Origin of the sequence: Pseudomonas tremae, assembly GCF_023278125.1 — a bacterium.
GTDB lineage: Bacteria > Pseudomonadota > Gammaproteobacteria > Pseudomonadales > Pseudomonadaceae > Aquipseudomonas > Aquipseudomonas tremae.
Map to the genome: position 1 here is coordinate 4,807,234 of NZ_CP066270.1, position 57,671 is coordinate 4,864,904.

General features: G+C 60.0%; 36 protein-coding genes (2 of these 36 only partly in view). 13 read left to right on the top strand and 23 right to left on the bottom strand.

What is annotated here, in order from left to right; genetic code table 11:
• The 6 genes from I9H09_RS21710 to glnE all read right to left on the bottom strand — a co-directional run.
• Window positions 1-332, bottom strand: partial view of a lipopolysaccharide kinase InaA family protein gene (locus I9H09_RS21710; RefSeq protein ID WP_122347238.1) — the beginning only. It extends 403 nt beyond the left edge of the window; 332 of the gene's 735 nt are visible here — the first part of the coding sequence; it begins with the start codon at window positions 330-332; its stop codon lies off the left edge, out of view.
• On the bottom strand, window positions 332-1,138 hold the full coding sequence (rfaP, locus tag I9H09_RS21715; RefSeq protein ID WP_005888416.1) for a lipopolysaccharide core heptose(I) kinase RfaP: 807 nt from the start codon (window positions 1,136-1,138) through the stop codon (window positions 332-334). The genes I9H09_RS21710 and rfaP overlap by 1 nt, the downstream gene beginning before the upstream one ends.
• Entirely contained in the window at window positions 1,138-2,259 is a 1,122-nt protein-coding gene (locus tag I9H09_RS21720; protein ID WP_122347237.1) for a glycosyltransferase family 4 protein, read from the bottom strand. Before I9H09_RS21720 ends, rfaP begins: the two co-directional genes overlap by 1 nt.
• Entirely contained in the window at window positions 2,259-3,323 is a 1,065-nt protein-coding gene (waaC, locus tag I9H09_RS21725; protein ID WP_122323536.1) for a lipopolysaccharide heptosyltransferase I, read from the bottom strand. Before waaC ends, I9H09_RS21720 begins: the two co-directional genes overlap by 1 nt.
• A gap of 2 nt (window positions 3,324-3,325) precedes the next feature.
• Entirely contained in the window at window positions 3,326-4,360 is a 1,035-nt protein-coding gene (waaF, locus tag I9H09_RS21730; protein WP_024690405.1) for a lipopolysaccharide heptosyltransferase II, read from the bottom strand.
• 128 nt (window positions 4,361-4,488) lie between these two features.
• On the bottom strand, window positions 4,489-7,446 hold the full coding sequence (gene glnE / locus I9H09_RS21735; RefSeq protein ID WP_236502253.1) for a bifunctional [glutamate--ammonia ligase]-adenylyl-L-tyrosine phosphorylase/[glutamate--ammonia-ligase] adenylyltransferase: 2,958 nt from the start codon (window positions 7,444-7,446) through the stop codon (window positions 4,489-4,491).
• 384 nt (window positions 7,447-7,830) lie between these two features.
• Here glnE and aceE point away from each other — a divergent pair, with 384 nt between their 5' ends.
• The 5 genes from aceE (at window position 7,831) to yccS (ending at window position 17,638) form a co-directional block, all read left to right on the top strand.
• Window positions 7,831-10,476 carry a pyruvate dehydrogenase (acetyl-transferring), homodimeric type gene (gene aceE, locus I9H09_RS21740; RefSeq protein WP_024668635.1) on the top strand — a complete coding sequence of 882 codons (2,646 nt, stop codon included), beginning with the start codon at window positions 7,831-7,833 and terminating at the stop codon, window positions 10,474-10,476.
• 142 nt (window positions 10,477-10,618) lie between these two features.
• A complete protein-coding gene (aceF, locus tag I9H09_RS21745) occupies window positions 10,619-12,265 on the top strand; it encodes a dihydrolipoyllysine-residue acetyltransferase (RefSeq protein WP_024668634.1) in 1,647 nt (548 codons plus the stop codon).
• Between the two features lie 303 nt (window positions 12,266-12,568).
• Window positions 12,569-13,948 (top strand): ATP-dependent RNA helicase DbpA, encoded by a 1,380-nt coding sequence (gene dbpA, locus I9H09_RS21750; protein WP_122347235.1) that lies wholly within the window; start codon window positions 12,569-12,571, stop codon window positions 13,946-13,948.
• A gap of 176 nt (window positions 13,949-14,124) precedes the next feature.
• Entirely contained in the window at window positions 14,125-15,303 is a 1,179-nt protein-coding gene (locus I9H09_RS21755; protein ID WP_005888405.1) for a BaiN/RdsA family NAD(P)/FAD-dependent oxidoreductase, read from the top strand.
• Between the two features lie 136 nt (window positions 15,304-15,439).
• Window positions 15,440-17,638 (top strand): YccS family putative transporter, encoded by a 2,199-nt coding sequence (gene yccS / locus I9H09_RS21760; RefSeq protein WP_122312944.1) that lies wholly within the window; start codon window positions 15,440-15,442, stop codon window positions 17,636-17,638.
• Here yccS and I9H09_RS21765 read toward each other — a convergent pair.
• Window positions 17,601-18,356, bottom strand: coding sequence for a substrate-binding periplasmic protein (locus I9H09_RS21765; protein ID WP_005888400.1), 756 nt, complete (start codon window positions 18,354-18,356; stop codon window positions 17,601-17,603). The genes yccS and I9H09_RS21765 overlap by 38 nt on opposite strands.
• Window positions 18,357-18,580: 224 nt before the next feature.
• Between I9H09_RS21765 and I9H09_RS21770 the strand changes: the two genes are divergently transcribed.
• Window positions 18,581-19,039 carry a GNAT family N-acetyltransferase gene (locus I9H09_RS21770; RefSeq protein WP_005888399.1) on the top strand — a complete coding sequence of 153 codons (459 nt, stop codon included), beginning with the start codon at window positions 18,581-18,583 and terminating at the stop codon, window positions 19,037-19,039.
• 27 nt (window positions 19,040-19,066) lie between these two features.
• Here I9H09_RS21770 and I9H09_RS21775 read toward each other — a convergent pair whose 3' ends face one another.
• From I9H09_RS21775 to I9H09_RS21785, 3 genes are read right to left on the bottom strand one after another with little or no spacing between them, the layout of a single operon-like run.
• Entirely contained in the window at window positions 19,067-19,363 is a 297-nt protein-coding gene (locus I9H09_RS21775; protein ID WP_005888396.1) for a winged helix-turn-helix domain-containing protein, read from the bottom strand.
• A 26-nt stretch (window positions 19,364-19,389) separates the two neighbouring features.
• Window positions 19,390-19,914, bottom strand: a complete 525-nt coding sequence (locus I9H09_RS21780; RefSeq protein WP_005888394.1) for a M48 metallopeptidase family protein — start codon at window positions 19,912-19,914, stop codon at window positions 19,390-19,392.
• 33 nt (window positions 19,915-19,947) lie between these two features.
• Window positions 19,948-22,086 (bottom strand): EAL domain-containing protein, encoded by a 2,139-nt coding sequence (locus tag I9H09_RS21785; RefSeq protein ID WP_053931599.1) that lies wholly within the window; start codon window positions 22,084-22,086, stop codon window positions 19,948-19,950.
• A 322-nt stretch (window positions 22,087-22,408) separates the two neighbouring features.
• Here I9H09_RS21785 and I9H09_RS21790 point away from each other — a divergent pair, with 322 nt between their 5' ends.
• Window positions 22,409-23,080, top strand: a complete 672-nt coding sequence (locus I9H09_RS21790) for a polysaccharide lyase family 7 protein (RefSeq protein ID WP_005888391.1) — start codon at window positions 22,409-22,411, stop codon at window positions 23,078-23,080.
• Between the two features lie 80 nt (window positions 23,081-23,160).
• On the opposite strand, the gene putP is transcribed toward I9H09_RS21790, so the two are convergent.
• Window positions 23,161-24,648, bottom strand: a complete 1,488-nt coding sequence (putP, locus tag I9H09_RS21795; RefSeq protein WP_053931600.1) for a sodium/proline symporter PutP — start codon at window positions 24,646-24,648, stop codon at window positions 23,161-23,163.
• A 429-nt stretch (window positions 24,649-25,077) separates the two neighbouring features.
• On the opposite strand from putP, the gene putA reads away from it, so the two are divergent.
• Both putA and I9H09_RS21805 read left to right on the top strand, forming a co-directional pair.
• The gene (gene putA / locus I9H09_RS21800; protein WP_122347234.1) at window positions 25,078-29,031 is read left to right on the top strand and encodes a trifunctional transcriptional regulator/proline dehydrogenase/L-glutamate gamma-semialdehyde dehydrogenase; all 3,954 of its coding nucleotides are present in this window, start codon (window positions 25,078-25,080) and stop codon (window positions 29,029-29,031) included.
• Window positions 29,032-29,172: 141 nt separating this feature from the next.
• Complete coding sequence (locus I9H09_RS21805; RefSeq protein ID WP_122347233.1) at window positions 29,173-30,975, top strand: acyl-CoA dehydrogenase; 1,803 nt, start codon at window positions 29,173-29,175, stop codon at window positions 30,973-30,975.
• Window positions 30,976-30,997: 22 nt separating this feature from the next.
• On the opposite strand, the gene I9H09_RS21810 is transcribed toward I9H09_RS21805, so the two are convergent.
• Window positions 30,998-33,616 carry a dermonecrotic toxin domain-containing protein gene (locus tag I9H09_RS21810; RefSeq protein WP_183142456.1) on the bottom strand — a complete coding sequence of 873 codons (2,619 nt, stop codon included), beginning with the start codon at window positions 33,614-33,616 and terminating at the stop codon, window positions 30,998-31,000.
• 318 nt (window positions 33,617-33,934) lie between these two features.
• Between I9H09_RS21810 and I9H09_RS21815 the strand changes: the two genes are divergently transcribed.
• On the top strand, window positions 33,935-35,677 hold the full coding sequence (locus I9H09_RS21815; RefSeq protein ID WP_122323542.1) for a potassium/proton antiporter: 1,743 nt from the start codon (window positions 33,935-33,937) through the stop codon (window positions 35,675-35,677).
• A gap of 38 nt (window positions 35,678-35,715) precedes the next feature.
• Window positions 35,716-39,105, top strand: a complete 3,390-nt coding sequence (gene mscK / locus I9H09_RS21820; RefSeq protein ID WP_005888379.1) for a mechanosensitive channel MscK — start codon at window positions 35,716-35,718, stop codon at window positions 39,103-39,105.
• 63 nt (window positions 39,106-39,168) lie between these two features.
• On the opposite strand, the gene I9H09_RS21825 is transcribed toward mscK, so the two are convergent.
• The 5 genes from I9H09_RS21825 to I9H09_RS21845 are packed head-to-tail and all read right to left on the bottom strand — an operon-like array spanning window position 39,169 to window position 45,326.
• The gene (locus I9H09_RS21825) at window positions 39,169-40,902 is read right to left on the bottom strand and encodes an acetyl/propionyl/methylcrotonyl-CoA carboxylase subunit alpha (RefSeq protein WP_122347231.1); all 1,734 of its coding nucleotides are present in this window, start codon (window positions 40,900-40,902) and stop codon (window positions 39,169-39,171) included.
• Entirely contained in the window at window positions 40,899-42,503 is a 1,605-nt protein-coding gene (locus tag I9H09_RS21830; RefSeq protein ID WP_122312952.1) for a 5-oxoprolinase subunit B/C family protein, read from the bottom strand. The genes I9H09_RS21825 and I9H09_RS21830 overlap by 4 nt, the downstream gene beginning before the upstream one ends.
• 9 nt (window positions 42,504-42,512) lie before the next feature.
• Window positions 42,513-43,310, bottom strand: a complete 798-nt coding sequence (locus tag I9H09_RS21835; RefSeq protein ID WP_122347230.1) for a putative hydro-lyase — start codon at window positions 43,308-43,310, stop codon at window positions 42,513-42,515.
• 2 nt (window positions 43,311-43,312) lie between these two features.
• The gene (locus I9H09_RS21840) at window positions 43,313-44,077 is read right to left on the bottom strand and encodes a LamB/YcsF family protein (protein WP_024668627.1); all 765 of its coding nucleotides are present in this window, start codon (window positions 44,075-44,077) and stop codon (window positions 43,313-43,315) included.
• Window positions 44,078-44,093: 16 nt separating this feature from the next.
• Entirely contained in the window at window positions 44,094-45,326 is a 1,233-nt protein-coding gene (locus I9H09_RS21845; protein WP_122347229.1) for an NRAMP family divalent metal transporter, read from the bottom strand.
• 253 nt (window positions 45,327-45,579) lie between these two features.
• On the opposite strand from I9H09_RS21845, the gene I9H09_RS21850 reads away from it, so the two are divergent.
• Entirely contained in the window at window positions 45,580-46,245 is a 666-nt protein-coding gene (locus I9H09_RS21850) for a GntR family transcriptional regulator (RefSeq protein WP_122312962.1), read from the top strand.
• A 137-nt stretch (window positions 46,246-46,382) separates the two neighbouring features.
• Window positions 46,383-47,846 carry a protein adenylyltransferase SelO gene (selO, locus tag I9H09_RS21855; RefSeq protein WP_054997491.1) on the top strand — a complete coding sequence of 488 codons (1,464 nt, stop codon included), beginning with the start codon at window positions 46,383-46,385 and terminating at the stop codon, window positions 47,844-47,846.
• Window positions 47,847-47,909: 63 nt separating this feature from the next.
• Here selO and I9H09_RS21860 read toward each other — a convergent pair whose 3' ends face one another.
• The 6 genes from I9H09_RS21860 to pilG all read right to left on the bottom strand — a co-directional run.
• Entirely contained in the window at window positions 47,910-48,383 is a 474-nt protein-coding gene (locus I9H09_RS21860) for a chemotaxis protein CheW (protein ID WP_005888360.1), read from the bottom strand.
• Window positions 48,376-54,339, bottom strand: coding sequence for an Hpt domain-containing protein (locus I9H09_RS21865; protein WP_236502254.1), 5,964 nt, complete (start codon window positions 54,337-54,339; stop codon window positions 48,376-48,378). The genes I9H09_RS21860 and I9H09_RS21865 overlap by 8 nt, the downstream gene beginning before the upstream one ends.
• A gap of 47 nt (window positions 54,340-54,386) precedes the next feature.
• On the bottom strand, window positions 54,387-56,429 hold the full coding sequence (locus tag I9H09_RS21870) for a methyl-accepting chemotaxis protein (protein WP_005888352.1): 2,043 nt from the start codon (window positions 56,427-56,429) through the stop codon (window positions 54,387-54,389).
• Window positions 56,430-56,618: 189 nt separating this feature from the next.
• Window positions 56,619-57,158, bottom strand: a complete 540-nt coding sequence (locus I9H09_RS21875) for a chemotaxis protein CheW (protein WP_005888350.1) — start codon at window positions 57,156-57,158, stop codon at window positions 56,619-56,621.
• 14 nt (window positions 57,159-57,172) lie between these two features.
• Window positions 57,173-57,538: a twitching motility response regulator PilH gene (pilH, locus tag I9H09_RS21880; RefSeq protein WP_005888349.1), complete on the bottom strand. Its 366-nt coding sequence runs from the start codon at window positions 57,536-57,538 to the stop codon at window positions 57,173-57,175.
• A 46-nt stretch (window positions 57,539-57,584) separates the two neighbouring features.
• Window positions 57,585-57,671, bottom strand: the 3' end of a protein-coding gene (gene pilG, locus I9H09_RS21885) for a twitching motility response regulator PilG (protein ID WP_005888348.1). 324 nt of this gene lie beyond the right edge of the window; 87 of the gene's 411 nt are visible here — the last part of the coding sequence; its start codon lies beyond the right edge, outside the window; it ends in the stop codon at window positions 57,585-57,587.

Sequence of the window (57,671 nt, forward strand, 5' to 3'; positions counted from 1 at the left end):
TCGCGAGTAATCAGCGCCCCGCGATCGTAGGCGGTGCCGTTGCGTTCAAGCCCCCAGGCCACGACTTCGGCTGTAGGGATGCCCCACTTGGCGAAACGCTTGAGGTTCTGCCACTCGGACCTGACCCTGGGCTTGCCCATGTAACGGCGCAAGCCTTTGCCCGCACCCACGTAGCGCTTGACGTAATAGCTGACCCCGGCGCGCTCGACGCGGATCACTTCGGAAAGCGGGTCACGGGTCAATCGATGTCCTTCCAGAGCAAACACGGCATCCAGACTGCCGAAGTCCTGCGTCAGGAAGGCGTACTCGGGCTCCAGGTTCCAGCCCGCCATCAGAGCGCGTCCCCGTAGCGCACTTTGCGCTGATACAACTTGTCGGCTTTTTTATCCAGCCAGGTGAGTAGCTTCGTTTCCCTGAGCAGAATTTCGCGCAACGGTTTCTGGAAATAGACGTTGAGAAATCGCAGCTTGTCGCGACGGGTCAGGCCGATGTCCAGCGCTGAAAAATACAGCGCGGCCAGGTCCTTGTTGCGCCAGCGTGGCGTAATCGCGCGCCGGGTCTGGGCACGATGCAGATCGATGACCGACAGCCTGAAATCATCGGCCGTCACAGGCTTGTCGGTGTGCAACAGAAAATGACAGATGTAACAGTCACGGTGGTTGACGCCCGCTCGGTGCATCATCCCGACCAGTCGGGCGACTTCGGCAATAAACGCTCTTTTCAGCCGTGGCTCGGGCGGCTCGTTACGCCAGTTGAGGCTGACATCTTCCAGGCTGGTGGTCGGTGCCAATTCTTCGGTAACGATAAACGAATGCTGCGCGGCGGGGTTGCTGCCACGTTCGCCATAAGCCACAGCGGTCATGGTCGGAACACCGACCTCGTGAAGACGCTCGATAGCGTCCCATTCCTTGCCGGCACCCAGCACCGGAAGCTTGGCGGTCGCCAGGTTCTTGGCGATCTCGCCCCAGCCGATACCCCGGTGGATCTTGACGAAGTAGCCGCGCCCGTCGACTTCGGTGCGCAGCGTGCGACGTCCTTCCAGCTCGCGATAGACCTCACCGCTCAGGCCCTCGACCTCGGCGAATGCATCGCGCCCGGCCCACAGGCTCTTGAACGGTTCAGCAAGGAACAGCTTCATCAATAGTGCTCCGCCAGAATCACATCCGCAGCGCGTTGCGGCATGCTGTAAAGGTCCGCCATGTCCGCAAAGGCCAGGCCATTGCGGCTCCAGGCGCTGCGCGCGGCATCGTCCTCGAGCATGCTCGCCAGGTAGCGATTGAGTTGTGCCTGATCGAACGGTTCATCCAGAACCCGCCCGCAATCGGCTTTGGCAATGTAGTGAGCGTAACCGCATACAGCGCTGACCAATACCGGCAAACCGGCCACCAGCGCCTCGAGCAGCACGGTCCCGGTGTTCTCGTTGTAGGCCGGATGGATCAACACGTCGGCGCCCAGCAGAAAACGCGGAATGTCACTGCGCCCTTTCATGAACGTCACTTGATCGCCCAAGCCCAGCGCGGCGCTCTGCAACTGGAATACTTTGGGGTCGTCCTGGCCGATTACAAACAGGCGCGTGCGTTTTTTCATGTCTGCAGGCAAGGCCGCCAGGGCTTTCAGGCTGCGATCTAAGCCCTTTGTCTTGAAACCGGAGCCGATCTGCACCAATAAAAGGTCATCATCGGCAAGACCAAACTCTTTGCGAAAGTCTGCGCGGATCTGCGGCGCATTGGGGGGCGCACGGCGATCCTGGGAAATACCCGGTGGCAGCAGGTGAAAACGCGACAGCGGCGTATCGTAATGCTTGATGAACAGCGGCTGCTGGACTTCAGAGATCATCAATACCTGGGTTTTCGAGTCCCTGGCGAATACCGCTCGCTCATAGTCGGCAAAATGACGATAACGCCCCCACTTGCGATACAGCGGGCTGCGCAGGTTCTGCGCCTTGTCCTCGAAGCAGCCATCGGCGGCGTAATACACATCCAGACCCGGCATCTTGTTGAAGCCGATCAGACGGTCCACCGGACGCTGGGCCAGGTCGGCTTCCATCCACGCCATGAGCTTCTCGTTGCGCCGATGATTGAAGAAAGCCTTGACCGGCGCAACCAGCACTTCAAAACCCGGCGGCACGTCGCCTTCCCAGATCAAGGTGTAGACACGAATCTGATGGCCGCGCTGCTGGCACTCCAGCGCGATGCGCATGAAGTCGCGTTGCAGACCGCCGAACGGGAAGTATTTGTAGAGCACGAAAGCCAGTTGCATCAGCCAGGTTCCTTTGCCAGCAACAGCGCGCCCAATTGGCTCGCTACTCGCTCGGGATTCAAACGAGTGAAGCACAGCGGCCACTCGCGTTTCAGGTCGAACCGGCGCTGATCATCGGCGCTCGGTTGGTAAGTGCATTTCTTTTGCAGGCAAGGCGCACAGGCAGGGTAATCGCTGGCCAGGTGCACCTGTGATTTGCCGTAGGCCCCGGTCAGCCCCGGGTTGGTGGGGCCGAACAGGGAAATGGTCGGCACGTCCAGCGCTGCCGCAAGGTGCCCGATTCCGGTGTCCACCGCAACGCAAGCCTGCGCACTGGCCAATATTCGCGCAACACCTGCCAGGTTCAGCTTAGGCAACACATGGGCGCTGTCCAGACCGTCGGCGATGCGCTCAGCTCGGGCCTTTTCCATCGGGTTGCCCCACGGCAACTGCACCTGCAAGCCGCGTGCAGCCATCAATTCAGCCAATTGCCGCCAATACAGCTCGGGCCAGTGCTTGGTGTCCCAAGTCGTGCCATGCAGAAACAACACAAAGGGCGCGCGCGGCGTATCGTCGAGCCCGGCCAGCAGCTTGAGACCGTAATCGCCCATGCCGGCGGGCAACTGATAACCCAGCGCCTGAGCGAACAACTGGCGCAACCGTTCGACTGCATGCTGCCCGCGCGCCACCGGCAAGGCGCGATCATAAAAGCGGCTGGCAAGCGGCTCGCGAGCAGAGTCACGGTCCAGACCGGCCACCGGCGCATCGACGTAGCGTGTCAGCCAGGCACTTTTGAACAGGCCTTGAGCGTCGATCACCAGATCGTAACGCTGCTCGCGCACACGCTGCTTGAAGCGTCGCCATTCGCCTGACCTGACGGTCTGCCAGAGATTCTTGCGCCAGCGACGGATTGCCACCGGGATGACCGTATCGACCGCCGGATGCCAGCCGGGAATTTCAGCAAAACCTTCTTCCACCACCCAGTCGAAACGAATGCCGGGCAGCGCCCGTGCAGCGTCGGTCAGTGCGGGCAAGACGTGAATCACATCACCCAGCGAGGAAGTCTTGATCAGCAGTACCCGCAAAATCAGGCCACCTCGACCGGCGTGCCACTCAGGCGAGCAAGCGCCTCAGTGACGGCGTCCGGCTCAAGCAGACGCATGCAGTTGTAATGGCCGAAACGGCAAGTGCGGTCGAAGCACGGGCTGCATTCTATGCCGAGGCGCACCACTTCAACCTCGTCGGCCAGCGGCGGTGTGAAGCCTGGCGAAGTCGAGCCGTAGACCGCCACCAGTGGGCGGTTCAATGCCGCAGCAACGTGCATGAGGCCTGAATCATTGGAGACGACGGCATCGGCACACGACAGCAGATCAATGGCTTCGGCCAGCGAAGTTTCGCCGCTGAGGTTCACCGACTCCTCTCGCAGACCGGGGATCAGGTCTTGACGAATGCTTTCACCGACCGGGTGATCCTTCTTCGAACCGAACAGCCAGACCTGCCAGCCTTCACGAATCCTGGCTTCGGCGACCTGCGCGTAATGCTCGGCGGGCCAGCGTTTGGACTCGCCGAACTCGGCACCAGGGCAAAGCGCCAGCACCGGGCGATCAAGCATCAGGCCGAACTTGAGCAGTGCGGCATCGCGAGTCACAGGGTCGATACGCAAGCTCGGTTTGGGATAGGGCTGCGGCAGCTCGGCGCCCTTGTCGAAAGCCAGCGCCATGAAGCGTTCGATCATCAGCGGGTAGCGCTGTTTGTCGAGGCTGCGCACGTCGTTGAGCAGGCCATAACGAAACTCGCCACGCCAGCCGGTGCGCTTCGCAATGCCGGCAAAGAACGGCACCAGCGCGGATTTCAGCGAATTGGGCAGCAGAATTGCCTGATCGTACTGGCCAGCGAGGGACTTGCCGATGCGCCGCCGGGTCGCCAGCTCAAGGGCGCCATGACCGAGCGGAAAGCTGAGCGCGGCACGAACCTCGGGCATGCGCTCCAGGATCGGACGGCTCCATTCCGGCGCCAGCACGTCGATTTCGCACTCGGGGTGACGCTGCTTCAGGCACTGGAACAGCGTTTGCGCCATCACCATGTCACCGACCCAGCTAGGCCCAACGATCAGAATTTTCATGTTCTATCCAAAAACGACCGGAAACGATCAGGGAGGCCGATCAGACTGCGTGACGTTCCCACACAACCCGTCGCCTCCCTGTCATAGCTTTATATAGTGTGCATCGGAGCATTGCGCAGCCTTGTGGCTCAGCTCAACCCCATCTGCGTCCAGATCCGCATCACCTCACGCCGCTGGGCATGAAACTGATCACCACTGACTACACCCGCCTGCTTCTGCAAAGCCTGACGGTGCGCCGCCGAGCGGTAGGCCTTGTAGGCTTCACGCAGCAGGCTGGCGTCCGCATCAGGCAACAGTCCGGCTTCTTCCAACCCTTCGAGAATCCGGATGTTATCGGTGTAGCGCAGCAGCGCAGGGTGCTCTCTGGACCATGCCAAAGCGGCGTATTGCACCATAAATTCGATGTCGACGATACCACCGGCGTCCTGCTTGAGGTCGAATGGCATTGATGCTTCGAAGGCATTGGCCGCCCTGCCTGCGGCTGTCAGGCGGGTGCCGAGGTTGTCGCGCATCTTGGCACGCATCTCGCTGACTTCAGCCCGCAACGTGTCCAGATCGCGCTCGCGCCTCAATACATCGGCACGCACTTGCTCGAACTGCTCGCCCACATCGCGGCTGCCCGTCAGCACCCGGGCGCGTACCAGCGCCTGATGCTCCCAGGTCCAGGCTTCACCGGCCTGATAGCGGGCAAAGGCACCTACCGAGCTGACCAGCAGCCCGGAAGCTCCGGAAGGCCGCAGGCGCATATCGACGTCATACAGCTGACCGGAGTTGGTCTGCGCGGTCAGCAAATGGATGACTCGCTGACCGAGACGGGTGAAAAATTGCGCACTGTCGATAGACTTGGCGCCGTCGGTCTCGGCCTGCAGATCACCGTCATGGATGAACACCAGATCCAGATCGGAACCGTGGCCCAACTCGATGCCGCCGACCTTGCCGTAACCGACGATCACAAACCCCGGATCGCACAGCGAACCGTCGGGCCGCGAAGGCGTACCATGCCGTGCCACGCTGTAACGCCAGGCCAGCGCCAGTACCTGATCCAGAATCGCCTCGGCCAGCCAGGTCAGGTAATCGCTTACTTTCATCAGCGGCAGGCTTCCGGAGATTTCCGAGGCCGCCACGCGCAGGCTATGGGCCAGCTTGAAGTGTCGCAAGGCTTCCATCTGCTGTTCAAGGTCATCCTCGGGAATGCGGATCAACCGTTCACGCAATTCGGCGGCCAGCTCCGGGGCCAACGGCGGATTGAACAGACGACCCTCGTTGAGCAGTTCGTCCAGCAGCAGCGGGAAGCGCGCGATCTGCTCGGCAATCCACGGGCTGGCAGCGCACAGAGTCAGCAGTTGTCGCAGCGCATCCGGGTTCTCGGTCAGCAGCACCAGGTACGCCGAGCGCCTGGCCACCGCTTCGACCAGCGGCAGTACACGCTCAAGAACCAGATCAGGCTTGTCATGCTCTACCGCCTGCGCCAGCAACCTCGGGATGAACGCATCCAGACGTTCGCGACTCAGGCGCTGCATCGAACGCAGGTTCGGGCTGCTGCGCAGATTGGCCAGATGTTTGAGTGCGCGGTCGGGGTCGACGAAACCAGCCTGCTGTAACTGACGGCCAGCGGCCTCTTCGTCCTGGGACTCTTCCCACAGTGGCAGCCACTCGCCGCCGACCACGACTTCACCATCGTCCTCTTGCTCGTCGTCCGGGTCTGAATCGGGGTCAGCAATGACCTGGCGAAAATGCCAGGACACCCGACCGCGCCAGTACATCAGTCGCTCGTGGAAGCTGGCCCAGTCAGCGAAGCCCATGATCAACGCAATACGCGCCTGATCCTGCTCGTTGTCGGGCAGCATTTGCGTCTGACGGTCGGCAATGGCCTGAATGGCGTGCTCGGTGTAACGCAGAAATTCGTAGCCTTCGCGCAGCTCTTCAGTCACGGCAGACGGCAGATAACCCTGGCCTTCAAGGGTCTTCAACACCTTGAACAACGGACGCTGTTGCAGGCTCAGGTCGCGGCCACCGTGGATGAGCTGAAACGCCTGAGCGATGAACTCCACCTCACGAATCCCGCCCGCGCCGAGCTTGATGTTCTCGGCCATGCCCTTGCGTTTCACTTCCTGCTGAATCAACTGCTTCATTGTGCGCAGCGCTTCGATGGCCGAAAAGTCCAGATAGCGGCGGTACACAAATGGGCGCAGCATCTCCAGCAACTCGGCACCCGCGGCTTGATCACCGCCGACCACTCGCGCCTTGATCATCGCGTAACGCTCCCAGTCGCGCCCCTGATCCTGGTAATACTGCTCCAGCGCATTGAAGCTGAGCACCAGCGCCCCAGACGATCCGTAAGGCCGCAGGCGCATGTCGACGCGAAAAACAAAACCGTCGACTGTCACCGGGTCCAGCGCCTTGATCAATCGCTGCCCCAGGCGGATGAAAAATTCCTGATTGTCCAGCGGGCGTTTAGTGCCGACCGTTTCTCCGCCCTCCGGGTAACCGAAGATCAGGTCAATGTCCGACGAAAGGTTCAGCTCGACCGCGCCGAGCTTGCCCATGCCCATGATGACCATGTGCTGCGGCAAACCCGAGTGGCGGCCGGTCGGTGTCCCGACTTGCTGACACAGGCGCGGATAAAGCCATTGGTAAGCGAGGTCGATCGAAGCATCGGCCATTTCCGAGAGATCGCGGCAGGTTTCGATCAGATCTGCCTGCCGGGTCAGGTCGCGCCAGATAATCCGGACTTGCTGACGCGCGCGCTGTCGACGTAGATTACGCCCCAGCTCATCTTCACTGGCGGCGTCGAGCAGTGCGTCGGCAATCCGGGCGCGCAATTGGCCAGCAGAAAAGCTACGCTCCAGCTCGCCCGCATCGGCCAGTTGCAGCAGCATCTGCGGGTCACGGCAGATTTGTTCGGTTACAAAATCGCTGGCTGCACAGACCCGATCGAATGCCTGGCGGCGTGCCTCGGGCCAGGCCTTGAACGAGGCCAGCGCTTCGTCTGACACATCGGCCAGCGCGGCCTCGAAAGTTTGCCGGGCACGGCTGATCAACGGCAGCAGAATGGCCGGAAAATCGGCCAGTGAAGGTAGGCTCATGGTCTATCCTTGATCGGCGTGCAAACGCCCGCCCGTCGTGTGCCGGAGACGCGTCTGCCACCACCGCTTGTCGAACAAAGGTTATAAATTGCTGGAAAAATCAAATTAGAAGCATAAAAATCCGCTTTTTACCGGCAAGATATTCAATAGCGACCAACAGTAACGTTTTAAGTCACAACACAACAGAAGCGATTGAGTCGCTTCTCTGTAGTTTTACTACTGGGTCCATTACGTGGAGGGCTGAAATCGTCGTCGATTTGTAGTAAAACTACACGCCGCCGGATCCCACCCTCCGGTAATCCAAGAATTTATGTCGTCTGCCCACAAGGCCAGTCGCAAACTCAGGCAACCGATTCTGGAAGCCTTTCCGCCCTGGAGCAAGCCATGCAAGACCTCGATCCCGTCGAAACCCAGGAATGGCTGGACGCCCTGGAATCGGTTCTCGACAAAGAAGGCGAAGACCGCGCTCACTACCTGATGACCCGTCTGGGCGAGCTGGCCACCCGTAGTGGCTCGCAGCTGCCGTACGCCATCACCACGCCATACCGCAACACGATTCCTGTCACCCACGAAGCACGCATGCCTGGCGACCTGTTCATGGAACGCCGCATTCGCTCGCTGGTGCGCTGGAACGCATTGGCCATGGTTGTCAAAACCAACATCGGCGACCCGGATCTGGGCGGCCACATCTCCAGCTTCGCCTCCAGCGCCACGTTGTATGACATCGGTTTCAACTATTTCTTCCAGGCCCCGACCGACGAACACGGCGGCGACCTGATCTACTTCCAGGGCCATGCATCGCCAGGCGTCTACGCCCGTGCATTCCTGGAAGGTCGCATCACTGAAGACCAGATGAACAACTTCCGTCAGGAAGTCGACGGCAATGGTCTGTCTTCTTACCCACACCCGTGGCTGATGAAGGATTTCTGGCAGTTCCCGACTGTATCGATGGGCCTTGGCCCGATTCAGGCAATCTACCAGGCACGCTTCATGAAGTACCTGGAGCACCGCGGTTACATTCCGGAAGGCAAGCAGAAGGTCTGGTGCTTCCTGGGTGACGGCGAGACCGACGAGCCGGAATCCCTGGGCGCCATCGCCCTGGCCGGTCGCGAGAAGCTCGACAACCTGATTTTCGTCGTCAACTGCAACCTGCAGCGCCTCGACGGCCCGGTTCGCGGCAACGCCAAGATCATCCAGGAACTGGAAGGCGTGTTCCGTGGCGCTCAGTGGAACGTCACCAAAGTCATCTGGGGCCGCTTCTGGGACCCGCTGCTGGCCAAGGACGTCGATGGTATCCTGCAACGTCGCATGGACGAAGTCATCGACGGCGAATACCAGAACTACAAGGCCAAGGACGGCGCGTTCGTCCGCGAGCACTTCTTCAACTCGCCTGAACTGAAAGCGATGGTTGCCGATCTGTCCGACGACGAGATCTGGAAGCTCAACCGTGGCGGTCACGACCCGTACAAGGTCTACGCGGCGTACCACGAAGCCGTCAACCACAAGGGTCAGCCGACCGTGGTTCTGGCCAAGACCATCAAAGGTTACGGCACAGGTGCTGGCGAAGCGAAAAACACTGCGCACAACACCAAGAAGGTAGATGTCGACAGCCTGCGTCACTTCCGTGATCGCTTCGACATCCCGGTCAAGGATTCCGAGCTGGAAGCCCTGCCGTTCTACAAGCCGGAAGAAGGAAGCGCCGAGGCCCGCTATCTGAGCGAGCGTCGCGCAGCACTGGGCGGCTTCGTACCTCAGCGTCGCGCGCAGAGCTTCAGCCTGCCAACCCCGCCACTCGACACCCTCAAGGCCATCCTTGACGGCTCGGGCGACCGTGAAATCTCCACCACCATGGCGTTCGTGCGCATCCTGACGCAACTGGTCAAGGACAAGGAAATCGGCCAGCGCATCGTGCCGATCATCCCGGACGAAGCCCGTACCTTCGGCATGGAAGGCATGTTCCGCCAACTGGGCATCTACTCGTCTGTCGGCCAGCTCTACGAGCCAGTCGATAAAGAACAGGTGATGTTCTATCGCGAAGACAAGAAAGGCCAGATTCTCGAAGAAGGCATCAACGAAGCGGGCGCCATGTCCTCCTTCATCGCTGCCGGTACTTCGTACTCCAGCCACAACCAGCCGATGATTCCGTTCTACATCTTCTACTCGATGTTCGGTTTCCAGCGTATCGGCGACTTGGCCTGGGCCGCTGGCGACAGCCGCACCCGTGGCTTCCTGATTGGCGGCACCGCCGGGCGTACTACGCTGAACGGCGAAGGTCTGCAGCACGAAGACGGTCACAGCCATATCCTGGCATCGACCATCCCGAACTGCCGCACCTTCGACCCGACTTACGGCTACGAACTGGCAGTGATCATCCAGGACGGCATGCGTCGGATGTTCGAAGAACAGCAGGATGTTTTCTACTACCTGACCGTGATGAACGAGTCCTACGCTCAGCCAGCCATGCCGGCCGGTGTCGAGGAAGGTATCGTCAAGGGCATGTACCTGCTCGAAGAAGACACCCGGGAAGCGGCGCACCACGTCCAGTTGCTGGGCTCGGGCACCATCCTGCGTGAAGTACGCGAAGCGGCGAAGATTCTCCGTGACGAGTTCAACATCGGCGCTGACGTGTGGAGCGTTACCAGCTTCAACGAACTGCGCCGCGACGGCCTGGCTGTAGAGCGCAACAACCGCCTGCACCCTGGCCAGAAGCCGGAACTGAGCTATGTCGAGGAATGCCTCAACGGTCGCAAAGGTCCGGTCATCGCGTCGACTGACTACATGAAACTGTTCGCTGACCAGATTCGTCAGTGGGTTCCAACCAAGGAATACAAAGTCCTGGGCACCGACGGTTTCGGCCGTAGCGACAGCCGCAAGAAGCTGCGTCACTTCTTTGAAGTCGATCGCCACTTCGTGGTGCTGGCCGCCCTGGAAGCCTTGGCTGATCGTGGCGATATCGAACCCAAGGTCGTGGCGGAAGCCATTGCCAAGTTCGGCATCGATCCTGAAAAACGCAATCCACTGGACTGCTAAGAGTCTGCTTCAAGAGCGCTGATCAGAGCGTAGACAGCCGAGGATGCGGAATTTACCCACCGTAAATGAGCATCCAACGCTGTTTCGTTGTAACTGAACCAGCGTATTCGTGAGTGAACAGGTTCTCCTGAGGAGAGACATAGTGAGTGAGTTAATTCGCGTACCCGACATCGGCAACGGTGAAGGCGAAGTCATTGAGCTGATGGTCAAGGTCGGTGATCGCATCGAAGCTGACCAGAGCGTTCTGACGCTTGAATCGGACAAGGCGAGCATGGAAATCCCTGCTCCCAAGACTGGCGTCATCAAGGCCATGAAGGTCAAGCTGGGCGACCGCTTGAAAGAAGGCGACGAGCTGTTCGAACTGGAAGTGGAAGGTGAAGCATCTGCGGCGCCTGCCCCTGCTGCCGAACCTGCAGCTGCCGCCGCCCCTGCCGCTGCTGAAAAGCCTGCCGAAGCTGCGCCTGCCGCCGCCGAACCAGCGCCAGCTGCAGCTGCCACCGTTCAGGACATTCATGTCCCGGACATCGGCTCTTCGGGCAAGGCCAAGATCATCGAACTGATGGTCAAGGTCGGCGACTCCATTCAGGCTGATCAGTCACTGATCACCCTGGAGTCAGACAAGGCCAGCATGGAGATTCCATCTCCTGCGGCAGGCGTCGTTGAAAGCATTGAAGTCAAACTGGATCAGGAAGTCGGCACCGGCGACCTGATTCTGAAGCTGAAAGTCGAAGGCGCTGCGCCTGCCGCTGCACCGGCACCTGCTGCCAGCGCTCCAGCTGCTGCTCCGGCCAAGGCTGAAGCGGCTGCCCCGGCAGCAGCTCCTGCACCTAAAGCCGAAGCTGCACCCGCTCCGGCCGCACCAGCAAAAGACGGCGCCAAGGTTCATGCAGGCCCGGCCGTTCGTCAGCTGGCGCGCGAGTTCGGCGTCGAGCTGAACGCGGTCAGCGCCACCGGCCCTCACGGCCGCGTGCTGAAGGAAGACGTTCAGGCTTACGTCAAGACCATGATGCAGAAAGCCAAGGAAGCTCCAGCTGGCGGCGCAAGCGGCGGCTCGGGTATCCCGCCGATTCCGGAAGTCGATTTCAGCCGTTTCGGCGAAATCGAAGAAGTGCCGATGACGCGTCTGATGCAACTGGGCGCATCGGGTCTGCACCGCAGCTGGCTGAACATTCCGCACGTCACGCAATTCGATCAGGCCGACATCACCGACCTGGAAGCTTTCCGTGTTGCGCAGAAAGGCGCTGCCGAGAAGGCTGGCGTCAAGCTGACCGTGTTGCCTTTGCTGCTCAAGTCCTGCGCGCACCTGCTCAAGGAGCTGCCGGACTTCAACGCTTCGCTGGCACCAAGCGGCAAGGCTGTAATCCGCAAGAAATACGTGCACATCGGCTTCGCCGTGGACACCCCGGATGGCCTGCTGGTCCCGGTTATCCGCGACGTCGATCAGAAGAGCCTGCTGCAGTTGGCCGCTGAAGCCGCTGCACTGGCTGAAAAAGCGCGTAACAAGAAACTCACTGCGAACGACATGCAGGGCGCTTGCTTCACCATCTCCAGCCTCGGCCACATTGGCGGCACCGGCTTCACGCCGATCGTCAACGCGCCGGAAGTGGCGATCCTTGGTGTTTCCAAGGCAACCATCCAGCCAGTCTGGGACGGCAAAGCCTTCCAGCCGAAACTGATGCTGCCGCTGTCGCTGTCCTACGATCACCGCGTGATCAATGGCGCAGCTGCTGCACGCTTCACCAAACGCTTGAGCGAATTGCTGGCGGACATCCGCACAATCCTGCTGTAAGCCAGGCAGGCCCGCCGCATGGCGGGCCTCGCTGTACACCTTTGCGAGCTGCCACGCTCGAACCTCAACCCCGCCCTCCAGCGGGGATTTTTTTGCCTCGCTATCGCGCCCCATGCTCCGCGCTCATTGCTGGATCCTGTGGGAGTGAGCTTGCTCACGAAGACCATGGTCCAGACGCCCCATCTTCTGGGGCTGTACGGGCCCCTTCGCGAGCAAGCTCGCTCCTACGATCTTCATCGCGGTGCCAGGTCTGGCTGGCGGGTGATACACTGCGCGACATTTTTGTTTTGCAGGTCCACCGTCGTGACTAACACCGCTTTCAATTCTCTGCCCCTGTCTGCTGCCATGCTGGCTAACCTGGAGTCGCTTGGTTATGCCGAGATGACGCCGATCCAGGCGCAGAGCCTGCCGGTGATCCTCAAGGGCATGGACCTGATCGCGCAAGCCAAGACCGGTAGCGGCAAGACCGCTGCGTTCGGCATCGGCCTGCTCAACCCGATCAACCCGCGCTTCTTCGGTTGCCAGGCACTGGTCATGTGCCCGACCCGCGAGCTGGCGGATCAGGTGGCCAAGGAAATTCGTCGTCTGGCCCGCTCGGAAGACAACATCAAAGTGCTGACCCTGTGTGGCGGCGTGTCTTTCGGCCCGCAGACCGGCTCGCTCGAGCACGGCGCGCACATCATCGTCGGCACGCCAGGCCGCATTCAGCAGCATCTGCGCAAAGGCTCGCTGGTGCTTGACGGCCTGAACACGCTGATTCTCGATGAAGCCGACCGCATGCTCGACATGGGCTTCTACGACTCCATCGCTGACATCATCGAGCAGACCCCACAACGTCGCCAGACCCTGCTGTTCTCGGCCACCTACCCGGTCGGCATCAAGCAGCTGTCCTCGAAGTTCATGCGTGACCCGCAGACAGTAAAAGTCGAAGCGCTGCACGCCGACAGCCAGATCGAGCAGATTTTCTACGAGATCTCCCCCGAGCAGCGTCTGGAAGCAGTGGTCAAGGTAATCGGCCATTTCCGTCCAACGTCCTGCGTTGCGTTCTGCTTCACCAAGCAGCAGGTTCAGGAAGTGGTTGATCACCTGACCGCCAAGGGCATGTCTGCAGTCGGCCTGCATGGCGACCTTGAGCAGCGTGACCGCGACCAGGTGCTGGCGATGTTCGCCAACCGCAGTACTTCGGTACTGGTCGCCACCGACGTAGCAGCACGCGGTCTGGACATCGATGCGCTGGACATGGTGCTCAACGTCGAACTGGCCCGCGATTCGGAAATTCACATTCACCGCGTGGGCCGTACCGGTCGCGCTGGCGAAAAAGGCATTGCGGTCAGCCTTGTGGCACCGTCCGAAAGCCAGCGTGCGCGCGCCATCGAAGAATTGCAGAAAGCCCCGTTGAACTGGCAGCAATACGACAAGCTGAGCATCAAGGAAGGTGGCAAGCTGCTGCCGGCCATGACCACGCTGTGCATCGGCTCGGGCCGCAAGGACAAACTGCGTCCGGGCGACATACTCGGCGCACTGACTGGCGAGGCCGGTATTGCGGGCACCCAGGTCGGCAAGATCGCGATCTTCGACTTCCAGGCCTATGTCGCCGTCGAACGCAGCATGGCCAAGCAGGCGCTGGAGCGTCTGAACAACGGCAAGATCAAAGGCAAGTCGTTGCGCGTGCGGATTCTCTGAAATAGTCGTCAGTTGCATTATCGTCCCCATGCTCCGCGTGGGGACGCAGCTCTGGACGCTCTGCGTCCAATTTTGAATATGTGGCGCGACGCAGGTATGTGACGCAGAGCATCACGAGAGGCATTCCCACGCGGAGCATGGGAACGGTCGTGACCTAAAGATCGAGGAAACACGCTGTGCCCGTTACTGACGTTGTAATCATTGGCGCTGGCGCCGCAGGTTTGATGTGTGCGTTCACTGCTGCCGCTCGCGGGCGCAAGGTGATGCTGATCGATCATGCCAACAAACCCGGCAAGAAAATCCTCATGTCCGGTGGCGGGCGCTGCAACTTCACCAATATGTACACCGAGCCGGCCAATTTCCTGTCGCAGAATTCGCACTTCTGCAAATCGGCTCTGGCCCGCTACACACAGTGGGATTTCATTGCGATGGTCGCCAAACATGGCGTGCCCTATCACGAGAAAAAGCTCGGCCAGCTGTTCTGCGACAACAAGTCCAGCGACATTCTGGAGATGCTTCTGGAGGAATGTAGACAAGCCGGTGTCGACCTCCACATGGACACTTCCGTGCAGCAGATCGACAAGACCGAAGCCGGCTACAGCCTGCAAACCACACTGGGCACGCTGACCTGCGAATCACTGGTCATTGCCACGGGCGGCCTGTCGATCCCGACGCTGGGCGCAACAGGCTTCGGTTATCAGGTCGGCAAGCAGTTCGGCCACACGCTGCTGCCGACCCGCGCCGGGCTGGTGCCGTTCACCATCACCGACCAGCTCAAGGACCTGTGTACCGAGCTGTCCGGCACATCGGTCGATTGTCTGGTGAGCTGCAACGACACCAGCTTTCGCGAAAACATCCTGTTCACCCATCGCGGCCTCAGTGGCCCCGCGATTTTGCAGATATCCTCGTTCTGGCAGCCCGGCGACACAGTGGAAATCAACTTGCTGCCTGATCACGATGCCTCGGCCTGGCTGACGCAACAGCAGGCAGAGCGCCCCAACAGCGAACTGAAAACCCTGCTGGGTGAAATATTCACCAAGAAGATGGCCAACCTGATCGCCGAAAACTGGTTCGTGTCCAAACCCATGAAGCAGTACACCCACGCGGAACTGGCCGATATCGCCGAAAGGCTGGCGAGCTGGCAGCTGGTCCCGGCGGGCACCGAAGGCTATCGCACCGCCGAAGTAACGCTGGGCGGCATAGATACCCGTGAAGTGTCGTCCAAGACGATGGAGTCGCTGAAATCCCCCGGCCTTTATTTCGTTGGCGAAGTGCTGGACGTGAGTGGCCACCTGGGCGGCTTCAACTTCCAGTGGGCATGGGCATCGGCCTATGCGGCTGCGCAGTACGTGTGACGCAGTGCACGTGACGTAACATTGCGACACTGCAAACCGGTATAAATGTTGCGAAGCAGATGTACAGCCCGCCGTTTGGGCTGTACATATCCTCCTGCAGGATCGATCAATTGCGAACAGGGCCGTCAGCTTATCCATGGCATCGAAATCTCTCCGTCATACACTCCGTCGATTGTGGGCGCTGGATAAATTCAGCTATAGCGTTCGAGTCTTTATCGCGCTGACCGGCAGCATGGCGCTGTGCTGGTATCAAAACGAGATGGCCCTGCTGATCCCGCTGTTTCTGGGGATTATCGCCTGTGCCCTGGCCGAGACCGACGACAGCTGGCAGGGCCGGCTGAATGCCCTGGCAGTGACCCTGGTGTGTTTCAGTGTTGCCGCCCTCGCCGTCGAACTGCTGTTCCCCTATCCTTGGCTATTCGTCTGTTCACTGGCACTGGCCAGCTTTTGCCTGACCATGCTCGGCGCGCTGGGCGAACGTTATGGCGCAATCGCCTACGGCACCCTGATTCTGTCGGTCTACACCATGATCGGCGTCGATCAGCGTGGCGGCGAGGTGCTGGACTTCTGGCATGAGCCAATGTTGCTGGTGGCGGGCGCAGCCTGGTACGGCCTGCTGTCGGTGCTCTGGCAGATGCTGTTTTCCAACCAGCCGGTGCAGCAGGCGCTGGCGCGACTGTTCCGTGAGCTGGGGCAGTACCTGAAGCTCAAATCGACGCTGTTCGAACCGCTGCGCACGCTCAACGTGGAGGCCCGTCGCCTGGAACTGGCGCAGCAGAACGGCCGGGTGGTTGCGGCGCTGAACGCCACCAAGGAAATCATCCTGCACCGCGTCGGCAGTGGCCGTCCCGGCTCGAAGGTCAGCCGCTACCTGAAGCTGTACTTCATCGCGCAGGATATCCACGAGCGTGCCAGCTCGTCGCATTACCCCTACAACTCCCTGGCTGAGGCCTTTTTCCACAGCGACGTGCTGTTCCGCTGCCAGCGCCTGCTGCGTCAGCAAGGTGTGGCCTGTCAGGCGCTCTCAGAGTCCATCCAGCTGCGTCAGCCGTTCGTTTATGACCCCCACTTTGCCGAAGCCATGGAAGACCTTCAGGCGTCCCTTGAGCATCTGCGTATCCAGAGCAACCCCGCGTGGCGTGGCCTGCTGCGCTCGCTGCGAGCGCTGGCCGCCAACCTCGGCACGCTGGACCGCCTGATCAGGGACGCCAGCAACCCGGACGCCGTCGCCGATGCCACCGACAGCAGCCTGCTGGACCGTTCACCGCGCAATCTCAAAGATGTCTGGACGCGCCTGCGCCTGCAGATGACCCCGACTTCGCTGCTGTTTCGCCATGCACTGCGCCTACCGCTGGCGCTGACCATCGGCTATGCGATGGTGCACCTGATACACCCCTCGCAAGGCTACTGGATCATCCTGACCACGGTGTTTGTCTGCCAGCCGAGTTACGGCGCAACCCGACGCAAGCTTGGGCAAAGGATTATCGGCACAGCGATTGGTCTGACGGTCGGCTGGGTACTGTTCGACCTGGTCACCAGCCCGATTCTGCAATCGATGTGCGCAGTACTGGCTGGCGTGGTGTTCTTCGTCAACCGCACCACCCGCTATACCCTGTCGACAGCCGCGATCACGGTGATGGTGTTGTTCTGCTTCAATCAGGTCGGGGACGGTTACGGCTTGTTTCTGCCAAGGCTGTTCGATACGCTGCTGGGCAGCCTCATCGCCGGCCTTGCGGTGTTCCTGTTCCTGCCCGACTGGCAAGGGCGACGCCTGAACAAGGTGCTGGCCAATACCCTGACCTGCAACAGCATCTACCTGCGCCAGATCATGCAGCAGTACGCCAGCGGCAAAAGCGACGATCTGGCCTACCGGCTTGCCAGGCGCAACGCCCACAACGCTGATGCCGCCTTGTCGACCACGCTGGCGAACATGCTCATGGAGCCCGGCCACTTTCGCAAGGAAGCAGATGTCGGCTTTCGCTTTCTGGTGCTGTCGCACACCTTGCTGAGCTATCTGTCAGGGCTTGGTGCGCATCGCGACACCCAGTTGCCGGCCGAGATCCGCGAGCACCTGATCGACAACGTCGGTCCCGCGCTGGCAGCGAGCATCGATGAAATAGCCTCCGGGCTGGCCGAGAAGAAACCCGTCGCGGTACAGAGCGATGCGGAGGAAGCGCTGGCCACACAACTCGAGCAACTTCCGGAAGAGATGGACGAAAGCCAGCGCCTGGTGCAAGCCCAACTGGCGCTGATCTGTCGTCAACTGGCGCCGCTGCGCACCCTCGCAGCACACTTGATCAAGGTTCCGGAGACGCTTGCAGACCGTGCAGTCTGAGCAGTTCCTCGTAAGTACCGTCGGCTTTCATCGCCGCGATTTCCCGGTCAAAATCAGCAACGATTCGCGCATGCTCCGGATTTTTCAGACTGACCAGAATATGCAGGCTGTTTTCGCTCAACGATCCCGGGACGAATGCGACGCGATTGCGCACCTCTTCAGACTCAAGCCCCAGGTTGTAACGGGCCACGTATTCGTCTTCAAGCGCAAGGTCGACACGGTCGGCCGCCAGCATGCGCACAGCCGAGGAGAAGTTCTGCACGAGAACTTTCTTGAGCAATGCGTCGTTATCGAATGCGGGTGAATAGGCGTACCCCCTCACGACAGCAATACGGTAATCATGCATCTGCTCAAGGGTCAGGCTGCCCATAGGCGATTCCTTGCGCTTGATGAGGCGAATCCGGTTGAGCAAGTACTCCGTTGAAAACTGGCCCACTTTCTCACGGTCTTCGCTGAACCACGCATTGATCAGCACGTCGTGACGCCCTTCACGCAACCCCAGCATGGCCCGCGCCCAAGGCACCTGTTCGTAGGCCGTGGAGTACCCGGCGCGGTGCAACGCGGTAGTGACAATATCGGTGGCCAGGCCGCCATTGAGCAGCAGCGCATCGGTAAAGGGCGGCCAGGGGTCCGCGACCAGACGCAGCTTTTCCGCCGCACCGGCTTGCGCCATCAGCAAGAAGACCAGCAACCCAACCGCGCGAAGCAAATTCGACATGCTCAGGTTCCTGAAGAGATCGACGAGGCCGATGCAATCCTATCGGCAGCAAAACCACTGTTCATTAACGTGCCTGCACATAATTGAAGCCCTGAAGCAGTCAGTAGACAGCCTGCAGGAAACACACATTCTGCAAAGCTTCACGCACTCGAATGACAGCGTTTATTGGGAATGTCGCCGGATACGTTTAGACTTCGCTTCTGGTTTATCTGCGAGTCTGCAACATGTCAATTGAATGGATCTGCAAACATCACACCGAACTGAGCATCCAGCAGCTCTATGCCGCGCTGCAACTGCGGGCGGAGGTGTTTGTGGTCGAGCAGAAATGCGTGTATCTGGACGTGGACGGACAAGACCTGACAGGCGATACCTGCCACTTGATGGCTTGGCAGGGCGACAAGCTGGTGGCTTACCTTCGCCTGCTCGATCCTATCCAGCAAGGCGGCGACGTGACCATTGGCCGCGTGGTGACCGCACCGTCGATCCGCAGCAGAGGCATCGGCCATGAATTGATGGTCCAGGCACTGGAAAACGCCGAACGAAAATGGCCAGACCAGCCCATCTACCTGTCGGCTCAGGCCCACCTGCAGGGCTACTACAGCCGATACGGCTTCGACCCGATCGGCGAGATATATCTGGAAGACGACATCCCGCACATCGGCATGCGTCGCGATCTGGACTAGGGGCGGCCTTGAGTTGCAAGCGGTTCCTCAGGGATACCCTAGCACGGCCTTGATGCTGGCAAGGTTGCTGGCAATCCAGGCCTTGTCGATGGCTCCCCAGTCGCGAATGCGATAGCTGCCGGCGTGATTGCGGGCGCCTTCCTGTTGTTCGAATTCACACTCGATGTCCAGATCGGCGAGCGCGCTGATGGTGTCCTGCGCAGTGCGACGTGGCATGCCGGTCACTGTGGTCAGCTCGGGAACGCTGCTGGCGATCTGCGAATCGATCAGGTACGCCACGTACAACCGGCGATAGAAACTGCTTTTGGTCTTGCTGACCTCCATCGACGAATCCTTTTTCCATACGTTGTTCAGAGGGCCACCCGGGCAGCCTGCAGGTCGCGATACGTCAGGTATACGCGCAGGTCGAACTCCAGCTGGTGATAGCCGGGCAACATGTGCTCGCATAACTGATAAAACGCTTTGTTATGGTCAGACTCGCGAAAATGAGCCAGCTCATGGACGACGATCATGTTCAGAAACTCCGGGGGCGCTTCCTTGAACAGGGCCGCTACACGAATCTCGTTGCTAGCCTTGAGCTTGCCGCCCTGCACTCTGGATATCTTGGTGTGCAACCCGAGCGCACGGTGGGTCAGGTCCAGACGATTATCGAACAGCACTTTTTTAATGGCCGGCGCGTTGCGCAGGTGGTCCTGCTTCAATCCCAATGCATACGCGTAAAGCGCCTTGTCACTCTGAATCTGGTGACGCTCGGGGTAGCGTTGTTGCAGATAGTCCGCAAGGCGGCCCTGCTCGATCAGTTGCTGCACCTGATCCTGCAGGGCCTGCGGGTAAGCCTGCAAGTACTTCAGCGAGGCATGGCTGGACGCGGTCATAGGTCTCTGGCGCACTCATGAAAGCGCGCCATTCTACAGCAATCCGGCACGCTTCAAGGCGGGCAGCTCAAAGTGCGCCGGGAACTGCACGGCGTCGTCGGCAACCATCGGGTGAGAGATCAAAAACCCCTGCACGATCTGGCAGCCATTGTCGGCCAGCCACTGATACTGCTCATGGGTTTCTACACCCTCGGCAATGACCAGCATGTCGAGGTTGCGACTCAGATCGATGATGCTCCGGGCCAATGCCGACTCTCGCTTGGACCCTACAATATTGGCCACAAAGCGTCGGTCGAGCTTCAACGTGTCCAGTTGCAGATTACGCAGGTGCGACAGTGAGCACTCCCCCGTGCCAAAGTCGTCAAGCGCGACGCGTACGCCGATATCGTGCAACAAACCCAGCTGTTTATGGCTGTGCGTCAGGTTGTTGACCAGTGAGCTTTCAGTGATCTCCACTTCCAGCTGCCCTGGTTCCAGTTCAAATCGGTCCATCGCACGCTTTAGTTCCGAGGCCAGATTGGGCATGCAGAACTGCGTAGGGCTCACGCAGACACTCACGACCACATCCGAAGCAAACACCCCGCTCCATATCTGGCGCTGCTCGGCACCCTGATCGAAGATCCAGCCGCCCAGCCTGTTGATCAGTCGCGTTTCTTCCAGCAGGGGAATGAACAATGCAGGAGGCACCTCGCCTACCGCCGGATGCTGCCAGCGCAGCAGCGCTTCGAACCCGCGCAGCCGACCGTCCGCCATATTAATCTGTGGCTGGTAGACCACCGAAAAGTCCTTGCCGTCGATGGCCGTGCGCACGCTTTCTTCTAGCATTAGCCGCGAGCGTGCGCGCCCGTTCATGTTCTGGTCATAGAACCGGTATTGCTGGCGTCCTGCGCGCTTGGCTTCGTACATGGCGATATCTGCTGCGCGCAGCAGGCCGTCCAGGTTTGAGCCGCAATCGGGAAAGGTCGCAATGCCTACACTCGCGCCCACGGTTATATCGACACCATCGACCTGCCGCCTGCCCGACACGCGATCGATGAGCTTTTCAGCAATTTTTGCGGCCTGCTCGGGGTAGTCAAGGCCATCGATAACAACGGTAAATTCGTCACCGCCAACCCGCGCCAGCACATCATAAGGGCGCATGCAGTCCTTGAATTGCTGCGCGACCCACAGCAACACCTGGTCCCCTGCATCATGACCGAGCGCGTCGTTGATTTGCTTGAAGCCGTCCAGGTCCATGAACAGCACGACAAGGTATTTATCCGCCTGCTCATTACGCAACAGCATGCTTTCAACGGCTTGATACAGACCGCGTCTATTGAGCAGACCGGTCAAGGCGTCTGTAACGGCCTGTTTTTCCAGCTGCTGGTACAGATCACGGACCACCGACATGTCGAGCACCGTCAGCACCATTGCCTTTTGCTCAGCAGGCAGCGCGGCGCAGGACAACGCAACCGGCAACTGCGCCCCTTGGGCAGTGCGCAACACAGCATCGTGAACGCGGTAGGTGTCTGACTTGCGATAGTGTTGATAAAACCCCGAATCCAGCCACTCACCCACCTGCGGCTCGACGATATAGTCGAGCACCCGGGTTCCGCGGAGCTGCTCGACCGAAGCGTTCAGCAATTGGCAGATAGCGGGGTTGGCAAAGCTGATCAGGCCTGTTTCTTCCACCACCAGAATACCTTCGGCCACATTCGACAAGACCGATGCATTGAAGGCCCTGGCCGACTCCAGCTCTTGGGAGAGCTGCTGCAGCGCACGACGATTACGCTGCTGCTCCAGCAAGGTCTGAACCTTGGGCTTGAGCACGTTGGGGTCGAACGGTTTGAAGAGGTAATCCGTCGCGCCGTTTGCGTATCCCTTCTGCACAGCGTCCTGGGTCTGCTCGTTGGCCGTCAGGAAGATAATGGGAGTAAGGCGGGTACGCTGACTGCCACGCATCAATCGCGCGACCTCGAAGCCGTCCATGCCCGGCATCTGTACGTCCAGCAATACCAGATCGACTTCCTGCTCCAGAAGCACCGTCAGCGCCTCGATGCCTGAGCTGGCGGTCACGATGTGCCAGTCCGTTCTTTGCAGAACAGCGCACATCGTCACCAGATTTTCCGGGTAATCGTCTACAACCAACAATACTGAAGAGCCATCATGTGGCTGGGGTGGCACGCGTTCCATGCTGCTTCTCTATGTGGGTATGACGCCTGTAAGCCAGGAAGACCGTCATACTTTGGTTCCAACTCTAGCCCCGTCTCGCCAAAAGCAGAAGCAAGGCACCTCTTCCCAACCATCAAAGTTCGATCTAACCGACTAACGGTCATTCTCTACAGCCCTTGAAATCCCTGCCCTGCAGAAAAAGTGACAGCACTTTGACGTCATTCGTTCGACAATTTTCCATTAACAAATTGTCTTACAAGACGTATAAAACCCTCCCCCCAAACCTTTCCCTACAGACCAGAGACCCATTCGCTGGCAAAACGTATTTATGGACGGATAAAAAATGGTAGATCTTGGATCGTGGAACCTCAGCATCCCGGTGGAGACACCCCCCAAGACCATCGAAACCTCTCAACTGGTAAAGGGCTACGACGGGAAATACTTCCAGTCGAAGTCTGATTCCATCGTGTTCTGGTCGCCGGTGACTGGCACCAAGACCGACAACGCCAAATACTCGCGTAGCGAACTACGAGAAACCTGGGCCGACGGATCACTGCACAACTGGGTCTATCCAGACGCAGACAACCACCTGAATGCCAAACTGGAAGTGGATCAGGTACCGTCGACAGGCAAGGTCGTGATCGGCCAGATCCACGCCTATGAAAGCACCGAGCCTCTTCTGAAAGTCGAATACCAGTACGATGAAGACACCAAGACCGGTGACATCGTTGCCAAAGTTCGCAACCGTTACGATGACGACGACAGCAAGGTCTATAAGATAGTAGAAGGTGTGAAGCTGAATGAGACATTCAACTACGCGATTAACCTGACCAAGGGCGGTAAATTGACTGTCTCCGTCAACGGTACCGACTGGAGCAAACGGATCAGCAAGACCTGGCGTGACAAGCCGCTTTACTTCAAAGCGGGCGTGTACACCCAGGACAATACGGGCTACACCTCGGAAGGTGGCAAGGCCACGTTCTACAACCTGGACATCGATCACAATAAAAGCTGAGCTTTTCAGCTTCCAGGCATAACCAGAACGGCCCGCACTTTCATTGAAAGGCGGGCCGTTTTTGTTTCAGGCGTTTGCTGTTAGCGGTTAGCTTTGAAGTCCTGCTCAGCCGCGAGGAAACGCGCCTGCATCGAAGCCGATGCTGGCTTGCCGATCAGGCTGAACACCACGATCGCGATGCTGGCGAGAATGAAACCGGGGATGATTTCATACAGCCCCATCGTGCTGAACTGCTTCCACAGCACCACGGTCACCGCACCGACAACCACGCCAGCCAGAGCGCCGTTGCGCGTCATGCCTTTCCACAGTACCGAAATCAGCACCACAGGGCCGAATGCCGCACCGAAACCGGCCCAGGCGTAGCTCACCAGACCCAGCACACGGTTCTCAGGGTTGGCCGCCAGCAGAATGGCGATGATCGCAATCAGCAGCACCATTGCGCGACCGACCCAGACCAGTTCGACCTGGGAAGCGTCCTTGCGCAGATAAGCCTTGTAGAAGTCTTCGGTGAGTGCGCTGGAACACACTAGCAACTGACAGCTCAACGTGCTCATGACAGCAGCCAGAATCGCCGAGAGCAGCACGCCGGCAACCCAAGGATTGAACAGCAGTTTGGCCAGCTCGATGAACACCCGCTCGGGGTTTTCGACCACCGGGCCGGCCACATCCGGGTTGGCAGAGAAATAGGCGATCCCGAAGAAGCCGACCGCCACGGTACCGCCCAGGCAGAGAATCATCCAGGCCATGGAGATGCGACGGGCGTTGGCAATCGATTTGACCGAATCCGCCGCCATGAAGCGCGCCAGAATATGCGGTTGACCGAAATAGCCCAGCCCCCAGCCCAGCAGTGAAATGATGCCGATGAAAGTAGTGTTCTTGAACATGTCGAAGCTGGTCGGATCTTTCGCTTCAATCGCCAGGAACGTCGCATCGACCCCGCCTGTCGCCAGCAGCACGATGATCGGCGTAAGGATCAGCGCGAAGATCATTAGCGTGGCCTGCACAGTGTCTGTCCAGCTGACAGCCAGGAAGCCACCGACAAACGTGTAGGCGATGGTCGCTGCGGCGCCGGCCCAAAGAGCGGTTTCGTAGGGCATGCCGAAGGTGCTTTCAAACAGGCGCGCACCGGCAACGATGCCGGAAGCGCAATAGATGGTGAAAAACACCAGAATCACAATGGCGGAAATGATGCGCAGCAGCCCGCTGCTGTCCTCGAAACGACTGCTGAAATAGTCCGGCAACGTCAATGCATCGCCATTGTGCTCGGTCTGAACACGCAGACGCCCCGCCACGAACAGCCAGTTGAGATAAGCACCGACGATCAGGCCGATGGCGATCCAGCTCTCCGACAGACCCGACATGTAGATGGCGCCCGGCAGCCCCATCAGCAGCCAGCCGCTCATGTCCGAAGCACCCGCCGACAGTGCAGTGACCACACTGCCCAGGCTGCGTCCGCCAAGAATGTAATCCGAAAGGTTGTTGGTCGAGCGATAGGCCATCAGGCCGATCAGTACCATTGCCGCGATGTAGATCACGAACGTGATCAAGGTAGGGTTGCTGACACTCATGAGTTCTGCCTTGGCATTGTTTTTATGTTGGCACCTGATGCACCCGTGAATCACCGAACCGGCGATATTCACCTGTGCACCCGACACCGCGCTGACTGATCCCCTGCGGAATGACAGTCACGGTTGCACCGAGGGATGGATGCTATGAAACAAAGCAGACAAGGTGCAACCCATTTCATCGCACAAGTTGCACCTGTTACAAAAAAACAGGTCAGGGCGATTTTTCGCCCTATTTTAGGGCGTTTTCGACGCAATACACGAAAAAACGCGCACCAGCATTGAGCGCAGGGATCATTTCACTGACCGTTCCCTGTGAATGTCACAAAATATTCTCCAAACAGGGTTGCACTCGGTTGCACCTCGCCGACTCCAGCGCTAACCTGCGCCAAAGCCGATGCCACATTCGAGTGGCTATAAAGAGGACAACATATGGCCACCACCACTCTTGGCGTCAAACTCGACGACCCTACCCGCGAGCGATTGAAAGCTGCCGCGCAGTCCATCGACCGTACACCGCACTGGTTGATCAAGCAGGCGATCTTCAATTACCTGGAAAAGCTGGAGAGTGGTGCAACCTTGCTGGAGCTCGATGGCTCGACAGGCAAGGACAGCGATGACCGTGGCGAGCTGGCGGAAGACACCGGCCTGCAATGCTTCCTGGATTTTGCCGAAAGCATCCAGCCGCAATCAGTGCTCCGCGCCGCTATTACCTCGGCCTACCGACGCCCCGAACCCGAAGTGGTGCCCATGCTGCTTGAGCAGGCTCGCCTGACGGCGCCTGTTGCAGAAGCCACCAACAAGATGGCTGCATCGATTGCCGAGAAACTCCGCAATCAGAAAAGCGCCGGCGGTCGTGCCGGTATTGTTCAGGGTCTGCTGCAGGAGTTTTCGCTTTCGTCTCAGGAAGGCGTTGCCCTGATGTGTCTGGCCGAGGCGCTGCTGCGCATCCCGGACAAGGGCACGCGTGATGCCTTGATACGCGACAAGATCAGCAACGGTAACTGGCAGCCACACCTCGGCAACAGCCCGTCACTGTTCGTCAACGCGGCAACCTGGGGCCTGTTGCTGACCGGCAAGCTGGTCGCGACACACAACGAAGCAGGCCTTACCTCTTCGCTGAGCCGCATCATTGGCAGAAGCGGCGAGCCGATGATCCGCAAGGGCGTCGACATGGCCATGCGCCTTATGGGCGAGCAGTTCGTCACCGGCGAAACCATCGGTGAAGCCCTGGCCAACGCCAGCCGCTTTGAAGCCAAGGGCTTCCGCTACTCCTATGACATGCTGGGTGAAGCAGCATTGACCGAACACGACGCCCAGAAATATCTGGCGTCCTACGAGCAGGCCATTCACTCGATAGGCAAAGCGTCCCATGGCCGCGGCATCTACGAAGGCCCGGGCATTTCCATCAAACTGTCGGCGCTGCACCCGCGCTACAGCCGCGCTCAATACGAGCGCGTGATGGAAGAGCTATATCCGCGCCTGCTGGCGCTCACCTTGCTGGCCAAACAATATGATATCGGCCTGAACATCGACGCCGAAGAAGCCGACCGCCTGGAGCTGTCGCTGGACCTGCTCGAACGCCTGTGCTTCGAACCGCAGCTGACTGGCTGGAATGGCATCGGCTTCGTGATTCAGGCTTATCAGAAGCGCTGCCCGTATGTGATTGACTACGTGATCGACCTTGCACGTCGCAGTCGTCATCGCCTGATGATACGTCTGGTAAAAGGCGCCTACTGGGACAGCGAGATCAAACGCGCACAGGTCGAAGGCCTGGAAGGCTACCCGGTGTACACCCGCAAGGTGTACACCGACGTGTCGTACATCGCTTGCGCCCGCAAGTTGCTGGCGGCACCGGAAGTCATCTATCCGCAATTCGCCACGCACAACGCCCACACTCTGGCGGCCATCTACCAGATTGCCGGTCAGAACTACTACCCCGGCCAGTATGAGTTCCAGTGCCTGCACGGCATGGGCGAACCGCTTTACGAGCAAGTCGTAGGCAAAGTGGCCGATGGCAAGCTGAACCGTCCATGCCGCGTGTACGCACCGGTCGGCACCCACGAAACGCTGCTGGCGTATCTGGTCCGCCGCCTGCTGGAAAACGGCGCCAACACCTCATTCGTCAACCGGATTGCCGACCACTCTATCTCCATTCAGGAACTGGTGGCCGACCCGGTCAGCCAGATCGAGCGCATGGCCACGCAGGAAGGCGGTTTCGGCCTGCCGCACCCGCGCATTCCGCTGCCGCGTGACCTTTATGGCTCAGAACGCGCCAACTCCAGCGGCATCGACATGGCCAACGAACATCGTCTGGCTTCGCTGTCCTCGGCACTGCTGGCTACCGCACACAACGACTGGAAAGCCGCGCCGATGCTCGGTTGCCCGGCAGGTGCAGGCAGCCTGACCGCTGCATTGAACCCTTCGGACCTGCGTGATGTGGTGGGTCATGTGCAGGAAGCCTCCCTGCAAGACGTGGATAACGCCATTCAGTGCGCCTTGAGCGCCGGCCCGATCTGGCAGGCCACACCGCCTGCCGAGCGAGCTGCAATTCTGGAGCGTGCTGCCGATCTTATGGAAGCCGAAATCCAGCCGCTGATGGGCTTGCTGGTCCGGGAAGCAGGCAAAACGTTCGCCAACGCCATCGCAGAAGTGCGAGAAGCGGTGGATTTCCTGCGCTACTACGCTGTGCAGGCACGAAATGATTTTACCAACGACAGCCACCGCCCTCTGGGACCTGTGGTGTGCATCAGCCCCTGGAACTTCCCGCTGGCGATTTTCAGTGGGCAGGTTGCCGCCGCACTCGCCGCTGGCAACCCGGTGCTGGCCAAGCCTGCCGAGCAGACGCCGTTGATCGCCGCTCAGGCCGTGCGCCTGTTGCTTGAGGCAGGAATTCCGGAAGGCGTGCTGCAACTGCTGCCAGGCCGTGGCGAAACCGTAGGTGCCGGGCTGGTGGGTGATGAGCGCATCAAGGGCGTGATGTTCACCGGTTCCACCGAGGTCGCCCGCCTGCTGCAACGCAATGTCGCAGGTCGTCTGGATTCTCAGGGCCGTCCTGTCCCGTTGATCGCCGAAACCGGTGGCCAGAACGCGATGATCGTCGACTCTTCGGCGCTGACCGAGCAGGTGGTGATCGACGTAGTGTCTTCGGCGTTCGACAGCGCCGGCCAACGCTGCTCGGCACTGCGCGTGCTGTGTCTGCAGGAAGACTCCGCCGACCGCGTCATCGAAATGCTCAAGGGCGCAATGGCCGAAAGCCGCTTGGGCAACCCGGAGCGCCTGTCCGTGGACATCGGCCCGGTCATCGATGCCGAGGCCAAGGCCGGGATCGAGAAACACATCCAGGCCATGCGCGACAAAGGCCGCACGGTTTACCAGGTGGCCATGGCCGACAGTGCCGAACTCAAGCGCGGCACCTATGTGATGCCTACCCTTATCGAGCTGGAAAGCTTCGATGAGCTGCAACGCGAAATATTCGGCCCGGTGCTGCACGTGGTGCGCTACAAGCGTAAGGCGCTGGACCAGTTGATCGGCCAGATCAATGCGTCCGGCTATGGCCTGACACTCGGCGTACACACCCGCATCGACGAAACCATCGCCAAGGTCATCGACAACGTCAATGCCGGTAACGTCTACGTCAACCGCAACATTGTTGGTGCCGTGGTGGGTGTTCAACCGTTTGGCGGCGAAGGTTTGTCCGGCACAGGCCCAAAAGCCGGTGGTCCGCTGTATCTTTATCGCCTGCTGTCGACACGACCTCACGATGCTATCGAGAAATCGTTCGAGCGTGGCGACGCGCTGGTCGCTCCGGATACCCGTCTGCGCGAGGTGATGAGCAAACCGCTGCAGGCATTGAAAGCATGGGCCGCCAGCAGTCAAAACGCCGAACTGGATGCGCTGTGCAACCAGTACGCCGAGCAGTCACAAAGCGGCATTACCCGCCAGTTGGCAGGCCCTACCGGCGAGCGCAACAGCTATGCGATCCTGCCACGCGAGCACATCTTGTGCCTGGCCGATGACGAAGCCGACCTGCTGATTCAACTGGCGGCCGTTCTGGCTGTCGGTGGTTCGGCCGTCTGGCCGGACACCGATATCGGCAAACCACTGCGCGCGCGCCTGCCCAAAGAGGTGCAGGCACGTATCAAACTGGTCCCGGACTGGAAAAAGGATGAAGTCACCATCGACGCCGTCCTGCACCACGGCGACTCGGACCAGCTACGCGCTATCTGCCAGCAGATCGCGCGGCGCAACGGCGCGATAGTCGGCGTCAACGGCCTGTCCCACGGCGAAACCAGTGTTCCACTGGAGCGTCTGGTAATAGAACGCGCACTGAGCGTCAACACGGCGGCGGCTGGCGGCAATGCGAGCTTGATGACGATCGGGTGATACAACACGCTATCTCGTTGCCGCGCTCCAGCGTGGCAACGATGGCTGTTCGAAAGAGCACCTATCATCCAAATCAATCTTGCTACCGCCAACGCACAACGCGTCCTAGACTGAGCCTATTCCAATAATAGGTACGCCATCATGTCCGAGTCGCTGCTCAGCTCCCGAAACCTGGCTTTCGAGCTGTACGAAGTGCTGGACGCCGAGGGGCTGATCCGGCGTGAGCGGTTTGCCGAACATTCGCGAGAAACCTTCGATGCTGCGCTGGGAACCGCGCGTACCATCGCGGAAAAATACTTCGCGCCGCACAATCGTAAGGCTGACGAGAACGAACCGCGCTACGAAAACGGAGAGGCCATTCTGATTCCAGAGGTCAAGCCGGCAGTAGACGCGTTCCTTGAAGCCGGCTTTCTCAACGCATCGCGTAATTTCGAAGCGGGCGGCATGCAGTTGCCTACCTTGCTCTCCCAAGCGTGTTTCGCGCACTTTCAGGCAGCCAATGTCGGGACCACCTCATACCCGTTCCTGACGATGGGCGCGGCCAATCTGATCGAAAGCTTTGGTAGCGACGAGCAGAAGCAGCGCTTTCTGCAGCCTATGATCGAGGGTCGTTTTTTCGGCACCATGGCGCTGACTGAACCCCATGCAGGTTCGTCCTTGTCTGACATACGCACACGTGCAGAACCCGCAGCGGACGGTACGTATAGACTGCGCGGCAACAAGATCTTCATTTCCGGAGGCGATCATTCGCTATCCGAGAACATCGTACACATGGTTCTGGCGAAACTGCCGGATGCGCCTGGCGGGGTCAAAGGCATCTCGCTGTTCATCGTGCCAAAATTTATGGTCAACGAAGATGGCAGCCTGGGTAAACGCAACGATGTGCTGCTGGCCGGGCTGTTTCACAAGATGGGCTGGAAAGGCACCACGTCCACAGCGCTCAACTTCGGCGATAACGGCGAGTGTGTTGGCTATCTGGTGGAAAAAGCGCATCACGGTCTGAGTTACATGTTTCAGATGATGAACGAAGCGCGCATTGGCGTCGGCCTTGGCGCTGCGATGCTGGGTTATTCGGGTTATCTGTATTCACTTGAGTACGCCCGCGATCGCCCACAGGGCCGTTTGCCAGACAGCAAAAGCCCGGAAAGCAAGCCTGTCCCGATCATTCAGCACGCTGACGTGCGGCGCATGCTATTGACCCAGAAAGCCGATGTGGAAGGCGCCTTTGACCTCTGCCTGTATGCCTCGCGGCTGTTCGACGATACCCAGACCGGCGAGACAGAAGATGTCCGCAAGCAGGCTCACGAGTTACTCGACCTGCTGACCCCTGTCGTCAAATCCTGGCCATCGGAGTTCTGTCTCAAGGCCAATGAACTGGCGATTCAAGTGCTCGGCGGTCACGGCTATACCCGCGAGTACCCGGTCGAGCAGTATTACCGGGATAACCGCCTTAACCCGATCCACGAGGGCACGCAAGGGATTCAGTCGCTGGACCTGCTGGGTCGCAAGCTGGCACAAAACGGCGGGACCGGACTCAAGCAGTTGTTGCGTCTGATTTCCGGCACCTGCGAACGCGCCCAGGCACACGCCCCCATTGATGAACTGCGCCAGCCTCTCGAACATCTGGTGGCACGTCTGCAGGCCGTCACCCTTGGCCTGTTGACCGATATGGCTCAGGGCAGAATCACCAGCACCCTCGCCAATTCGGCGCTGTACCTCAAGGTATTCGGGCACACCATCGTCGGCTGGCGATGGCTGGAACAGGCCATCCGGTCAGAGGAAGGTTTGAGCAAAGGCAATGCGGCTGATAACGACTTTTACAGGGGCAAGCTGCAAGCCGCTCGGTACTTCCTGACATGGGAAGTACCGAGCTGCCATCACGAGCTGACAATACTGGAAAACCGTGATGACACGTGCCTGGCAATGCACGAAAACTGGTTTTGATCAAACCCCGGCTGGCACTTGCTCAGTGAGGGCTGAACAGGTTGGCCAGTGGGTCATGCGGAAAAAACCGGTCGACCAGCACCTTGGCGTCTGCACCCAGCTTGAGCGCATATTGCGCCCGGCTGAAGGGTTCACCCGTGCGCAGATCGTAAAGCGTCAGCCCTTGAGCCGGGCGGTCTACCTCCTGCATCTGGACTTTCATGATGCGGTAAAAATCACCGACGACTTCTTCGATGCTGTCGATCTGAAAATAGCATCCAGGCAGAAATATCGACTCGGCTTCCTCGGGCGAGGCTGAAAACGGCGCAATCGGAGTGGCCCTCAGATACCGCCCCTTGGGCAATACAAACACCACCGAAGTGTCATCAAACGTTACTGGCGCAATGAGCGCGTTGGTGGGAGCACCGGCACGACTGCTGGCGAAAGCACCAACCACATAGGGGTTTTCACTGAACGAGGTGATATCGGTATTGACCAGAAAATCACCGACCTTGATCTGCCCGCTGCGGAATACCGCACCCGAGGTGCCGCGATCGCCACTGCCGCCCCGATACAACTCGACATCATTGTTATAGCCCACCACATGGATGTCATCGGCAAGCCGCTCAATGAACCTGACCTGATGATTGACATCACGCTTGCCTGTACGCAGGAATCGATTGAACATCGCGTCCTCCTGAGTGTAGAGCTTGATGTTAGCGCCGCTATATTCGTCCTCGCCCAGCCTGAATACTCTGTGTTTTCCGTGCCACGGGTCTTTGTACACCTCATCGCCGTCGGACGAAGAGTCAGACTCCAAAACATCCTCCGGGGTGGGTTCCCAGATCGCCATGGCCTGTTTCTGCCGGGCCAGGGCGCTGTCCGAATAGTACTGTTCGTTGAAGATGTCCGTTTGCAGGTACCTGTCCCAAAACGTCGAACGCACTGCCACGTAAGGTTTGCTTGCCGGGGCAAATGCGCCGGTTGACGGAACCTGCGGCTCCATAGGCGAGCCGCCCTGCAAGCCGAGTGGTTTCATTAACATCCACTCCCCGTCTGCACCGAGGCGCACAGGCTGGCCGCCGATGAACGCAAAGGGATTGTCAGGGTTGACGATAAACCAGCAATGCTCTTGCTCATTGAACATCACGCGGTAAGGCAGTTGCCCAAGCTTGATCCAGGTTTCGCCATTGCTCAGCGAGTAAATACTACGAAACCTGCCTTCCGCGGCTGAAGGCGTGAGGCTGTCCAGCAGCAGGTTGCCTTCCATGTTATCCAGCAGATCAACAGGCACGCTGCCCTGCACAACTTCACCGGGCAGTGACACAACGTCGGCACGCACTAATTGCGTGGGCTCGGGCGTGGCCCGAATGGACATCAGTAGTGGCAGATTAAAAAGCAGATAAAGGGTGTTGATAATGGCCCCCAACACACCAGCGCGGCGTTGCGCCGGGGTTTTGCCGTTGACCGCCTGATCGATGTTCAAACCGGTGTTGGCAAAGCTTGCGCCAACCAGTGTCAGGGCAACAGGCCACCCCAATGGGGCAAGTCCGCCAAAAACCTGCATGAACGCACTTAGATATCCCATCCACATCTGCTTGCGCAGATCGGTATTGGACGTCAGCAGTTGACGCGCATCGGCGCTCATGGCCTGGCGCGCAATATCACGCTGGTAAATAAACGGATCACCCACAATGGGTGCCTGGGATAGGTTGATAAGTCGAACATCGGCATGCCAGTCCTGCGCGAGCAACTCGCTCACACCACTGGAAAAGCTGGCGCTGTCTTTTATCAGTGCCGCTTGGCCTCGCAGGAAATGGCCTGTCAGCGCCTTGCCGGCCTGCTCGCTCAGGAACTGCTCCTTGAGCCAGTTGTACAAAGCGCGTTCGTTATCAAACACCCGAAAAGGCTGCTCGGCATCAGGCCAATAAATAACCTCCCGACCATCGGCGATAACAATGCGCAGCATGTCGTGGGCCTCGATGCCATTGATATCCAGCGTATGCACCGAAAGGCCAAGCGTTGCCGGAGGCGATTTCAGCAAGGCTTTCAACGTAAGAGGCTGTAAGGGGTCAGTAACCACGAAGCGAGTGACGTGTTTGAAGTCGTCTGGCGAAAGCTGGCCTTTGCGCAGGCAATTACCCGCTGCAACCAGATAGTGCGCTTTGGCAAATATGCAGAAATTCTCGCTGTGCGTGCTCCAGAAACGCTCCATACGGCGGGTGTACTGCTCGCTGAAATCGAGCGTCCACATGTCCTTGAGCACGTCCTGAGGCAGCATGGGTACCTCGTTGCGCTCGTCGAAAACCCCATGATCCGGGCCATCGGTGTAAAAACCGCCGTACAGGGAGAGCTCGTCGCTGGCTTCTTGGTCGTGGGCTTCGAAGCGCTGCATGAGCAGTTCGATCAACGTCATTGATTGCACCGGCTTACCGGAATGCTGCCAGCCGGTAAAAGTACGCGGACTGCTGCTCGCGCTGCCAAAACGATGCCAGTACACCCTGTCAGGATTGAACACCCTTTTCGTGTGCTGAAGCATGATATTGCTGGCTGCTTCATAGGCAAGATCGTGCAGGTCGGGATAATCGAGCACAAACTGCCGCGCGCGTTCGCGCAGCCGTTGCTGATCAGTCATAGGTATTTTCGAAGGTATGGATGTCATGACGTCTTCCTGTATGAGAGAAGTCATGCACGTAATCATCCAATAGCGCGCACGTGGCACTAACTATCTATAGAAAAACCTCTGATGGCTGAGGCCTGAACAATTGAGCGCCAGAAGCGCCTGACCTGCGCTGTACAAGTCGGTATCAGCCGCCGAGTTGCAACGAACCGTGTGCTCTGGAGCGCCGGTCTGCCGCAACCGCGTGAAATTGCACTTTGACAGCCAAGCAATTCAACAGGTTAAATCGCTTGGCACGCGGACTGCATGGTCAGTTTTCGCTCTTCCCGCTTTTGTTTCGTTTTCTTTGGAGTACCGCCCTTGGACGCCACCACCATCAACAGCCTGTTCCTGATCGGCGCGTTGCTGGTAGCCGCAAGCATCCTGGTCAGCTCTCTTTCGTCGCGTCTCGGCATCCCGATTCTGGTCATCATCCTGGCAGTGGGCATGGTGGCAGGCGTCGATGGCGGCGGGATTATCTTTGACAACTATGCAACGGCCTACCTGGTCGGCAACCTGGCGCTGGCGGTTATTCTGCTCGACGGCGGGCTGCGCACGCGGGTGTCCAGTTTCCGGGTAGCGCTCTGGCCAGCCCTGTCGCTGGCGACTGTCGGCGTCCTCATTACCACCGTCCTGACCGGCATGATGGCCGCCTGGCTGTTCAACCTGAGCGTCATTCAAGGCTTGCTGATCGGGGCCATAGTCGGTTCGACAGATGCCGCAGCCGTGTTCTCGCTGCTTGGCGGTAAAGGCCTGAACGAGCGGGTAACCGCCAGCCTGGAAATCGAATCGGGCAGTAACGACCCGATGGCGGTGTTTCTCACCGTGACCCTGATCGGCATGATTGCCAGTGGCCAGACCGGTCTGCACTGGGGGCTTCTGGGGCACCTGATTCAGGAATTCGGCATCGGCAGCGTCATAGGTCTTGGCGGTGGCTGGATTCTGTTGCAACTGGTCAATCGCATCAATCTGGCGGCAGGTCTGTACCCGATCCTGGTCATTGCCGGAGGTCTGGCGATCTTCGCGCTGACCAACGCCATTCACGGCAGCGGCTTTCTGGCGGTCTACCTGTGCGGCCTGGTACTTGGCAACCGGCCAATCCGTAGCCGCCACGGGATCCTGCACATGCTCGACGGCATGGCCTGGCTGGCGCAGATCGGCATGTTTCTCGTGCTGGGCCTGCTGGTCACGCCTCATGACCTGCTCCCGATTGCCCTGCCGGCTTTGGGGCTCGCACTCTGGATGATCCTCGTCGCGCGGCCGCTGTCGGTGATGGTCGGCCTGCTGCCCTTCAAGGTATTTCATGGCCGCGAGAAAGCGTTCATTGCCTGGGTAGGCTTGCGCGGCGCGGTGCCGATCATTCTGGCCGTGTTCCCGCTGATGGCCGGGCTGCCCAACGCTCAGCTGTATTTCAACCTGGCGTTCTTTATCGTCTTGGTCTCGCTGTTGCTGCAGGGTACCAGCCTGCCCTGGATGGCCAAGCTGCTGAAAGTCACGGTTCCGCCAGACCCTGCCCCTGTTTCCCGGGCAGCGCTGGAGGTACACGTCACCAGCGAATGGGAGCTGTTCGTTTACCGCCTTGGCGCCGAAAAATGGTGCATCGGCGCCGCGCTGCGGGAACTGAAAATGCCCGAAGGCACGCGCATCGCCGCACTGTTCCGCGGTCAGCAACTGCTCCACCCGTCGGGTAGCACAACGCTGGAAGTGGGTGATCTGCTGTGTGTCATCGGCCACGAGCATGACCTTCCGGCGTTGGGCAAACTCTTCAGTCAAGCGCCGCAGCGCGGTCAGGATCTGCGCTTCTTCGGCGATTTCGTGCTCGAAGGCGACGCACAACTGGGTGAAGTCGCGGCGCTGTATGGTCTGAAACTGGATGGCATTGACCCCAATGTGCCGCTCAGTCAGTTCATCGTGCAGAAGAACCGAGGCGAGCCGGTGGTTGGCGACCAGATTGAATGGAATGGAACTATTTGGACTGTTGCCGTCATGGACGGGAACAAGATCCAGAAAGTCGGCGTCAAATTCCCCGAAGGAACCCGCCCGGGTCTCGGTCTGTTCCTTTAAACTGCCAACCCACACGTATCATCATGCGACCGGTGTCTATGTTTTCCCTGCGTTCCATTTGTGCTGCCGCACTGTTTGCGCTTTGCCTGTCCACCTTCCCGGCGCTGGCCGCCGACCCTCCGACCAGCGAGGCTGTGCAGCAAAGTCTCGACAAGATTGCCGACCGCAAGCTGCCTGATGCCGATCAGAAGGCATTGCAGCAGGTACTCGAACAGACATTGGCGTTTTTAGCCAGCAAGAAAGACAGCGAGCAGAAACTCGAAGCGCTCAAGCAACAACTGGCTCAGGCCCCCAAGCAGACCTCGGAAAACCAGCGTGAACTGGCCCGCCTGAAAGAAAGCAAAGTGGTGCCCGTCGCCCAGCGCTACGGCGGCCTCGACGTGCCGCAACTGGAGCAGCTTCTCAGCCAGCGCAGCACCCAGCAAAGTGATTTGCAAAGCGAACTCAACGACGCTAACAGTCTGGCCATCACCGCGCAGACGCGACCGGAACGGGCACAGGCTGAGATCAGCGCCAATCAGACACGCATTCAGCAGATCAACGCCACCCTCAAAAGCGGCAAGGACAATGGAAAGACAATCAACGCCGACCAGCGCAACCTGCTCAATGCAGAACTGGCGTCGATCAATGCTCTGAACCTGTTACGCCGCCAGGAACTGGCCGGTAACAGCCAGCTTCAGGATCTGGGCAATAGCCAGCATGATTTGCTGACTGAGAAAGTAGCGCGTCAGGAGCAGGAAATTCAGGACCTGCAAACCCTGATCAACGACAAGCGCCGCGCCCAGTCACAGAAAACCGTGGCCGACCTGTCTCTGGAAGCGCAGAAATCCGGGGGCAGCAGCCTGCTGGCAACCGAGAGTTCTGAAAACCTCAAGCTCTCCGACTACTTGCTGCGCGGTACAGATCGCCTCAACGAACTGACCCAGCAAAACCTCAAGACCAAGCAGCAACTCGACAACCTGACTCAGACCGATCAGGCCTTGAGCGAGCAGATCAACGTCTTGAGCGGCAGCCTGCTGCTGTCGAAGATTCTCTACAAACAGAAGCAGTCCCTGCCGCATCTGGAGCTGGACACTGGCCTGGCTGACGAAATCGCCAACATCCGCCTGTACCAGTTCGACATCAACCAGAAGCGGGAGCAGATGAGCACCCCGAGCGCGTACGTAGAACGCCTGCTGGCTACGCAAGCGCCGGAAAACGTCACCCCGCAACTGCGCCGAACCCTGTTGGACCTGGCCATCACCCGCAGTGACCTGCTAGAGCGCTTGAACCGCGAACTTAGCGCGTTGCTCAATGAATCCATCACACTGCAATTGAACCAGAAGCAGTTGACCAGTACCGCTCAGGGCCTGCGCTCCACGCTGGACGAGCAGATGTTCTGGATTCCCAGCAACAAGCCGCTGGACCTGGAGTGGTTTCAGAACATCTGGCCACGTCTGGAAAAACAGGTCGCGACCCTGCCCTGGACTTCCAGCCTCAGCGAGCTGTCGGACGGCCTGACGCAGCGGCCGCTGCTGTTTCTACCACTGTTGCTGCTGATCGGTGTGCTCACTTGGAGACGCAAGGCGCTTTATCAGAAGCTCAACCGGTTGCACGCTGACATCGGTCACTTCAAGCGTGACAGCCAGTGGAAAACCCCGCTGGCGCTGTTGATCAACGTGCTGCTGGCCATGCCGGTAGCATTGGGGCTGGCGCTGTGCGGCTATGCCCTGCAGATCGACGCGCGCGGACAAAACGCTAATCTGGGCGAAGCGCTGCTGCAAATCGCCTTGGCCTGGCTGGTGTTCTACACCGCCTACCGCGTACTGGCACCCTCCGGCGTAGCGCAGCTGCATTTCCGCTGGGAACCGGCGCAGGTCGCGTTCCTGCGCGGCTGGGTTCGTCGCCTGGGGCTGGTGGTGCTGGCGCTGGTTGCCGTCGTAGCAGTCGCCGAGCACCAGCCTGCTGCGCTGTCTGACGACGTACTGGGTATCGGCGTCGTACTGACCTGCTACGCGCTGATGACCTGGCTGCTGGGCCGACTGCTGATCTCAAGCCCGACGCATCACAATGCTTCACTGTTCCGCAAAGCGATTGGCGTGGCATTCACGGCACTGCCCGTCGCGCTGTTTCTGGCGGTGTGCTTCGGTTATTACTACACCGCACTCAAGCTCAGCGACCGCCTGATCGACACGCTGTACCTGATGATGATCTGGCTGATGGTCGAAGCCACCTTCGTCCGTGGCCTTGGCGTAGCGGCACGGCGACTGGCCTATCAGCGCGCCTTGGCCAAGCGTCAGGCAGCCAGAGAAAACGGCGACAGCGATATCCCTGTCGAAGAGCCGAAGCTGGACATCGAACAGGTCAACCAGCAGTCGCTACGCCTGATCCGCCTGGCCTTGCTGGCCGGTTTCGTCGGCGCGCTGTATCTGGTCTGGGCCGAGCTGATCACGGTATTCGCCTATCTGGACAACATCATCCTCTACGAATACACCAGCGGCACCGGCGCCAACATGAGCATGGTGCCAATCAGCCTCAGCGACTTCCTCGGCGCCGGGGTGATCATCGTCACCACCTTCGTGCTGGCGGGCAACCTGCCTGGCCTGCTGGAAGTGCTGGTGCTGTCCCGCATGAACCTGGCACAGGGCAGCGCCTACGCCACCACTACCCTGCTGTCCTACACCATCGCCGGCATCGGTTTCGTGACCACCCTGTCGACGCTGGGCGTGAGCTGGGACAAACTGCAGTGGCTGGTCGCAGCGCTGTCGGTAGGCCTGGGGTTCGGCATGCAGGAAATCTTCGCCAACTTCATTTCGGGGATCATGATCCTCTTCGAACGACCGGTGCGGATCGGCGACACCATCACCATCGGCGCCCTGTCGGGTACGGTCAGCAAGATCCGCATCCGCGCCACGACCATCACCGATTTCGACCGCAAGGACATCATCGTCCCGAACAAGACCTTCATCACCGGCCAGCTCATCAACTGGTCGCTGACCGACACCGTAACCCGCGTGACCCTCAAACTGGGCGTGGACTATGGCTCTGACCTGGACCTGGTGCGTTCGTTACTGCTGCAAGCGGCCCGCGAAAACCCTCGCGTCCTCAAGGACCCGGAGCCCATCGTCTACTTCCTGAACTTCGGCGAAAGCACTCTCGACCACGAACTGCGCATGCACGTACGCGACCTGGGCGACCGCAACCCGGTACTTGACGAGATCAACCGTTTCATCAACCGCGAGTTCAAGAAGCAGCACATCAACATCTCGTTCCGCCAGATGGAGATCTACCTCAAGAACACCCAAGGCCTGGAATACAAACTGGTGCCAGCCGAACCCGGCGACAAGAACAGCGCGCCTACCGGGCAAACAACACTGCAACCGGTAGACACCAAAGTGGCACCAGCCACCAAGGACGCGCCAGAGCCGCCTGAGTTGCGGCTGGACTGAGACAACCAACCCGACACGCGTCAACCGGGCAACAAAGCCCGGTTGTGCGTAACAGCGATTACATCAGGCCTCAACCCGCCCAATCACCACTTTTGCCTCCAGATACTCGCCAGGTTCCTTGCTCACCTTCAACTGCCCGGCACACGGTGCCAGTATCGATGTCTCCATTTTCATGGCTTCCATGATCGCGATTACCTGACCGGCTTCTACCGTCGCTCCGTCCTCGACCGCCCACGCATGCAGATTACCGGCTACTGGCGTAAGCACTGCGTGCGGGTCAGGGGCGTCTGTAGCTGGCTGACTGGCATCCGTCGGTGCGGCAGAGTTCAGGCTCATGCCACGTAGCAGCGCAGCAGGCAGGCCCAGTTCATGCCGTTTGCCGTCGATTTCGACGAAGGTGCGCAGCACGCCCGGGTCGACCGGTGCGGCATTGCGCGGCGCGATAGTGACGTGTTCGGCGAAGTCGGTTTCGATCCAGCGAGTGTGTACGGCGAAGGTGTCGGCGGCGGTGAAGTCGTCGTGGTCCATGACGGCACGATGAAACGGCAGCACGGTGGCGACGCCTTCTACCTTGAACTCGGCCAGAGCGCGACGGGCGCGGCTGATGGCCTGTTCACGGGTTGCTCCGGTGACGATCAGTTTGGCGATCATCGAGTCGAAGTTGGGTGACACTCGCGAGCCGGCTGTCACGCCGGTGTCCAGCCGCACACCCGGTCCGGACGGCGGCTGGAACACGTCGATGGTGCCCGGCGTCGGCAGGAAACCGTTGCCTGCATCTTCGGCGTTGATACGAAATTCGAAGCTGTGGCCGCGTGGCACAGGCGTGCCGTCGAACGACAGCGGCAGGCCGTCGGCCACGCGCAGTTGCTCGATGACCAAATCGATGCCGCTGGTTTCTTCGGTGACCGGGTGCTCCACCTGCAAGCGGGTGTTGACCTCCAGGAACGACAGGGTGCCATCACCGCTGAGCAGGAATTCGACTGTCCCGGCACCGACGTAACCAGCCTCGGCACACACCGCTCGTGCGGAATCATGGATGCGCTGGCGCAGGTCGTCATTCAGGTAGGGCGCGGGTGCTTCTTCGATCAGCTTCTGGTTGCGGCGTTGCAGCGAGCAATCACGGGTGCCGACAACGACTACCCGGCCGTGGCGGTCGGCGATGATCTGCGCTTCGATGTGCCGAGGGCGGTCCAGAAAGCGCTCGACGAAACACTCGCCGCGGCCAAACGCTGAAACCGCTTCACGCACGGCGGACTCGTACAGTTCGGCAACCTCTTCTAGCTTCCAGGCCACTTTAAGGCCGCGACCGCCACCGCCAAAGGCTGCCTTGATGGCAATCGGCAGGCCGTACTGCTCGGCGAACGCGACCACTTCAGAGGCATCTTTCACCGGGTTTTCGGTGCCTGCCACCAGCGGCGCACCAACTTTAAGCGCGATACGACGGGCCTGAACCTTGTCGCCCAGCGCATCGATGGTGGCTGGGTCAGGGCCGATCCAGGTCAGACCGGCGTCGATAACGGCCCGAGCAAAATCGGCGCGTTCCGAGAGGAAGCCATAGCCTGGATGGACCGCGTCGGCACCCGCGCGCGCTGCTACGGCCAGCAGTTTCTCGATATTCAGGTAGGTATCGGTCGGGCGCTCGCCTTGCAGGCCATAGGCTTCATCGGCCTGACGCACATGCAGCGCGTCGATATCGGCATCGGCATACACCGCCACCGAGGCGACGCCATAGTCACGGCAGGCTCGGGCAATACGAACGGCAATTTCGCCACGGTTGGCAATCAGAACCTTTTTCATCTGTTATCGGTCTCGTCTGAAGTGGCGGGGCGCACTGGCTCGAAGGCGCTCAGCGGGTTGAAACGAATGCGGGCATTGACCGGAATCTGCCCGGCCTTATCGAGGTGATAGGTGGCAACTGCGCCGATCACCGGGTAGCCGCCGGTCAGCGGGTGGTCAGCCAGGAACAGCACTGGCTGGCCGCTGGGCGGCACCTGAATGGCGCCAACCGTGGTGCCTTCGCTGGGCAGTTCGCCACTGACGGCACGCTCCAGCGACTGCTCGCCCGCCAGGCGGATGCCGATCCGGTTGGATTGCGGCGTCACCAACCAGGTCTGTTGCGCCAGCAGTTGCTGGGCATCGGCGGTGAACCAGTCGCTGCGCGGGCCCATGACCACATCCAGGGTGATGATCTGATCATTACGCGGCATCTCGAAGGCCGTTTGCTCGGCAGTCGATACTGCAAGGCCGCCGGTTTTGCGCTTGAACCCCAGCCGATCACCGGCTGCCAGCGCTGCGGGACCAACCTGCGCCAGCGTGTCCGTAGACAGGCTGCCGAGCACTGGTTCATGCACAAAACCGCCCCGAACGGCCAGGTAACTGCGCAGCCCGGCACTGGGCGAGCCGATGCTGACCTGATCGCCGCTCTGCAAAGAAAATGGCGCATAAAGCGGCGGCTGCAACTTTTGCCCATCGGCCGTCAACACGTCGACGATGAGTTGCGCACCTGTGACCGCAACAACTGTCTGGCCCTCACACGTGAACGTCAGGCCGCCCATGAGAATTTCCAGGCAAGCAGTTGCCGGATCATTGCCAACCGCGCGATTGGCCGCACGCAGTGCGCCACGGTCCAGCGCGCCAGAAGCCGAAACGCCCTGCCCGGCCTGACCGGGACGGCCCAGGTCCTGAAACAGGGTTTGCAGGCCCGGCGTGACGATGTGCAGATAGTCTTCGGTGACCGTTGAAACCTGCCGATGGACTGGCGCAGGCACCGAAACACCGGCCACGGGCAGAGGACCCGCGTCTTGAAAGCGCACCCGATAACCGGGCTGAAGCAAGGCTGGCTCGTCCCGGCCCAGGTCCCACATCGTCGATGGGGTCACACCAATGATCTGCCAACCACCAGGGCTGGCCTGTGGATAAACACCGCTGAAACCACCCGCCAAGGCCACCGCGCCAGCCGGAATGCGGGTACGTGGCGTACTGCGGCGTGGCACTACGAAGCCCGCGCCGCCGCTCAGGTATGCGAAACCGGGCGCAAAGCCGCAGAACGCAACGTTGTAGTCGCTGCCAGTGTGGCGCTTGATCACTTCGTCGATGCTGATATCCAGCTCGCGGGCGACGTCGGCCAGGTCTTCGCCGTTGTAATGCACGGGTATTTCAATGAGCTTGCCGGGCTCGCGAGCGGTGCCGCGGATGTCACGTGAGGCAATCTGCGCCGCCAGCGCATTGAAACCGATGGCAGAAGGACGAAAATGCACCAGCAGTGTCCGGGCCGCCGGGACGATCTCCTCAACGCCAGCGACAGGCTGCTGCTGCAGTGACTCGAACAGAGCAAGAGTCTCGTCCAGATTCGACAGTTCAACCAGCAGCGCGTCCAGGTTGGCCGGGTAGAAACGCATGAGCCTCTCCTATACGTGGTAGTAGCTGTCGGGAATATCGGTAATGAACATGTGGCCCGGCGCGTGGGAAATGGCAAACGGCACACGGGATGCCATGACCACCGCTTGAGGCGTTACACCACAGGCCCAGAACACCGGAATCTCACCAGGTTTGATGGTCACCGCATCGCCGAAATCCGGACGCGCAAGGTCGCTGATGCCGAGCCGTTCAGGCTCACCGACATGCACTGGCGCGCCATGCACTCCGGGATAGCGTCCGGTTATTCTGGCCGCTTCTGCAACGCGGTCTGCTGCGGTGGGACGCATCGACACCACCATATTTCCCTGCAAGCGGCCGGCGGGCCTGCAGATACGATTGCTGCGATACATCGGCACGTTGCAGCCCTCGCTGATGTGTCGCACATCGATCCCGGCGTTCATCAGGTCGGTCTCGAAGGTGAAGCTGCAACCGATCAGAAAACTGACCAGATCACTGTGCTGAGCCCATATCTCGCGGGCGTCGCTGATTTCTTCGGCCAATTGGCCATCGCGCCAGACCCGATACAGCGGCAGGTCGGTGCGCAAGTCAGCCTGTTCGGCAAGTAACGTGGTGTAGCTGCCGGGTTCGGTCACGTCCAGCACCGGGCAGGCTTGCGGGTTGCGCTGAGCGAACAGCAGAAAGTCATAGGCCCAGTCGCGTGGCAGTGTGATCATGTTGCATTGGGTCAACCCAGGCGCCTGACCAGCAGTCGGCGAGACAAACCCTTCGCGGTAACGGGTACGGGCTTCGATGGCCGCCTGGCGGGCGTGTTGCAGTGTGCTGTTCATGATCAGCCTCGACTGAATGCGCGGACGGTAACGCCTGCTTCGTGCAAGCGGTCTTTCAGGATGCGGGCAATATTTACCGCGCCGGGGCTGTCGCCATGTACACAGATCGAATCGGCTTGCAGGCTGATCTCGCTACCGTCCTCGGCTTCGATGATGCCTTCGCGCACCAGGCGCAGCATGCGATCGGCGATCAGGCCGGCGTCGTGAAGTACGGCACCGGGCCGCGAGCGGGACACCAGCGTGCCTTCGACGGTATAGGCGCGGTCGGCGAATGCTTCGGCGACGCAAGACAGGCCCGCCTCCCGCGCCCAGCCGAGCAAGGGTGAATTGGCCAGGCACACCAGCTTCAGCGTGGGGTCAATGCGCAACAACGCCTGAATGACCGCCGCTGCCTGACGCTGATCGCCAGCAATGGTGTTGTATAGCGCGCCGTGGGGTTTGACGTAACTCACGGTTGTTCCGGCGCTGCGGGCCAGGCCTTGCAATGCGCCGATCTGGTAGATGACATCGGCCATCAACTGATCGGTCGGAATGTCCATGTTGCGACGGCCAAACCCGACCAGGTCCGGATACGCCACGTGAGCACCGACCGAGACGCCGCGTGCGGCAGCGGCTTCAAGGGTGCGCAGGATTCCGGCCGGGTCGCCGGCATGAAAGCCACACGCCACATTGGCGCTGCTGACCACATCGAGAATGGCCTCGTCGTCGCCCATGCTCCAGGCGCCGAAGCTTTCGCCGAGGTCACTGTTCAGGTCTATCGCAGGCATTTGCTGTTCTCCGAAATCAGGCTGCATTGATGAAGGCAAAGATAGGACCTACCGACATGAACGCCATGTACCACGACAGCAGGCAAGTCAGTACGCCCAGCACCAACAACCAGCGTGGATAGTGGTAGCCGTCCATCATGTCGGAACGGCGCCAGCCGACGTACATGAAAATACTCAGGCCCAGCGGCAGGATCAGGCCATTGAAGCCACCGGCAAACACCAGTAGCGCAGCCGGTGGTTTGCCCCACATTACGTATACGACCACGGTAATCAGAATAAAGCCGACCGTGGCCAGGTTGCGCCCGCGTTCGGTGATATGTTTTGAAAACACCGTGATGAACGACATCGATGTATAGGAAGCGCCGATCACGCTGCTGATACCCGCGGCCCAGAGCACCAGACCAAACATGATCAGACCGAAGTTGCCGGCAGCTGCGGTAAACGCCTGGGCTGCCGGGTTTGCGCCCTTGCCGGACACATCGATGACGACACCACTGGCGACCACGCCAAGGATCGCCAGAAACAACACGTAACGAACAATCCCCGTGACCAGAATACCGGTCAGCGCAGCTCTGGACACCACGTCGATGTTCTCGACGCCGACTGTGCCGCGATCAAGCAAGCGATGCGCACCAGCATAGGTGATGTAACCGCCGACGGTGCCACCGACAATGGTGGTGATGGCCGCGAAATCGATCAGGTCCGGCAGAACGGTCTGGCGCAGCGCTTCCCCCAGCGGAGGATGTGACGCAAACGCGGCAAACAGGATCAGGCCGACTTTCAGGGTGCCCAGCACCATCATGATGCGATCCATCGCGATGCCTGCCCGATGGGAGGAGAAGATCGCGATGGCGATCAACGCGCTCAACGCACCGCCCCACCTGGGGTCAAGGCCGGTCAGCGCATTCAAGCCCAGGCCCGCGCCGGCAATGTTGCCGAGGCTGAACACCAGCCCGCCAAAGATCACCAGCACCGCCAACAGATAGCCGCTGCCCGGAATCGCCGTATTGGCCAGATCGGCCGTGCGCATTCTGGTCAGAGTGACGATACGCCAGACGTTCAGTTGCACCACGAAGTCGATCAGGATCGATGCCAGAATGCCGAAGGCAAATGCCGCCCCCAAGGTCGCGGTGAAGGTAGCGGTCTGGGTCAGAAAGCCGGGGCCGATGGCAGAGGTCGCCATCATGAAGATCGCAGCGATCAAAGAAGCGCGGCGCGCCTTGGTGAACTCATTGGCAGTCTGTGTCACGGCGGCATTCCTGAGGTAGGGGGTAATCTGCCAGAGCAATGACCATGCCAAAGCTCAATCAAACAAGGCAACCTGTAGATACATAACGATAATATTGTTGAACAATCTAATCAGCCTAGGTCACTCATTCGCACCATATTGTTACGCACGAACTCAAGAGTGCTACCTGATGAAGCATCTGGTGACCTTCGTCCTTGCCAGCCAATACGCTGTCGTGGAATATCGACCTGGCTTTTTTCTCTCTGGACCCTTTATGAACGATGCTGCTTCTGCCCTTCCTCGTACGCTTGGAGAATCAATCACCGCAGAGCTTCGCAGGATGCTGGTTGAGGGCGAGCTGGTCCCCGGTCAACGCCTCTCGGAAGCGGCTCTGGCCGAGAGCCTGCAGATTTCTCGCAACACCTTGAGAGAAGCCTTCAGAATGCTGACCCGCGAAGGGTTGCTTACTCATGAGCCCAACCGTGGCGTGACCGTGGCCAAGCCTGATATCGCTTCGATCATCGATATCTATCGCATCCGGCGCTTTATCGAATGCCGGGCGATCTCCCAGGCTTATCCGCAGCATCCCGGTGTGCTGCACATGCGCAATGCGGTCGAGGCCGGCGTGCAGGCGCGTGAAGCCAGTGACTGGATTGCCGTGGGCACCGCTAACATGATGTTTCACAAGGCCATCGTCGAGCTGTCCGACAGCCCGCGACTGGTGGCCTTCTATGCGCAGATATCGGCAGAGTTGCGCTTGGCCTTCGGGCTGCTCAACAATCCCGAGCTGCTTCACTCCCCGTACCTCGACATGAACGCCGCCGTTCTCGGCTGTCTCGATGCAGGCAAGCCCTACGAGGCGATGCGCATGCTGGAGGATTACCTGGTGCAATCGGAGCGTACGGTGCTGGCCGCTTACGAGCGCAGCCGAAACCGATAGTCAGGGCCGATACCTGATCGCCAGAACTCCCGCTGATGGCCTGGGTCTACGGTTTCTGATCGTTGAAAACCGCCGACGAGCCCGACAGGCCGCCGTTCCGTTGCAAGCCTGACATTTTCCTCTGGAGGCGAAACGCTGTGAAAGCACTCGACGAACTCATTTTCGACAACCGCTTTGCCCGCCTGGGCGACGCGTTTTCCACCCACGTACTGCCCGAGCCAATCGACGCACCGCGTCTGGTGGTTGCCAGCCAGTCCGCCCTGGCGCTGCTGGACCTGGCCCCTGAACAGGCTGACCTGCCGCTGTTCGCGGAAATCTTCAGCGGCCACAAGCTGTGGGCCGAAGCCGAACCGCGGGCGATGGTTTATTCAGGCCACCAGTTTGGCTCCTATAACCCGCGTCTGGGTGATGGCCGTGGCCTGTTGCTTGGTGAGGTTTACAACGATGCAGGTGAGCATTGGGACCTGCACCTCAAGGGCGCGGGCCGCACGCCGTATTCGCGGATGGGCGATGGTCGCGCAGTGCTGCGCTCGTCGATTCGGGAGTTTCTGGCCTCTGAAGCGCTGCACGCGCTTGGCATTCCCAGCAGCCGCGCCGCTTGTGTGGTCAGCTCCAGCACGCCGGTTTGGCGAGAGACCCAGGAACACGCGGCTATGGTGTTGAGGCTGGCGCAGAGCCATGTGCGTTTTGGCAGTCTTGAGTACTTTTTCTACACCAAACAGCCCGAGCACCTGAAGACGCTGGCCGAACATGTGCTGACCATGCATTACCCGCAGTGTCAGGAGCAGCCTGAGCCGTATCTGGCGATGTTCCGGGAAATCGTCGAGCGCAATGCCGAGCTGATTGCCAAGTGGCAGGCTTACGGTTTTTGCCACGGTGTCATGAACACCGACAACATGTCGATTCTGGGCATTACCTTCGACTTCGGCCCGTTTGCGTTTCTGGACGATTTCGATGAGCACTTCATCTGCAACCACTCTGATCACGAAGGTCGTTACTCCTTCAGCAATCAAGTGCCTATTGCTCAGTGGAACCTCAGTGCGCTGGCGCAGGCATTGACGCCATTTGTGAGTGTGGAAGCATTGCGCGAGACAATCGGCCTGTTTTTGCCGCTGTATCAGGCGCACTACCTGGACCTGATGCGGCGCCGGCTGGGCCTGACGGTTGCCGAAGAACAGGACGACAAACTGATCAGTCAGCTACTGCAACTGATGCAGAACAGCGGCGTGGATTACACTCTGTTCTTCCGCCGCCTGGGCGATCAACCTGCTGCCGAAGCACTGCGCTCCTTGCGTGACGACTTTGTGGACATCAAGGGCTTCGACGGCTGGGCCGAGAAGTATCAGGCGCGTATCGCCCTTGAAGAAAGCGGCACCGAGCAGGACCGTCAGGCGCGCATGCACGCGGTCAATCCGCTGTACATTTTGCGCAACTACCTGGCCCAGAATGCCATCGCAGCGGCTGAAAAGGGTGACTACGAAGAAGTTCGCCGCCTGCATCAGGTGCTCTGCACGCCCTTCACCGAGCAACCCGGCATGCAAGGCTACGCCCAGCGCCCACCGGACTGGGGCAAGCATCTGGAGATCAGTTGTTCGTCATGAGGTTTTTGATCCTCATACCCATAGCTCGCGGGCGTCCGCTCTTGATGTGTCCGAAGATCGACGCTAGGGCGCCAGCCCCGCATCCACCAACCACTGCTCCAGACCTTCCAGGTCGGGAATGCGCGCGACGGTTTCGCCGATCTGTACGGCGGCCAGCTCCAGCTCGGCCAGCGGCACGTCGACGTAGCTCAACTGGCTGTCGACCTTGCACGACCTCGGAATGCCCTGGGTCAGCAGCGCGATGAATCTGATCCCGTTGCGCCCGCCCAGCGCGTTAAGCACCACGATCCGGGCGCGACCGCCCACTCGCGTGCGCCCACCGCAGGCAGCTTCGAAGCTGAGCAGCGGCAAGCTCAGTTCGCGCCAACTGATCAACCCCAGAAACCATTCGGGTGCGCCGGGTTCAGCGCTGCTGTCCTGGTAGTCGATCAGTTCGGCGACCGCGACATTAGGCAGCAGCAGGTGGCGGTCGCTCAGCGGCAACAGGAGGCCTGTCAGGCTGGTGAGCCGACTGGTCTGAAACGTACCTTCAGACATTTACCTGACTCCAGTAAGCGATGCTTTCCAGCAGCACGTTCTCCTGATAAGGCTTGCTCAGGTACTCGTTGACGCCCAGCGCCATTGCCCGGTCGCGGTGCTTCTGGCCGGAACGGGAAGTGATCATGATGATAGGCAGCTCCTTGAGCTGATCGTCCTGGCGGATCTGGCTGACCACCTCGAAGCCGTCCATGCGCGGCATTTCTATATCCAGCAACATGATATCGGGTGTGTGTTCCTGCAACAGGCTCATCGCGTCGATCCCGTCTTTGGCAGTCAACACATGCATGCCATTGCGCTCAAGCAACCGGCCGGTCACCTTGCGTACCGTCACCGAGTCGTCCACCACCATCACCAGCAACGGCCTGGCATGCTCGATCTCGGTGTATGCCGCAGGCGTGAACCCTTTGAAAGGCAGGCGCTGCAACGTACGAATCTGCGCCATCAGGTCGAGAATCAATACCACGCGGCCATCACCCAGAATGGTTGCCCCGGAAATCCCCTGCACTCTGGAAAACTGCGTCCCGAGGTTCTTGACCACAATTTCCCGCGAGCCTGCCAGCGCATCGACCTGCACTGCCACCCACTGATCCTGCAGATGCACCAGCAGCACCGGCAGAGGCTGCAGTTGCCCGACCAGCCTGGGCGGGCTGTTACCCAGTAGCTCGCCCAGGTAGCGCAGCTCGTAGCTGCGTCCGCCGTATTGATAACGCGGTGGAACGGTCTGGTAATAGCCATCCAGTTCGTTGGCCATCACCCGTACGATGCCATCGACCGTGTTGAGCGGCACTGCGTACTGCTCTTCGCCACACGCAACCATCAGCGCCCGATTGACCGAAACCGAAATCGGCAGACGGATGCGGAACCGCGTGCCTTTGCCTGGCACCGAGTCGATGACCATCGAGCCGCCCAGCTGCTTGACCTCGGCATGCACGACATCCATGCCAACGCCGCGCCCGGAAATCTGGGTGATGATATCGCTGGTGGAAAACCCGGCCTGCAAAATGAACGGCAAAACTTCATGATCGGACAAGTCTGCATCCGGGTGGATCATGCCGCGCTTGATGGCCTTGCGGCGCACTGCGGCCAGGTCGACCCCCGAACCGTCGTCGCTCAGCTCGATCAGGATGTCGCCGCCCTCGTGCATCAGCCCAAGCGTGATGCAACCCTCCTCAGGCTTTCCGGCAGCGATACGTTTTTCGGTGCTTTCAAGACCGTGATCGACGGCGTTACGCAGCATGTGTTCAAGCGGCGCGACCATTCGTTCCAGCACATTGCGGTCCATTTCACCTTCGGCATTGCCAACCTCGAAACGCACCTTCTTGTGCAGCTCGGACGCCACCTGGCGCACCACCCGGCGCAGGCGCGGCACCAGCCTCTCGAATGGCACCATGCGCGTGCGCATCAAGCCTTCCTGCAACTGGGTATTGACCCTTGCCTGCTGCGACAGCAGCGTTTCGGCATCTCGATTGCGTGCGCCGAGGGTCTCCTTGATATCCATCAGGTCGGAGGCAGACTCGAACAGCGCGCGCGACAATTGCTGCAACTGCGAATGGCGGTCCATTTCCAGCGGGTCGAATTCCTCATAGCCCAGCCGCTCGGCCTGCACCTGCTCGCGACTGAGAATGCGGCCCTGGGTTTCCATGTCCAGACGGCGCAACTGATCACGCATACGCTCGATGGTGGTTTCCAGCTCGACCAGCGTGATTTGCGAGTCGAGAATCTGCTGTTCGATGCGGCCACGGAATATCGACGTTTCACCCGCCAGGTTGACAAGGTCCTCCAATTGCTCGGCAGGCACTTTGACCATTTCCGGCCCGCTGCGCTCAGCCTCGCCGTCGGCGACCGGCGCTACCACCACGACAGGTTCCTGGCCAGACACCGAAGCCTGCGAAGGCAACGGCTCGCCTGCCGGCTCGTGGCGAGCCAGCTTGCGGATATTTTCGATCAGCAACGCAGCGTCGGGCAATTGCTTGTCGTTTCGCACCGCGTCCAGCATGTCGGCCAGCACATCGTGGCCGCTTTGCAACAGGCTGATCGTCAAGGGAGCGGGTTGCAGACTGCCGGCGGAAAGCCCTTCGTAGAGGGTTTCCAGCTCATGAGCCAGGTCGCCGATCGGGGCGATCTCGACCATTCGGGCGCCACCCTTGAGGGTGTGCAGGTCGCGCAGCAGGTTTTCGACCTCCAGCAGGTTATGCGGGTCGCTTTGCCAGCGGGCCAGCGCCGCACCGGAGCTTTCTATAATGTCGAAGCCTTCCTCGAGAAAGACCTCACGCAGCTCGTTGTCATGCTCTGGCGGGTCTTCACTGGGGACGGGCGGCGCCTGCACGTCCGGTGCGGCACTCTCGGCATTGCGGCAGCGGCCCAGTGCGTCGATCAGGGCCGAGGGATCGCTGAGCGGCTCGTGCCGATACAGCTGTTCCAGCAGAATCGCCAGATGATCGTGACTTTCGTGCAGCAGCTCTGCCAATGCTGCTGAATGGTGGAAGCGCCGGTCGATCAAGCCTTCGTAAAGGTTTTCCAGTTCATGGGCGAGGTCGCCGACTTCCGCCACTTCAGCCATCCGCGCACCACCCTTGAGGGTGTGCAGGTCGCGCTGCAACGAAGCCAGTGGCGCCGGGTTTTCCGGATCAGCCAGCCAGCGCTGCAAGGCCTGCCCGGCGCTGTCGAGGATATCGACGGCTTCTTCCAGAAATATTTCGACAATTTCATCGTCCGCATCGGCAGTGTCAGCAGGCGCAGCCTCGCTGGCCAGTTGCTCGGTCGCAGCATTGAGTTCGGTGACAGTCAGGGTCTGGTGGCCGTCACTCTTGACCAGCCCGGTCGCCGACGGGTCGAGTGCTTGATCCAGCAGTTGGTGCAGGGCGCGCACGCATTCCGGACGAGGCTCGACATCCTGACCGGCAGCCACCTGATCAAGCATGTTGATCAGGGCCTCGTGGGCGTTTTCCGCCACATCGAAAAAGCGCTCGCTGACTGCCAGGCTGCTTTCCTCGACCGAACCATAAAGGTCGAGCAAGGCTTCGCACAATTCGTCGACCTGCGGCAGATCGGCCAGGTGGGCGCCATGCCCCAGGGTCGTCAGTTCGTCGAGCAGCGCGCTCAGCTCCTGCCGCTCGCCGGGGTGCTGACGCCAGCGCCGCAGGAGGTTTTCGGCGTCCAGCACAATGTCCATGCCTTCAGCCAGAAAGCTGGCAATCAGCTGGGGATTACGCTTGATTCGCAAGCCACTGTCCGACTCGCGCAGCACCGCGGCGAGCCGGTCGTTGAGCAGCGAGAAGGCTGCTTCGATCAGTTGCGGTGCGCCCGGAATTTCAGCCAGCGGGGTAGTGTCCAGCTGCTCCAGCCCCTTGTGCAGCAAGGGCTCGGCACTGCGCAGCAGGCTGAGTTCAGGCGGTCCGATATCGATCAGGTTGGCCTTGTATTCGCGCACCAGTTGATCGAGCGGGTTGGCCAGCTCGGCAATCGGCAGCACGTCGGCCATGTGCGCGCTGCCCTTGAGCGTATGCAGGGCGCGCAATACCGCGTCACTGATCGAAGGCGACAGTGACTGTTCGGCGACGTCGAGGAATCGGCCAAGCGTGCTCAGATGCCCAAGCGCTTCCTGACGGAAAATTTCCAGCAACTGCGGATCCAGCGCCTTGTCCGCCTCAGGTTCATCGCGAGCGGCAAGCGTCGGCGCTTCCAGGCCGTTGGCCAGCGCATGGGCTCGGGCCGCCAACAGGTCGACATCGTTGCGCTGGCACTGCGCACCGTCGGCAAAATCGCGGATCACCGACGGCAACAACGTCAGCACTTCGCTCATCAACTGCTGCACTTCCAGCCCCGGCAACACCTCGCCTTCCAGAACCCGATTGAGCAGGTTCTCCACCGACCATGCCAGCTCGCTGAGGATCAGCGCTCGTACCATGCGGCCGCTACCCTTGAGGGTATGAAAAGCCCGGCGTACTTCGGTGAGCGCAGCGCTGTCCCACTGGGGGCCTTTGCCAAGCGATGCAAACCAGCGCGGCAGGTACTCGCCCAAGGCATCGAGCACCTCGTCGGCCTCCTCTAGAAACACATCGCGCAATTCGTCGTCTACCGCCTCCTCTTCAGTAGAAGGTGGCAGCAGGCTGGCCGGTACGTTGCGCGCAGGCGGATTGACCGCAGACAGCGGGCTGGCGAGGACTTGCGCGATGGTTTGCGTAGGGCTTACCAGCGCTTGGCGATCATCCAGTTCCAGCAACTCGTCCTGAGTGATGATTTCATCGAGCAGCGGTACCTCAAGGGTGTCCGTGACCGGGGTATAACCCAGACGGGCGAGGCTCTGCTGGGCCATGTCCAGCACCTGATCGCCCGGCGCCTCGTGGTCCTCGAGCATGCGCTCAAGGTAGTACTCGATGCCGGTGATGGTATCGGCCAGACAATCGAGCTGCACAGGAGTCGGACGGGTTTCGTCAACCAGCAGGTGTTCCTGAATGTATTCGTTACAGGCAGCCAGCAGGCTTGCCGCACGGGCCAGCGGGATCATTGCCAGCGCACCACGCACCTGCACCAGCAAGGCACAGAGCGGGTCGAGTCGCTGTCGGTCCCACTCGCCATCGATGTAATCGAGAATGACGTCCTTGGCCTGCTGCAACACATTGCGCGCTTCGCGGATCACCAATTGGTGGATCTGTGTCAGGTCGGTGGTCGGCAGTCGGCTCTCTTCGCGGCTTGACTGCTCGTGGCTGCCGGCCATGCCCGCCAGGGTCGATTCGACATACAACAATGCGCCCGCGACATCCATCAGCGCGCCATCAGTAGGCTCACGCTGCCCCTGCGCCAGCCCCAGAACAACGGAAAGCTGATCGATGATCACCTTGCGCGGCTGACCAAAACCGAGCACCGCCAGGGTGTCGGCGATCTGGCGCAGCGGAGGCAACAGCGCATTGAGCTCGCTGACGTGCTGGCGATCGCCGCGCACGAACACATCCAGGCGCTCCTTGACCCGCACCAGTCCTTCGCACAACGCCGTGATCACCGAGCGCATCGCGTCCCGGTCCGGGCCGGCCATGCGCGCACGCTCTTCGTCGACCACATCGCTGCCGGGCAAGGCGTCGGCCAGCGCGTACTGATCCTTGAGGTCGAGCATCTTCGGCGCCAGGCTGTCGGACTTGGCGATATAGAACAGCAGGCTTTTCAGCAATTCTTCGGGCGCAGGCTGATTGATGCCTGTCACCCCCTGTTCCGCCAGGCGCTTGAGCTCCTTGTCGGCATCCTTCAACAGGCTGCGCAAGGCCGGACTGTTGGTGAAATTGCCGTTGAGCATGGTTTCGACCAGAGCCGTGGAAATACGCCACAGCGGCCCTAGCGGTGCGTCCTCGCACAATTGCTCCAGCCGGGCAAAGACCTTGGCTATGTAACCGAGCTGGGTCTGCACGCCCTGCTCGCGCATGAGCCCCGCCAGCGCAGCCTGCAAGGTCTGACGCAGCTTGCGCAGCAGGTTGGGCAGGTCCGGAGTATTGCGGCGGGCCAGTTCGTCATCATCAAGCGGCGGAACGTTGACCAGTTGCGGAGCGAACAGGCTGGTCTCCGACAACAGGCTTTCGCCCCGCGCACTGCGCAGGTCGTTGAGCAACGGCAGCACCACCATCGGCAGATCACGGCGCGCCGAGTGAATACGCTCCAGATAGATCGGCAGCTGGCTCATGGCCTGGATGAGCAACTGCTCGGACTCGACCGGATGAGTAACGCGGTTCTGTTGAACGGCCAGCACCAGTTGCTCGATTTCCTCGGCCAGCAAAGCGGCACCGTAGAACTCGATCATCTGCAGGCTGCCGTGAACCTGATGCACCAGGTTCAGACACTCGGCCATCGCCGCGCTGTCGGACGGGTCTTCGATAAACGCGTCCAGCGTCTCTCGGGCCTGTCGCAGCGTCTCGGCGATCTCGCCCTTGAGCCATTCAAGGGCCACGTAGTCGTGACGATCAGCCATGACGAATCCCGCCTGTTGTACCGCCAAGAGTGTTCATGTCTTGAACATCATCCGATTTTCTTCGAGGGCGGCAAGGTGAACCCCGACACCGAGCGGCGCATTTCGCTGGCCATCTTCGCCAGATTGCCGATGCTCTCGGCGGTGGCCGCTGTGCCCGAGGTGGTCTGGGACGTGGTCTGTTGAATCACGGTCATGGTCTTGGAAATCTGTCCGGCAGACTCGGCCTGTTGATGGGCGGCCTCGGTGATACTTTCGATCAGTTCGGCCAGCACTCTGGAAACCCCTTCGATTTCCCCCAGCGCCACACCGGCGTCCTGCGCCAGCCGCGCACCGCGCACCACTTCGCTGGTGGTCTGCTCCATGGAGATGACCGCCTCGTTGGTGTCGTTCTGGATGGCGCGCACCAGCGTTTCGATCTGCTTGGTGGCGGACGAAGATCGCTCGGCCAGCCGCTGTACTTCGTCGGCGACCACTGCAAAGCCGCGCCCCGCATCTCCGGCCATCGACGCCTGAATGGCCGCATTGAGCGCCAGAATGTTGGTCTGGTCGGCAATATCGTCAATCAGGCTGACTATGTCGCCGATTTCCTGCGAAGACTCGCCAAGCCGCTTGATACGCTTGGAGGTATCCTGAATCTGTTCGCGAATGTTGTCCATGCCGTGGATGGTGTTATGCACCACCTCGTTGCCTTTGTTGGCGATTGCCACCGAACGCGCTGCCACCGTCGAGGATTCCGACGCATTGGCCGAGACCTGATCGATAGAGGCTGCCATGTCGTTGATCGACGTCGAGGCTGCACTGATCTGCAACGCCTGATGCTCGGATGCAGCAGACAGTTGCATCGCCGTGGCCTGGGTCTCGGCCACTGCGGCAGCCACCTGTTCGGCGGTCAGGTTGATGGTCACCACCAGTTCGCGCAGTTGGTCGATGGAGTAGTTGATGGAGTCAGCAATCGCGCCGGTAAAGTCTTCGGTGACCGAGGCGGTCACGGTCAGGTCGCCATCGGCCAGGCTCTCGATCTCGTCCAGCAGGCGCATGATCGCGGTCTGGTTGCGCTCGCTTTTCTGTGCGGTTTCGCGCAGCTGACGGTTGGTTTCGCGGACCATGACCAGGCCGATCAGGATGATCGACATCAGCGCCAGCAGCCCCAGCACGTACCCCCCGACAGTATTCATCGTGCGGCGTTTGGCGAGGTTTTCCAGACTGTTGGCGAGTACCGAGGTTTCATCCAGCAGGGTCTGCGAGGTGTTGAAGATATTGCCGGACGCCTCGCGCACCTGGTAAAGCTCGGGCGACGTCTCCAGAATTTCGTCCACCGAGCCGGACACAAACTCGAACAGCTCGGCAATTTCTGCCAGTCGAGCGCGGGCATCGCGGTCCTCGACCTGGGTGATTCGCAGCGTGGCGTTGCCTTCCAGCATGCCATTCAGCACCCGGCCGAACTGGCTGGCATCACGGCCAAACGCGTCGGCAGCCTGTACCGCCGTTTCGTCACCGGCCAGTACCGTATTGACCGAGCCGAGAATACGCTCAGCCAGCAGTGCCTGACGCTGTGCGACGACAACCTGGGCTGCGGGCGCACGACTTTGCAGAAGGTTCTCGACAACCTTTTCGTATTCGGCCTGCAGTTGCGGAATGGTTTCGGCCAGTGTCGCAGCCACCTGATGCAGCGACAGCACAGTCTGCTCGCTGGCAAGAATCACGTCGGTGCTCTTGCGCAGCCCCTCCCAATCCTTCTGCACAGTGCGCAATTCTTCACGGATCAGGTCGGGGGCGGCGGGCAGGCCGGTGGCCGGGTCGCCTTTCTTCAAATAGCCCCAACGCACGTCGAAATCATTGCGCGCGTCAGCCAGCAGCTTGAACGCCTGAGTTTTCCCGGCTGCCGCTTCAGTGGCGTTTTTCGCGATTCGCTGGGACAGGACACGCAGCTCACCGGCATGTCCGATGTACTGCTTGTCGTAATTCGACTGTGTATTGAGGTACGCGAAATTGGCGAACAGCAACACGATGAAAACGATAAGCGCGACGAACAGCAGGATGATCTGCGTCCGGCTTCGTGCGCCCTCCAGTGACCTGCCTGTATTACTCATTAATCAGGCCCCCGCCTGGATCAATTGTGAAACATAACAAACCAAAGCCTAGGCTCTGTACGAAAGTTGGCGAGCGAAGGTCAGGCAAGGCAAAACAGGTAAGGAAGCGGAATCTACTGATTGTAAATGAGCATTCCGAGCCTGTTTTTAACGCAACATCACCGAGCGCAGCCACTTCTCGTACAGAGCCTAAGATGCCAGGTCCATGAAGTCTGCAGACTGCACCACCGCCCAAGGACTGAACACTTGCCATGCCTGTTCACGAATGAACTGCCCGCGCAGGAACGGCGCGATACCTTGATCGACGTCTTGCGGGGTCTGAGGTATGAGGCTCAACTGACTGAAACGTTGCATGCCGAACACCTCATCGACCAGCAGACCGGCGAATACTTCGTTGTGCTCGACCACCAGCACCCGCCGCTGCTTGCGCGCGGTCATCGCTTCAAGGCCGAAGAACCCGCACAGGTCCATGAGCGGCAACAGCCGGCCGCGCAGGTTGGCGACGCCCGACACCCAGGACTTTACGCCTGGCATCACGGCATGACGCGGCTCGTGAAGAATTTCGGCAATTTCGCGGATAGGCGCAACGAAACGCTGCTCGCCCATCCGGAATCCGATCCCGACCCAGTCCTGCTGATGGGCTTCCTGCAATGGCAGGCCGGCCGCGAGCGAACGACAGCGTCGGTCCATGTCCAGCAGCAATTCGAAGGCGGTACGTGGCTCGGCCATGACGATTCCGGCAATCAGCCGGCCAGCACCGCATTCAGGGTTTTCATCAGGGTTTCTTCATCCACCGGCTTGGTCAGGTAATCCTGAGCGCCCTGGCGTTTGCCCCAGACCTTGTCGGTTTCCTGATCCTTGGTGGTGATCATGATCACCGGGATCATGCTGGTGTCGGGATCCTTGGTCAGCTGGCGGGTGGCCTGAAAACCGTTGAGCCCCGGCATGACGATGTCCATCAACACGGCATCGGGCTTTTCCTGACGGGCCAGCGCCACACCATCGGCACCGTTTTCAGCCTTGAGCACTTCATGACCGTACTTTTCAAGCATGCCGGTGAGTTTGTACATTTCAGTCGGCGAGTCATCGACGATCAATATTCGAGCCATGGGTGTTCCCCGTCAGTTTTCGAGCGCGCGACATCAGGCGCGGGCATCACGATAGATGGTGTTCTGCGGCAACGAAGCCGGGCACATGGGCCTTGATTGCGTTGAGCAGTTCTTCCTTGCTGAAAGGCTTTGT

Excerpts from the sequence above, each read along its gene's own strand:
- I9H09_RS21830 (WP_122312952.1), bottom strand. The coding sequence starts at position 42,503 with ATGCGTTTCTACCCGGCCAACCTGGACGCGCTGCTGGTTGAACTGTCG.
- I9H09_RS21775 (WP_005888396.1), bottom strand. The coding sequence starts at position 19,363 with ATGGAGGTCAGCAAGACCAAAAGCAGTTTCTATCGCCGGTTGTACGTG.
- I9H09_RS21720 (WP_122347237.1), bottom strand. The coding sequence starts at position 2,259 with ATGCAACTGGCTTTCGTGCTCTACAAATACTTCCCGTTCGGCGGTCTG.
- putA (WP_122347234.1), top strand. The coding sequence starts at position 25,078 with ATGGCCACCACCACTCTTGGCGTCAAACTCGACGACCCTACCCGCGAG.
- I9H09_RS21870 (WP_005888352.1), bottom strand. The coding sequence starts at position 56,429 with ATGAGTAATACAGGCAGGTCACTGGAGGGCGCACGAAGCCGGACGCAG.
- I9H09_RS21835 (WP_122347230.1), bottom strand. The coding sequence starts at position 43,310 with ATGAACAGCACACTGCAACACGCCCGCCAGGCGGCCATCGAAGCCCGT.
- pilH (WP_005888349.1), bottom strand. The coding sequence starts at position 57,538 with ATGGCTCGAATATTGATCGTCGATGACTCGCCGACTGAAATGTACAAA.
- I9H09_RS21865 (WP_236502254.1), bottom strand. The coding sequence starts at position 54,339 with ATGGCTGATCGTCACGACTACGTGGCCCTTGAATGGCTCAAGGGCGAG.
- I9H09_RS21805 (WP_122347233.1), top strand. The coding sequence starts at position 29,173 with ATGTCCGAGTCGCTGCTCAGCTCCCGAAACCTGGCTTTCGAGCTGTAC.
- I9H09_RS21810 (WP_183142456.1), bottom strand. The coding sequence starts at position 33,616 with ATGACATCCATACCTTCGAAAATACCTATGACTGATCAGCAACGGCTG.
- I9H09_RS21785 (WP_053931599.1), bottom strand. The coding sequence starts at position 22,086 with ATGGAACGCGTGCCACCCCAGCCACATGATGGCTCTTCAGTATTGTTG.
- I9H09_RS21765 (WP_005888400.1), bottom strand. The coding sequence starts at position 18,356 with ATGTCGAATTTGCTTCGCGCGGTTGGGTTGCTGGTCTTCTTGCTGATG.
- I9H09_RS21770 (WP_005888399.1), top strand. The coding sequence starts at position 18,581 with ATGTCAATTGAATGGATCTGCAAACATCACACCGAACTGAGCATCCAG.
- waaF (WP_024690405.1), bottom strand. The coding sequence starts at position 4,360 with ATGAAAATTCTGATCGTTGGGCCTAGCTGGGTCGGTGACATGGTGATG.
- yccS (WP_122312944.1), top strand. The coding sequence starts at position 15,440 with ATGGCATCGAAATCTCTCCGTCATACACTCCGTCGATTGTGGGCGCTG.
- I9H09_RS21840 (WP_024668627.1), bottom strand. The coding sequence starts at position 44,077 with ATGCCTGCGATAGACCTGAACAGTGACCTCGGCGAAAGCTTCGGCGCC.
- glnE (WP_236502253.1), bottom strand. The coding sequence starts at position 7,446 with ATGAGCCTACCTTCACTGGCCGATTTTCCGGCCATTCTGCTGCCGTTG.
- I9H09_RS21780 (WP_005888394.1), bottom strand. The coding sequence starts at position 19,914 with ATGACCGCGTCCAGCCATGCCTCGCTGAAGTACTTGCAGGCTTACCCG.
- rfaP (WP_005888416.1), bottom strand. The coding sequence starts at position 1,138 with ATGAAGCTGTTCCTTGCTGAACCGTTCAAGAGCCTGTGGGCCGGGCGC.
- I9H09_RS21825 (WP_122347231.1), bottom strand. The coding sequence starts at position 40,902 with ATGAAAAAGGTTCTGATTGCCAACCGTGGCGAAATTGCCGTTCGTATT.
- putP (WP_053931600.1), bottom strand. The coding sequence starts at position 24,648 with ATGAGTGTCAGCAACCCTACCTTGATCACGTTCGTGATCTACATCGCG.
- I9H09_RS21860 (WP_005888360.1), bottom strand. The coding sequence starts at position 48,383 with ATGTCTGAAGGTACGTTTCAGACCAGTCGGCTCACCAGCCTGACAGGC.
- I9H09_RS21850 (WP_122312962.1), top strand. The coding sequence starts at position 45,580 with ATGAACGATGCTGCTTCTGCCCTTCCTCGTACGCTTGGAGAATCAATC.
- I9H09_RS21790 (WP_005888391.1), top strand. The coding sequence starts at position 22,409 with ATGGTAGATCTTGGATCGTGGAACCTCAGCATCCCGGTGGAGACACCC.
- mscK (WP_005888379.1), top strand. The coding sequence starts at position 35,716 with ATGTTTTCCCTGCGTTCCATTTGTGCTGCCGCACTGTTTGCGCTTTGC.
- I9H09_RS21875 (WP_005888350.1), bottom strand. The coding sequence starts at position 57,158 with ATGGCCGAGCCACGTACCGCCTTCGAATTGCTGCTGGACATGGACCGA.
- aceE (WP_024668635.1), top strand. The coding sequence starts at position 7,831 with ATGCAAGACCTCGATCCCGTCGAAACCCAGGAATGGCTGGACGCCCTG.